A 57,671-nucleotide genomic window follows, 5' to 3' on the forward strand; every position below is an offset into this window, starting at 1 on the left:
GACTCAGATGTTCCAGGGCCAAACAGCGCAACCGCATTGTGTTTTTCGATCAACTTATCCGCAAACTGCACAGCTGTATGCCTTGCATGATTGATGTCGGCACGAATAATAGTCAGTCGCTTTCCGTTAATCCCTCCAGATGCATTAATCTTCTCTGCGGCTAAATCGGCCGCGGCAATTAAACTTGCCGAATAGTAAGGAAAGTCGCCCAACGGGATCAAAAGTCCAAAATTGATAGTTTCCGCATCCGCTTTATTATCAGGGGCTTGATAGATCCCCGGCCCCCGGTATTCTCCACTGACTCGTACAGCCATAAGTTCATCGAGCGATAACGACTCTAAGGTGTCAGACGGTTCTGACTTGTCTACGCTCTGCGATGTAACGGATGCAGTAAAGGTTAATAAAAATAAAGAGACCCAAAATTTCTTAGCAATCACTATTTATACCGGCGACTCATCCACACTAATTCAATAAGCATAGCTTACCGTCAATGTTCTGCATTGTTGATTGAAGAACCTTCCTCATTAAAAACTTATCAGTAAAATCAATTTTTAAATTAAACCAACCGTTTTTCTAAAAAATACCTTTTCCAAATGTGACAACGATGGACAAACAAATAAACAACAACCCGTGAATGGTATTGATAGAGTCTTACCTTAGTGCACGGCATCCGACTCCACAACCTCAAGCCCCAATGCTTTCAGTTGCTCAGCAATTAAAGGATTTCGTGTTTCCCGCCACCGCTGATAAAGGTTCAGTACATCGTTTGCATCAAAGGCATTATCCCTTGAGCACACTCGAGCAATCAGCTCTAACATTCGCGTAAAGGTCGCCGCGAGCTCCGAATAAATATGACTGTTTTGGGGTGCGTTTTCAGACAAATAATCATAAGCCCCGCCGCCCATTCCAACAAAATAATCCTTTAAAATTCCTCGGCGAGCATAGTTTTCAGGGAACAACGCACCAAGAAATAATGCCAAATCACCCAATTGCCGCATAAACAAACAACGCTGCCGGGGTTCCTGGGTTTCATGGGCATCCTTATACAGGAGCGCTAATGGACGAATACTGACACTGCCTTCTTCCAAGCTGAATAATTGGCGACTGTCTCCGAAACGCGCCAACAGGTTACTCATGTACCAAAGCGTATCCACATGTGGGGGTGAAGCCATAGCTTCACTGAAATGCTCAAGTCGTTGACGAAAATAATCGGTCAGCGTTCTTTCAAAAGTGGGAACGGAACCTCGAGTCATCCACCATCCTCCTCTTTTTAGAATGTCTTTTAAGCTTAGATGAATCTGTCTACAAATGCGTAATTTCCAGCCCTCTGCTTTTCAATATCGCATCTTCTAAATTTTTACATTGTTCCTCTTGAAATCAAATTCGATGTGCCTATATAGAGCCAGTGAGCCCCAAGGAAGTTCCCAATTAATAGGGGTTCAATGAACACTATGATTTCTACAAACCTGTAATGTTTAACCTTTTATGGGAGGAAATCCTATGCATTTAAAACCGCTGTACGACCGAGTGGTTGTGAAGCGCCTAGCCGCTGAAACAACGACTAAAGGAGGCATCGTCATTCCAGACAAAGCCGCCGAAAAATCCACTCAAGGAGAAGTTTACGCAGTGGGTGATGGCGCTTTACTGAAAAATGGAAAAGTCCGAGCACTTAGCGTCAATGTTGGCGACCGTGTTCTGTTTAGCCAGTTTTCAGGAACCGAGATTAAAATCGATGGTGAGACTTTTTTGGTGATCAAAGAGTCTGACATTTTAGCCATATTTGATAATACCAATGTACAGGAGAAAGCAGCATGAGTGCGAAAGTCGTAAAGTTTGCGGGTGATGCTCGAGAGCGCATGCTTTCCGGTGTGAACACCCTAGCCAACGCAGTAAAAGCGACACTGGGTCCAAAAGGGCGCAACGTTGTACTCGACAAAAGTTTCGGCGCGCCACGAGTGACCAAAGATGGTGTGTCTGTCGCGAAAGAAATTGAGCTCTCCGATAAGTTTGAAAACATGGGCGCTCAAATGGTAAAAGAAGTGGCATCCAAAACAGCCGATGTTGCAGGTGATGGAACCACAACGGCGACGGTACTGGCGCAATCGCTGGTATTGGAAGGCCATAAAGCCATTGCAGCGGGTATGAATCCAATGGACTTAAAGCGCGGAATCGATCAAACCGTAAAAGCAGCGATCGAAAAGTTAAGCGCTTTATCCAAACCCTGTAATGACACAAAGTCTATCGGACAAGTTGCTACCGTTTCTGCCAATTGGAATAACGACATTGGAGAAATCTTGGCAAAAGCCATGGATAAAGTAGGACGTGACGGCGTCATCACCGTTGAAGAAGGCCGTTCGTTGCAAAACGAGCTTGAGGTTGTAGAAGGCATGCAATTCGATCGCGGCTACCTCTCACCCTACTTTGTGACGAACCAAGAAAAAATGAATGTTGAACTGGATAATCCCTATATTCTTTTGTTCGATAAAAAAATCAGCAACATTCGCGATTTGCTTCCTTTATTAGAAGCCGTATCCAAAGCCAGTCGTCCGTTGTTAATCATTGCGGAAGACGTAGAAGGCGAAGCATTGGCGACGTTAGTGGTCAATAACCTACGCGGAATTTTGAAAGCCGCCGCAGTAAAAGCCCCTGGTTTTGGTGACCGTCGTAAAGCCATGCTGGAAGACATCGCGACCCTGTCTGGAGGAGTGGTGATATCCGAGGAAATTGGCCTGTCTTTAGAAAAGGTTGAGTTGGAGCAATTGGGCAGCGCGAAGCGCGTCGTTATCACCAAAGAAAATACCACCATTGTTGATGGCGAAGGTAAGAAGCAAGACATTAACGGACGCATCGCACAAATCCGCTCTGAAATAGAAAATACCACGTCAGATTACGATCGCGAAAAACTGCAAGAACGTTTGGCGAAGCTGTCTGGCGGAGTCGCGGTGATCAAAGTGGGTGCGGCAACCGAAATTGAAATGAAGGAGAAAAAAGATCTCGTCGATGATGCACTGCACGCTACTCGTGCAGCGGTGGAAGAAGGCATCGTTCCCGGAGGTGGCATCAGTTTGGTTCGAGTTGCTGATGAGCTTCGAAACGACAAACTTTCAGGCGCCAACGACGATCAACAAATGGGCATTAAAATCACCCTTCGCGCCATGGAAGAACCCTTCCGCCAAATTGTAGCCAATGCAGGTGTTGATGGCAGTGTTGTGCTTGAAAAAGTGCGTGCCAACCCTCACACCTCGTGGGGCTATAATGCACAAACAGAAGCGTACGGCGACATGTTGGAAATGGGCATTATCGATCCAACCAAAGTCACTCGTTCCGCGCTTCAAAATGCAGCATCCATCGCGGGTTTGATGTTAACCACCGAAGTGATGGTTGCTGAAAAGTCGGAGGAAAAAAAGCCCGAGGCTTCTACTGCCCACGGTTATGATTATTAATGAAGAAACGATAACGTTTTTTCACCTTTATTTAAGTCGTGATTTTATTGGGGGCTTACGCCCCCATTTTTTTGAATACCAAAGCCACACCTTGTGTTGCTGCGCCAATACTTATTTGGCAACGCGATTTAACACCATAACGGCCAATATTTGTCGTATCCAGAACAGTTTTCGTCGCTTTCTGCATAACCCACTTTTCGAATGTAACCAATGCTTAACGATGGTGAGAAAGGCTCTATGCATTTCCTGTTGGTTCTTACCGTTACCTCAGTAAACCATTTTCATAGATATTAAAACGAATCATAAAAGGACCAGCCTTATGTTTTGTAAACGTAAATCCGTACTGATATCGGCTGTCGTTTCGGCTTTAGCCATAACGAATAGTGCTAACGCCAAAGACGATCATCAGCGCTACATTGTAAAGTTTAAAGAAGGCAGCAAAGTATCGTTATTGCACGCCGTAAAAAACAATCAAGGGCAGCTAAAGCGCGAGCTGGATAAACACCGCATGATGTCGGTGACTTTACCAGCACAAGCAGCACAACAACTCAAGAAAAGAAACGACGTTGAACTGCTCGAAGTCGATCCCAAACGTTATTTGCTCGCCGAAGATACGCCTTATGGCATTACTATGGTAGAAGCGGAACAAGTCAGTGATTCGCTGACCGGCAATATGACCGTTTGCATTATGGACACCGGATACGCTTTAGGTCATGAAGACTTACCCAACTCAGGGGTGACTGGCGACGACGGATACGGCAGTTACGATACCGGTAACTGGTTCGAAGATGGACACGGCCATGGGACACATGTTTCCGGAACGATCGCCGCACTCGGCAACAACGGCGTTGGGGTCATTGGCGTGAACCCAAGCGGTAACCTAAAACTGCATATGGTGAAAGTGTTCGACAACAATGGTAATTGGGCTTATGGCTCGGATTTAGTTGCTGCGGTCGATCAATGTACCGCAGCGGGCGCCAATGTGATTAGCATGAGTCTTGGTGGTGGCGCCCCAAGTAGCGCGGAAGAAAGTGCATTCGATAACGCTTTTGCCAATGGCGTACTATCGGTAGCTGCGGCCGGGAATGGTGGTAACAGCAGTATGTCCTACCCTGCCTCATACGATTCCGTAGTGTCGGTTGCTGCGGTCGACTCCAGTGGCAATAAAGCCAGCTTTTCGCAATACAACAGCCAGGTAGAAATTGCTGCGCCGGGTGTAAGCGTGCTTTCAACCTTACCCAATAACACTTATGCCGCATGGTCGGGTACCTCCATGGCAACGCCACACGTTGCCGGTGTTGCCGCTTTGGTATGGAGCCATTACCCAAGTTGTACCAATAACCAAGTGCGTACTGCCATGGCCAAATCGGCGGAAGATCGCGGTACCGCAGGTAAAGATAACAGCTACGGTTGGGGCATTGTAAAAGCCAAAGCCATGTTCGATCTGTTTGCCAATGGGTGCGATGTCGGCGAGTTACCTCCACCACCTGACCCCACCAACTTGGAAAACGGCGTTCCGGTTAATAATTTATCCGGGGCCGGTGGCGACGAGTTGGAATATAAAATGGATGTGCCTGCCGGTGCGACCAACCTGGTGTTTGATATGTCAGGAGGCACAGGCGATGCCGATCTTTATGTGAAGTTTGGCTCTAAACCCAACGACAGCAATTACGATTGTCGCCCATATACCTCGGGCAATAATGAAAGCTGCAGCTTCCCCTCTCCGCAAGTCGGCACTTACTTTGTTACCGTAAGAGGTTACACCAGCTTCTCCGGTGTATCGCTTGTTGGCAGTTACGATGGCGGCAGTGCCAACACGCCACCCACGAGCGCCTTTACTTTCAGCTGTAGCGATTTGAGCTGCAATTTTGATGGCAGTGGCAGCAGCGACAGTGACGGCAATATTGTCAGTTACAGTTGGGATTTTGGTGACGGTAACACGGCCATTGGACAAAGCGCATCGCATACTTTTGCTACCGCAGGTGACTACTCAGTAGCGTTAACCGTTACTGATAACGATGGTGCTTCAGACACATCATCGCAAACGGTTACCGTATCCGATGGCTCTGGGGGCAATATCGATTTATCCGCATCCGGCTATAAAGTCCGAGGTCGGCATCATATTGATTTAAGCTGGAGTGGTGCCAATGGATCCAACGTCGATATTTATCGAGACGGTTCATTGATTACTACCACGGCTAATGATGGCCTCCATACCGATGCAACCAATAACCGAGGCGGCAGAACCTATATTTATAAAATATGTGAAGCCGGTACTTCGATTTGTTCTGCAGAGGTCACCGTTTCTTTTTAAATATTGTCATAGCAACAACGTTGCTTAGTCGGCAAAACTTGGGCGAACGTTAAGTTCGCCCTTGCTTAATTTCTCACCGTAAATGATCAAGGCTTCGCGTTAAACTTATTGGCCAGTTCAATCGTATGGGCTAACAGTTTTAAATCGCCGGCTTTACCGTGCCCGGGTATCACCACTTCCGCATCCGGAAATTGCAGCAAAACATTGTTAACCGAAGATGACCACTCATCCAGTACAGCATCATCGGTATTGCCTAAGGTTGTTGCAGCCAAACTGCGAACTAAACATCCACCAAATAACAGTTTGTGTTTAGGGATCCAAACAACAATGTTGTCATTAGAGTGACCACCTCCTGGGTAGTAAGCGTAAATGACATCCTTGACCAGCCAAAAACCATTTTCCGTAAATTCTTTTTTCGCTATTTCAAGTTGCTTCGATTCAAGCGCTAGGTTAGTTAACGTGGAAGCAAATGTATCAATAGCCTGTTGATTTAAGTAAGCGATTCCAGCAGTTCGATCGCGATGAAAATGTGTCGATAGGCTGGTCTTTAATGTTAAGCCACGCTCTTTAATCCAACTCGCTAATGTTTGTGTGTCTTCTTCTGACCAGGGTGTATCGATAAGATAAGCATTGTTTTTATCGACAACAACTAAACCATTCGATGATACGCGCCCCCACTTGTCCGTTTGTTGATAAGATACATGCAAAAATACATTTTCAGCAATTTCATAAATGTCCATTTCCCCAGAATCATCCGCAAAAGCCAACGTCGAAATCATTACAAATAACAAAAGCAGTCGCTTCACTCAAAATACTCCGTCAGTCATTATCGTTAAAACATGACACAATAAAGTGCTCGAATTAACGATTTGTACACGAATATTCTACTGATTGCCTTTATTTTTGTATTCCAATTCAATTCACTCGGATTGACAACAAGCTTCAACAAAATCCAGAGCTTGCTCATCGTCCACTTGTCACAAGACTCTTACCGGTTATCCCAGTAAGAATACAATAATCGCGAAATCGAGTTTATACCTATACTCATCCTATTCAAATTTCGTTGTATTGAGGAGGAAATATGTTTACCGTATGGCGCCTATTACCCCTATTCACACTCGCCCTTTTGCTCCATGCTTGTAAAATTGATGGCGGCAGTTCGTCCAGTGAAGGTGACCATTTTAATCTGTCGGGTTATAAAACCTGTGACAGCAATAGCTTAATGACAGAGAGTCCCATAAGCTTTAACGCGTTGATCGCCATTCGTCCTTTAGGCACACTCAACCCACCCGATCATACTCAACCAACTCGACACACCTATTGGTATACGGCCGATCCTGGCAACCCTCCACCTGCGGATCAACTGGCCATGGTTGTTGCCCCTGGCGATATACGCATCGTAGAAGTAACCGAAGTCACTTATACCAACTCCAGTCGCCCTTACACAAAAGACTACACGCTCAGATTTTTTATTTGCGAACAGGTTTCCGGTTACTTTAATCACATCAGCGAATTAGACCCCAATTTCGCCGAACAAATTGGCGGATTTTCACAAGATAACTGCAGCTCCTATTCAACCAGTAGCGAAACCGTCACAACTTGCAATCGTTCTCTTTCGTTAGATCTCAATGCAGGTACCTTATTAGGCACGGTCAGTTATCTGGGAACCCTGGATTTCGGAATGGACGACAGTCGAGTCAGTCGTACCGTTGCCAATCCCAGTCATTTTGGGTTTGTTGAACATGCGGTTTGCCCAATGGATTATTATGAGCCCAATGTTAAAGAAGCGCTGTTAAGCGTAACCGGTGAATACGATGGGAGCGTTCAACGAGTGATTGAGCCACGATGCGGTAAAGTAGATTTCGATATTTTGGGAACCACTTCTGGTGCTTGGGTTCTTGATCCGGTACCTGCCAATGCCTTTATCGAATCGGTTAGCTTGGCTCTTGCTCAGGATAATATCGACCCCACTTTCTCCGCTTTTTCAATAGGTAACATTGGTTCAAGTGTCGATGGACAAGTTTTGCGGTTTCTTCCGGAAAATACGGGCACCATCAACCGATTATTTTCAGACGTTACTGCCGATGGAGAAGTTTACTGCTATAGCACCGAAAGCGGTTCAATTTTACTGTCACTGTTGAACAGTAATCAACTCCGATTTGAAGTCGTATCGAGTGGGTGCGATGGTAATCTTGAACTGTCAAACAATGCCATAGCGTTAAGTCGATAAAGCCACTGCTATCCCATGAACAATGGACGTTCAAACAGCAGGCGTATCCGAAAAAACTTGATAGCCCGATTTGCCTGCACGCTTAACTTGATACATGGCTTTGTCGGCAGATTCCAATAGCTGCGATAATTGAGTGCCGTGAATCGGGTATAAACTGATGCCCATACTGGCGCCCACAGTGTAGTGATTTTGTTCAATAATCACATCTTTTGCGAGTTGCTGCATGAGCTTATCGGCAATGCCAAGCACTTGTTTTTCGTTTTCCAATTGAGTGGCAATTATGGCAAACTCATCACCGCCAATTCGTGCACAAATGTCAGTACTTCTTGTAATTTCGACTAATCGCTTAGCAACTATTTTAAGTACCCAATCCCCTACTCGATGACCTGCAGTATCATTAATGGGCTTAAAATTATCCAAATCAATATAAATAATCGCCGCCAATTGATGGGGTCGAGTTGCCAACTTAAGCGCTTGTTCAAATAATTTTTGCATATAGCGCTTATTGTACAAACCGGTTAAAGGATCATGGTAAGCCATATCCAATGCTTTCTTCTCTGCAGCAAGTAAGCGCTCTTGGAAGTTAATCAGAATTGCGGCAATTAAAAGCAAATATTGCAGTAACACTAAAATGTTCCCAGTGAGAAAACCGATAGCAGACCATTCCGGATCAAAACGTAAAACAGGATATTTCGACCAATGAACGGAAACCACTAGGCCAATTATCGCCACACCCCACATCAGTTTTCGGGGAACACTGTTGCGATAACGAAATGCTAATAGGCTGACAAAAATTAACGCCACCACATTAAACAGCGAAAAACCAATGGCAAATCCCATAAATGAGCCATATTGCGTAAGGTTAAAACCAATCCACACAAGTGTAACGGTTGCCAGCCCTATAATAGGTGCCTTACTTTGCTTTGCCTGTAAGAATTCGATTAAACCAATAAGCAAAAGAGATTTTTCGATGACGATGAATACGGCATAAATCGACTCGATTGTTTGAACACACACTTCTGAATCAAACAGTAAAAAGCTTGTTCGAGCCAATACCAAACAAAGCAGTGATAAAGCCCACCACCCAGCACCTGGTTTGGTTCTTGGTATTCGACTCAACCAGACCAGCAACACAAAAAATATCGAATACGCAGTAAGACCAATGATATTGATTGTGTTAAAAAGAGGCATGTTCAGAAGCTGTGAGCCACAGTATTTGGGTTATCAAAGAGTATAGATGCAGCAACTTAAAAAACGCTATTTGTAATAACTTATAGATTATTTGGGCATTTAAAAAAATAATTTTAAATCTAAAAGCTATAAAAATAACTTAGCTCATATCAAAAAGCACTCTCAATAATGCGGCTAGATTTAATTTGATGCTTATTAGCACCACTTTTTCTTAATTGAACTATTCTTATGTCAGTTATCACATTTTTAATGAGTTCGACTTCCGGATTTAGCGAGAAACAACATGCAACTCAGTTCCTTAAAGATTCAACACAAAATCGCCTATTCGATGACATTGGCGTTGTTGTTATCCATGATCATTTCGGGCTGGATGAACAACTCTTTGACGAAAAATATCATTTCTGAACGCCTGGAATCTCGAGAGCTCCCGGCCATTCTGAATAATATAAAAGCCAATATTAAAAGTGAAATTGAGATACCCATTATCATTTCGAAGCAAATGGCCGAAAACCAATTCATTATTGACTGGATCATTCAAGGTGAGTCGAGAGAAGGTGAGTCAATGATCAGCCAATATTTGAGCCGACTCGCAACGGCCAATAACGCGAGTGAAGCGTTTTTAGGGCTCAAAAGTAACGGCCGCTACTTCACTCAACACGGTTACACGAAAACGATGTCGCCAAGTGAGCCTATGGATAATTGGTTCTATGATTTCTTTGAAGGAAGTGAACGCTTTAATACCGGAATTGGCCCGAATAAAAAAACGGGAGAGCTTACCTTATTCATAAATTATCAACTCAAACACAATAATCGCGTTCATGGCGTCGTTGGCATCGGCCGAAGTATCGACAGCATGGTGAAGATGGTGAATAACTACCGCATAGGCGAGTCAGGATTTGTTTATTTGGTCGCGGATACCGGTACCATTAAAGTCCATAAAAATACCGATTTGGTAGAACAACGCAGCATTCACGAAATGGAAGGCATTCGTGCGGTTTCAAAATCGCTTTTAGGTAGAGATTCCCACACCACGAGTTATGTCAATAATAATGATGAAGATATTATCATTGCCTCGAAGAAAATCGATATTGAATCACTCAATTGGTATTTAATTGCCGAAATCCCCAAAGATGAAGTCTTTAGTGCTGCCAACGAGGTGACTCAAAAAACCGTTGCGACTAACTTTGTCCTTGCGATTCTTTTGATCGCCTTTTCAGTGGTGGTCGCTAAAACCATCAGTTCGCCGATAAAACAAGTAACACACACCTTAAACGACATTTCGCAAGGCGGTGGAGACTTAACGCAACGTCTCCCCATTGTGAGTCAAGATGAGGTTGGTGAACTTTCTTCAAGCTTTAATACCTTTGTCGAGAAACTGCAAAGCATCATTGATGAAGTCAAAACGACAGGCCAACAACTGGAAAGCGCTATTGAAAAAGTGACTCAAACCATTAGCAGTACGTCACAAAGAACCAATGAACAACAACGGAAAACCGAACTGGTTGCAACGGCTATTAACGAAATGGGATCCACGGTTTTAGAAATTGCACGAAACGCTAACGATGCCGCTCAATACACCCAAAAAACAAAAGATGAAGCTGAATCGGGAATGACCATTGTTCAGCAGACCATTGCGAACATCCATTCACTTGCCGATGAGATGTCTAATTCGGGTCACGTTGTGCAAGACCTTGCCCAGGAAGTCAATACCATTAGCAGTGTACTTGATGTTATTCGTGGCATTTCAGAGCAAACCAATTTACTCGCTTTAAATGCGGCTATTGAAGCCGCTCGAGCAGGAGAGCAAGGTCGAGGGTTTGCAGTGGTTGCCGATGAAGTTCGAACATTAGCGCAGCGCACACACAATTCCATTGAGGAAATTCGTGTGACCATTGAAAAACTGCAACTCGGCGCAGCCAATGCGGTTGAGTCTATGCAAAACGGAAAACAGGTGACTGACCAAGGTGTACAGCTGGCGGGAGACGCTGGTCAATCCTTGGAAACCATCACTCGAAATATTGACGAAATCAATAATATGAATCATCAAATCGCCGTTGCGACCGAGCAACAAAGTACCGTAACGGAAGACATCAATCAAAACGTTACGGGCATTGCCGATCTTGCGCGTACCAATGCCGAAGACGTCAATCACAGTGAGACAAATTGCCAGCAAATGTTGCAACTGTCACAAGCGCTCATAAAATTAATGGCCCAGTTTAAAGTTCAATAAAATCACAAAGGAACTTTTGCAATGAATCGATTAAAACATTCTTTAATATTGTCATTAATAAGTGTGCTAACGCTTTCAATTTCTGCCAAACAATTTTGGAATGATAACAGTATCAGCTTTCTTACAGGCAACGACTATCGTGTTGGCGATCCTGACCGAAACGTCATAACCTTTGAACACGCAAGTGGTCATAACTGGGGTGATATTTTCTTCTTCTTAGACCGTTTAAATTCAAAAAATGGTGACAATGAATCCTACGCGGAACTATCACCTCGTTTTAAGTTAATGGACTTATCCAACGGCAATAAGGATTCACTCATTCCCTCGCTCTACCTTGCTTATACGTTAGAAGCAGGAGAATCGCCAGGCGGAAGCTTTGATAATCACTTACTGGGTGTGGGCATTGATTTGGCCGTCGATGGATTTGATTACTTAAAACTCAGTGCGTTTTATCGAAATAATGATGAAAGTGATGATAACTTACAACTCACTCCCGTTTGGGGAATCAGTTTTGATGCGTTTGGAGAGCAGTTTGTCTACGATGGATTTATCGATTGGACCAATGCCAACGATCAGGTGCATAGCTCGCTCAATTTTACTTCGCAACTCAAATGGGATTTAGGGCGTAAAGTATTCCAATCTCCTAAAGTATTTTATGTTGGTATTGAATACGTCTATTGGCGCAATAAATTTGGCATAAAAAGCAGCCCTGTGTTTGAAACCAATGAAAAGAACCTTAATGCATTGGTTCAGGTTCATTTTTAAAATACTGCCCGTAAAATTCGACTCACAAGGAACGTGAATATTACCGGTCTTTCTTCTACTTTGTCATAATTCCGTAACAATTGATTCAATATTAATCGATATTTTAAAAAATCGAATGTTTTTTGTTATGTTTTTAACCTTTAACCCGTTTCACTACTTCATTAGTTTTTCTAATCGTTTTCATTAATAATTATCCATTGTTGTCACTACCCATTCTTCTAATAATTCCGCCGCCGACGCTTTTCAACTTTACGCCGAGGCAATATTTTCTCCTGATAAATCTTAGCAATGTCAGGCTTATTCAAAATAATTAATGATAAAAGGAAGGTCGTATAGTGAACACACACAAAGTTAAACTAGGTCACCTATTACTGTGTCTAGGCATCGCGTTTACCTTACCAGCAATCGGTAAAACGCCAATTAAAAACACAATACAGTATTCAAAACCATCCGCAGAAACGGTTCAAATTGATGGTCGAACCTTCTATCGTTTCGACGATATGTTAGTTCCATACCATACAAACTTGCAAAAATTTGACGCGGCAAAAAATAAATGGACCGATGGAAAGGTCTATTATGAATTTAACACTGAAGTTACGCCTGAAAATCGTCAGCGTTTTCTTGAAGCAACGCAGGAATGGTTAAATGTTGCCAATATTGAGTTTATAGAGCGTACCGATCAAGCCAATTACATTCATGTTCAAAATGACAGTAGCAGCTATGCAGTAGTAGGAATGGTGGGTGGTCGTCAAATTCTGGCCATATCTAACTGGGGCTCTAAATTCCTCATCGTACACGAACTGGGGCACAGCCTTGGCATGTGGCATGAGCAACAACGTTCCGATCGTGACAGTTATGTCACCATCAATATCGACAATGTAGAAACGAGTCAACGGCACAACTTTACATTTCGCTCAACAACCAACTACAGCACTTACGACTTTCTATCAACCATGCATTACCCTCTAGCTGCTTTTACCAATAATGGCAGTCGGACAATTGAGCCCAAGCCTGAATATGAAAGTATCGCACAACATGCTGGTCAACGTGAGTTTATTAGTGCAGGCGATCAATTCGACGTTGCTTCACATTACGGAGCGAAGGTCATTCCTATTGAGGATACTCATTTCTTTACGTTCCTTTTATCACAATTTGATGGTAATGGTGATGGCAACCTAGATTCACTCGAAGTATTGCAAGCGGAACAAATTAAAACTCCCGGAAATGGAAGCATTCAGTCCATCGAAGGTATTCAACACTTCAGAAACGTTAAACAGCTTGATGTTTCGAACGAAAACCTCAGTAGTTTGCCTGAATTACCACCTGTAATTGAAACTCTGAATGTCTCTAACAATCAACTCGAGCTGCTAGAAAGTAAGTTAGCATTTCCTAGATTTATGGGATCAATAAACGCTGCGGGAAATCCTCTCGACGCTTACGCATGCAATGATATTTTATTTTTACGAAACAGCCTGGGAAATGACAGTGTCACCATCAATCCCTTAGCAGATGGTTCACAGCTTATTTGCGATGAACAATCACAGTTTGTATTAGTCAGTGGAAAACCAAGGCTCGATTTACGCAGTAAGGGCGAACAAACCTACTTCATTGATGTTCCTTCTGGGCAAGCATTGCTAACGGTAGAAACAACGGAGTTAGAAAGCAATACTGGCGGTAAAATGGATGTTTATGTTTCTTACAATCGCACGCCAAATGCCAGCAGCTACGATTTTCAATCTGCCAATTCAGACAATAACGAATTGGTCACCATAAATAACCCGCAAGCAGGACGTTGGTACATTACTTTATTGCCAAATGAAGGTTCATTCGAAGGTGTTAATTTGGTAGCGACCTACAGCGAAGAACAGTCGCAAAACAATGTTCTAGTGAACAACCAGCCCAAAGCAAACCTACGCGCTGCGCAAGGCGATCATCTGCACTTTATTATGGATATTCCAGAAAATGCAAAAGACCTTCGTTTTTCTATAACGGGTGGTAGTGGTGACGCTGATCTGTATGTGCGCTTTGGAGGCGAACCGACCAGCAGCCAATACGATTGCCGCCCATGGAAAAATGGTAATACCGAAAGTTGTGTTTTCAATCAACCACGAACCGGTCGTTATCATGTCCATCTGATGGGTTACAGCAGCTTTGAAGGCGTAACACTTTCGGCAAACTATACAGAAAGTCTGCCCATTGAGGGCCGTTTCGATCGTCAATCGCTCGCCGATAATGCTGGAAACTGGCAACAGTTTGCAATTGAAGTTCCAGAAGGAGCCAGTACTTTAACGGTTAACATTTCGGGTGGAAGTGGCGATGCGGATCTATACGTCAATCGCAATCTACCAGCATCCAGTTCAAATTACGTATGCCGCCCTTATCGTTATGGGAACCGGGAAACTTGCGTAATCAAAAATCCGCAAGCGGGAACCTGGTACTTGGCGTTGCGCGCTTACAGCGATTATTCCGATGTTACATTGGAAGCGGTTTGGCAGTAAGATATATCATAGTATTTAACCTGGGAGAAGAGGCATGAATCCCAGGTTAAAATCCATTTTTATTTAAATAATCCTTATTTTTTAAAACGTAAAGGTTATTTTTAAAAGATGGGTGGAACACAATACAATCCATCTTTTTATTGATCGTGTTTTAATTTTTCAAAGTCTTCTTTCCAGTATTCCTCTTCATCATCCAAGTCGTCATTATGCTCCCAGTCATACACTTTATGCTCGGGCTTTGGGTCGTTATGACGAAACAAGATCGCACTGATAACACCGCCAATGCCTCCGAACAAATGCGCTTCAAAGGAAATTTTGGGATCCCAAGGCAAGACACCCAACATCATGCTACCGAACATAAAAACAGCCAAAAACATTAACGCGACGGAAACTTTATCGCGCCGAATAATGGCGGCAGTAAATAGAAAATAAAAGACTCCGGAAGTGACGCCGCTAGCACCTAAATGAAAACTGGGCCGACCTAAAGCCCACACACCCAGCCCAGATATCAGCCACACAATCGCAACGGTTTTCCATTTAGAGTTCGGATAGCCATAAATCAACAAGCCACCTAAAAACAATACCGGCAAGCTGTTCGCTGCCAAATGCTCCCAGGAAGAATGCAACAAAGGCGCAAACAACACACCCCAAATGCCGGAAACATCCCCCGGATAGATCGCTAGCGGATGTAGATTTAATGAGAGCAGTTCTTCAGCTGATTTAATCACCCAAAGAAAAACAGTAAAGAAAACAATGCGCTTAAAGTCGCGCTGCCATAGGCTCCACTTATTCATACTCGATTAATTGGGACAATTGCTGAAAATTAAAGCCGCTATTTGCATTTATTTTCACGATAGATTAACTAATTACGAATAAATCAACTTGCCTACTTTAAAACCGGTTCCTTTTGGTTGGGTAGTCTAGTAAAATTACGCATAATAGTGATCAACCTAAAATCCAAATATTTCAGGCATCCGTCTTACTTGCTTCCCTGTCAGCAAAAGATAAATCATCAACGAGAGGTGTGTAGGCGCAGTCGATTTTAAAATGTTAAAACTGTCAGTTTCCGAGAGTAAATCATAACGACACCCTAACAATGGCGTTACGATTGATCTTTGAGTACCTTTCTGGCAGTAATCAAAAAGATTGGCGTAAGCCTCCGTCACCCATCGTTCCAAAGTCATCGGTTCGTGTTCAATATCATAAATCACAGCGACTAAATGATTGTTCCTTATAAACACACTTCCCGGAGCAATACGCGGCTGCTCAATGATTGAGGTATGCAATTGAATAGGATGCTCATCACTTTCTTCTAACCTGTCGGTTTCTGCCATCAATAAGTAACAATCTTGCTCTTCTACTCTTGTTGCATTTTTGGGTAACGACTTCCAATCTGGAATCACCGACACCTTGTTTTTCGAGTTCGGGATACGGTATGCTTTGCTCAGTCCACCGGAGATCGCTGTAAGTCGACGTTTCATTTTACTCCACTCCCGTTACTTTCATTATAGTCATTCACCTACATTTATATTGTCTTTTGAGTTACCCAGCCTAGCCATTCGTACAGTATCTAGGGTATTTACGACTCCTTATACTTTTTGCTGGTTAAAGGAACTTCTGACAAAAGTCCTCAAATATCGTCCAAAGCCAATTTCAGCCCGGAGCTTATAAAGGGAGAGCCCCAATGCCTGTATCCGAATTAGAAAAAAACAGCGAAACCAAAAGCCAGGGTTGCTGCCCGGCTCCCAAAGAAAGCCAAAAGCAATCCAGTTGTTGCACGCCGGCAATTCAAGAAACGACACAAGATTTGCCCAGTGCCGTTGATTTTCCCAATGACCGACGCATACACATCAGCCTGAATGTAAAAGACGTCAAGCGTTCCGTCGACTTTTATCGCAAGTTATTCAACCAAAATCCAACCAATATGAAATCCGACTACGCGAAGTTCGAGCCGGAAACACCACCCATAAACTTCACGATTAACGAGCACGATGAAGAAATTGTCGACAACCACGGACACTTTGGTATCGAAGTGAAATCGGTAGAAGCCGTCGACAAATCTCTAAAACGATTAGCCAGTTTGGGTATTCATGTTGAAGCGACGGAAACTCAAGTGGCTTGTTGCCACTCAGTACAAGATAAAGGCTGGGTAGTTGATCCCGATGGCAACCATTGGGAGTTTTTTGTAGTGACTCAAAACGAAGCCGAAGAAGGCTGTGGCCTAACTTGTATCTGTTACGACCCAGAAACCGATGGTTGTAACTGGAAAAAACGCGCCTAAATCAAAAATTCATCGTGATAAGGAACTGAACATGACTTCATCTGCAACTACGACACCTGAATCTGAATCACCAGAAAAATTTTTCCAAAGCACAGCGACTTTCCCCGGTGAGGAACGTATTCACATCGCTATGAACGTGAGTGATCTGGCAACGTCTGTTAATTTTTACCGTCATTTTTTTAATGTTGACCCCGTTAAAGTGCGTGAAGGTTACGCTAAGTTCGATTTGCAGGATCCACCTTTAAATCTTTCACTGAATGAAAACCCTCTCGATACACACGCACAAGGTCATTTAGGTATTCAGGTAAAAAATACTCGCATCGTCAAAGACATGTATGAAAACCTAAAACGCATGAATTTTAAAATTATCACAGAAGAAGGAACCGAGTGTTGTTATGCCGTGCAAGATAAGCTTTGGGTAGCGGATCCCGATGGCACACGTTGGGAAATTTTTGTGACGACCAATCCGGAGTCGGACGAAGGATGCGGTTCCGACTGTATTTGCCATCAAGAGTTTGAACGCTCATTGATCACCGAGTAGCAATACATACGAATAATAGAAACGGAGAAAATTCAATGAAGCATGCTAAGTTGTTTGTCATTTTTGTTACATCGCTCCTGATTGTGAGTGGCTGCCAATCGGAATCTCAAAAAGTTGAAAAAGTAATGGTTACCGGATCCAGCACAGTAGCACCCGTTATGAGTGAAATAGCGAAAATGTATGAAAAATCACATCCGAACATTCGTATTGAAGTGCAATCTGGCGGCTCCTCAAAAGGTTTAAACGACATTCGACAGGGCATTGCTGATATCGGAATGGTCAGTCGAAAATTGAAAGTATCAGAGTCGGATGTGTACCCAGTAACCATTGCAATTGATGGTATCGCCATGATTGTGAATAAAGCCAATCCGCTGAGCGAGATCACCTCACAACAAGTACTGGATATATACCAAGGAAACATTCAGAACTGGTCACAATTAGGTGGTGAAGATTCAGCAGTCACGGTAGTCAGTAAAGCGGAAGGTCGGTCAACTTTGGAAGTTTTTTCCAAGTATTTTAAGCTTTCCTACCGAGATATTCAGGCACACGTTATCATTGGTGATAACCAACAAGGGATCCAAACCGTCAGCGGAAATCCTAACGCCATTGGCTACGTATCTATCGGTGCGGCAGAATACGAAGCGCTTCACAACAACGCTAATATCAAATTGCTCACACTGGATGGGATTCAAGCATCAACAACAAACTTGGTAAACAATACCTACCCCATTTCACGTGAACTTAATTTAGTGGTGAAAAATACGAACCAGCCAACCATCAATAAACTACTAAAGTATGCTCGTTCACAGCAAGTTCAAAAAATTTACGATGACCATTCTTTCATTGCCGTTCAAGATAAAAATCCACAGTACGCTAAACAAACCGATCTGATCTTAAAGTAATGACCGCTTCATCGTTATCGAAACAGCTGCATCGAAAATGGACCGATCGCCTGTTCTGGCCACTCATTATTGTCGGCTCAGTGATTGGTTCACTGATTATGGTGTTAATTCTTTATTTTCTGGTTAACGAAAGCTGGCAGTTTATTAAAGACGTGGGGGCAATCCACTTCTTTACCGACCAAGGATGGTGGCCGTTAGATGATCAATTCAACCTTTCACCAATGTTAGTGGCCAGCCTGGCCGTTACCCTGGGCGCGCTGGTGCTGGCCACACCATTGGCCATTATCTACTCCATATTTTGCGTGTTCTACAATCAAGGTTGGTTACGCAATTTTTTGGAACGATTTATCGACGTCACCGCAGCCATTCCAACCGTTATTTTTGGCTTCTGGGGATTGATGGTTGTTGTTCCTTTATTAAATAAAATCAGTGACCACGGTGTCAGTTTATTCGCCGGTATGTTGGTATTGGCAATGATGATTTTCCCTACCATTGCCATGCTTACCATTTCTGCACTCAAATCTGTTCCACTGACACAAATTCAGGGCGCTCTGGCTCTCGGCGTTCGACGCAGTACCATGATCAGAAAAATTGCCTTACCGCATGCAAAAACCGGAATAGTCATGTCGCTAATGCTCGGTATCACACGTGGGATTGGCGAAACCATGGTTGTACTTATGCTTTGTGGCAACGTAGTTCAAATTCCAAATTCTGTTTTTGATCCAACACGTACATTAACAGCAAACATTGCGTTGGAAATGCCCTATGCGATGGGCGATCATCGCGCTTCATTGTTCGTCACTGGATTATTGGTGCTACTCGTTGTTTCGATGCTGGTGATTGCCAGTGAAATTTACGCCAATAAAAATCATCTGCAGTCGTCATGAATTCGCTTAATACAACAACCACGGTTAATCGAACGCGATTTAAACTGCCGCAAGACTGGCTTCACACATCGCTGATCTATTTTTTAGCCACGCTGGTTTTTATTGGCCTGGCATTGCCGATTATCGAAATTACGATAAACGGTATTAGCCTTGTCTCACTCGACTTTATCACCGAGCTCCCAGAAAACTCCGGACGCTCCGGAGGCATTGCTTCAATACTCGTATCAACCCTTTTTATTGTTTTAATTGCGCTTGCGTCTTCCTTACCCTTAGCGTTTTGCACGGCGGTCATATTAACTGAGTATTTACCTCAAAATTCGTTATGGTCGTCGGTTATTCGTGGCAGTCTTGATATTTTGGCAGGCGTACCTTCTGTTGTATTCGGATTATTCGGTCTCGCTTTTTTTTGTCATACATTAGGGCTTGGTTATTCAATCATTGCCGGAGGACTAACACTCTCTTGTATGATTTTGCCGACATTATCTCGAGCCATTACCAGCGCTTTACACACGGTAGGTGATCAATATCGTATTTCCGGTGCGGCTCTTTGCTTATCGCGCTTTGCAACACTTTGGTACGTCACACTACCGGTGGTGTTACCCGGTATTGCAGTCAGTGTATTACTCGGTTTAACACGCGCTATTGCCGAAACAGCACTGCTCTTATTTACCAGCGGCTATTCTGACCGCATGCCCGAATCGGTATTCGACTCAGGACGCAGTATTTCCGTACACATTTATGAACTAGCCACAAACGTTCCTGGTGGACAACAAGCCGCGTATGGTTCGGCATTAGTGTTGCTGTTACTGCTGTTAGTGTTAAGCCTTTCATTGCACTTTATAACCCACCGGGTACAAAGGAGAATCATTCGTGGAAACTAAGCACTGTGACGATCTCGAACTGGGTACTGCAGAAATAGAAGCCAGTTTGACAAATCATGAAACTTGCCAAGATAACGTGCAATGTCAAACCAACGCACAGTGGGTTGTGGAAGAAGACTGCAGTGAATGTACACCCTCGCATTACTGTTGCATAGACATAGAAAACATCTGCATCGATTACGGAAGTGAGCGAATTATTGAAGATGTTTCGCTCACGATATTTAAAAATTCCGTGACAGCGATAATCGGTCCTTCAGGATGTGGCAAATCCAGTTTTCTTTGCGGCATCAATAAACTTACCGAACTCATTCCAAACTGCAAAGTATCGGGCGATGTAAAGTTCGAATGGGATCATTCCATTTATTTGCAAAAAGCGTCCCTACTTCGTCGTCATGTGGGTATGCTCTTTCAAAAGCCCAATCCTTTTCCCTTTTCTATTTGGAAAAACTTGGAGTTTCCATTAAAGGAACACGGGGTAACCGACACCTACGAAATTTCGATAAAAATCGAAAAAGCGTTAACGGATGTTGGTCTATGGGATGAAGTTAAAGACCGATTGCAAGATTCTGCACTCGGACTTTCAGGGGGTCAGCAACAACGGTTGTGTCTCGCTCGGGCGCTCATTCTCGAACCAACAGTCTTGCTCATGGATGAACCTTGTAGCGCGCTTGATCCTATGGCCACACGGAAAATCGAGCAACTGACTCGACAGTTAGCAAAATCTATGACGGTGGTATTGGTCACACATAATTTATCTCAAGCTAAACGTGTTGCCGATCATGTTGCTTTGTTTTGGCGTGAAAATGGTACTGGCAAATTAATCGAATACCAACCCGCCTCTCAGTTTTTCGAACAACCCCAGCACCCTCTGACTCAAACCTATCTTGAGTTTGGATAGAAATTTAACGTTTTAATAGTTCAATGACTCTTTGAGGAATCCAACATGCTAAGTCAATGGTTTACCCGCTATGCTGAGAAGGTAATCAAACATCGCTATCTCACCATTTTAGCCGTTCTTTTGTTTACCGGATTTCTGGGTTCCAACTTGATGAACCTACAAATCGATATGGATCAAGACACTTGGATCCCTCAGTCTCACCCCTATGTACAAGCCACCAAAGTGATTGACAATGTATTCGGTGGACGCAACGTGATGATCATCAGTGTGGTTCCTAAGTCAGGAGACATTTATCAGCCAGAAATTCTCGCAAAAATCAGTCGCATTCAAAGCAAGGTTGAAAACCTTCCCGAAGCCATTCGCCACAACGTTCTGAGTATCGCCGCTAAAAAGGTTAAAGACATAAGCGCGGATCCCAACGGCATAAAAGTGCAAAGAGTACTGGATAAAATGCCGACCAATGAAGCCGAGCTTTTGGCCCTTAAACAGCGTGTAGAAAATAACCCAATTTATATCAACTCCTTAGTATCTGAAAATGGTAAAGCAGCCGCGATCATTGCCGATTTCAAAATAGACGTAACCAAACCCAGTTACAACCTGGTTAAGGAAAAAATCGATGCCATCGTTAATGCGGAGTTGGATGAAAGTGTCGATATCTATCAAGCTGGCTTGCCCGTCGACTTTGCTTGGTTCGAAAAACACATGATGCAAATGCCGCTGTTTTTTGGCGCAGCGATGTTGATCATCATGCTGATTCAATATTTATCGTTTCGTAGTTTTCAAGGAATGTTGCTACCCATCATTACGGCCATACTCAGTGTATTCTGGTCGCTCGGATTTATGGGCTGGATTGGTGTGCACATGGATGGCATGAACACCACGACACCAATATTAATAATGGCAGTAGCGGCGGGGCATGCTATCCAAATATTGAAACGTTATTACGAAGAGTTTTACCAACTTAGTAAACAAAACACCTCGGAAAGCCGTAAGCAATTGAGCAATCAAGCCATCATCACTTCCATTGCACGAGTGGGCCCCGTCATGGCTATTGCCAGCTTGATTGCTTCAATCACCTTTTATACGCTAGCCACTTACGATATTTCAGTGGTTAAACACTTTGGAGTGTTTGCAGGCTCTGGAATACTTTCCACACTGATTCTGGAAATGACGTTTATTCCAGCGTTACGCTCACTGTTGCCCGCGCCCAAATCACGCGACCTTAGAAAAGAGCAAAAAGCTCGGAGCCTAGATAAATGGTTAACCGCATTAGCCAATAAACTATCCGGTCAAAAAGCACAGCGGTTATTAATGTTCAGTTTGCTATCAATAGCTTTATTAAGCGCTGGCGTATTTAACATCAATATCGATAACAGTCTGAAAAATTACAGCACACCCGACAGCATCGTACGCGTTCATGATGAAGCCATTAATCAATTGTTCGGAGGTACTAATACCATTTACTTTTTGGTTGAATCTGATCAACAAGAACGCCTTAAGCAACCCGATGCATTAAAAGCCATCGAACGCTTGCAACAACGTTTAGAACAAGAAGAACAAGTAGGCAAAACACAATCTATTGCAGATCTGGTAAAACGCTTAAATCTCGCAATGCACGGAGACCAACCCGATTACCATCGCATTCCCGATGATCCCGCTCTTACTGCTCAATATTTATTTCTCTACACATTATCTGGAAGCCCACAAGATTTCGACAGTTACGTTAACTATGATTACTCCAAAGCGGTCATTTGGACCTTTTTAAAAACCGACAGTACCAACTACGCCAAGAACCTTGGCAATGAAATTCTGACCGAAGCCGCTCAATACTTTCCGAAAGATGTGCAATTACGAATGGGAGGCAGTTTACCTCAAACCATTGCCGGAAACGACGCATTAACGCTGGGTAAAATGGAAAATATTCTGCAAATGGCCTTAGTGGTATTTGTACTCAGCAGTCTGATTTTACGCTCGCTGGTTGGCGGTATTTTCGTTACTTTGCCATTACTCATTGTGGTTTTAGCCAACTTCGGTGTGATGGGCTGGCTTGGTGTACCGCTAGACATGGGAACGATGACAACAGCTGCGATGGCTATTGGTATTGGGGCCGATTATGAGCTTTATTTATTATTTCGTTTTCGAGAAGAGTTGATACGTACTAAAGACCTAAAACTGGCCACACTCAACTCACTGACCACATCCGGAAAAGCAATCATCTTTGTCGCACTTTCCGTTGCCGCTGGCTACGCCTGTTTATTAACGTCTGGATTTGCGTTTTATTCACGACTCGCCATTATGGTTATTTCCACTATGGTTGTCAGCGCTTTCGTCGCATTGGTGTTATTACGAGCGATGATGTCGATTATAAAACCCAAGTTTATTTTTCAATATTTGCCGGAGCAAACTGGGCCAATGCCACTTACGCCAGCAACAGGTGAACAAAATGCCTAATTTATACGCTCGTATCGCTTTCATTTGTTTTGCTTCATTTGTATCTGCAAACGAAGAGCCGCTTTCCGCACATACTATAATGGAAAAAAACTTTTTTTCAGGGAAGGTTGAAAAAATAGAGAAGCAGGTAACGATGACTTTAATCAATGCCAATGAAGAAAAGCGAATACGTAAAATCATTGCTATCAGTGCATTAGAAAACAACGGTATCGACTCTAAAATGCTGGTTCGATTTGTTGAGCCCGGTGATATAAAAGGCACCGGCTTTCTTCAACATGAACACTATGACGGTGATGATGATCTTTGGATTTACTTACCTGCATTACATCGTGCACGAAAGCTTGTTTCCAGTAATAAAAAAGACAGCTTTTTAGGCTCTGACTTTTCTTATGGCGACATGCTGCCGCCGAAAACATCACTTTATCATCACAAGTTGCTTGATGAGGAGATGCTAAATGGAAGGTCGAGCTTTGTTATTGAATCTACCCCAATCAATGATCAGGTAGCTCAAGATTACGGCTATGGTCTAAAGCGATCTTGGATTGATCAGGAAAGTTTTCATGAGCTTAAAGTTGAATATTACGATCTAGAATTACGACTTTTAAAAACACAAACCATTCGTGATTTAAAACGGGTAGATCATAAAAATAATCGATGGAGTGCGCAATACCGGAAAATGCTAAATCATCAAACAGGTCATGCAACGATCGTTCAAGCCGACGCTTTCAGTGTTGGTGTAGAACTTTCTAAGCATTCGTTTACGGTTCGTGCCTTAGAATGGTTTTAAATATTCGTTGAACAATAACACTTTGTTCGACACCAAGGGGCCCAAAGAGGGCCCAAGTACAACCAGAACTTAATGTAAAAAAAAGTAATAATAGGTATATCAAAGCGTTTGAACTAACTTACTAAGACCCCTATGACTTTTAAGTGCTTCAAATTTGAATTTCTGATAATAAACTTGCTGATTTTTGCGAGTACGGATTCGAATGCCTATACACTCGAAACTAATAATAGCCTCAGATTACATTACTTTAGTTCGAATCAAAACTTTGATGATGCAAACAGTATCTTCGGCGCTCAATTTGAATTCGAAGGAAAACTAAACTTTTCGCGTTCACTACGAGCCGGTTTTGAAGGGAGACTGTATCAGCAAGAGCACTCCGATGGAACGAACAAAGAATCACAGCTAAAGCAATTTTACGTGAGTTATCGAGCACAGGACTTTGATGTAAGCATTGGTCGTCAGTTTCAAATTTGGGGAAAGTCAGACACTTTAAACCCAACAGACTTACTTACACCCCGGGACTATACCGTTGATTATCCGTTTTTAGAAGACCAAAGATTCGGATCGGGCAATATTAAAGCCAGCTATTATTTTGATAGTGAATACTCTTTGACTTGGTATCACTTTTGGGAGTTTCAAGGCTCTCGAATGTCCATGCCTGAAAATGAACAATTTACCATGTCAATTCATCAAAATGCCGATGTCGACTTTAACTCGCCACAAATAGCCGCTCGCTTAAGTCGTTACAGCGGTGATATCGACTGGTCTACCTATTGGTTTAAAGGTTATCACCCACTACCAGAAGCCTATGCATTTCAATCGACTTCCCAATCGCTAGATTTTTGGTTACGTCATCCAGAAATCGAAATGCTAGGCGCTGATCTTGCTAGCGTTCATGGTCGATTAGGCACGCGGTTTGAATTTGCCTATATAAAGCCAAACTATCAGGCCAGTGAATTCGGCGTTGACGAACACGCAGTACTCGTTTTGGGTGTCGAACGAACATTCATTGAGTATCTCAATTTTAACTTACAGTTTATTTATCGTCGTTCTTTTTATCAACTAGAAAGCAATCGCCAGCCTGGATCAGACACGAGTGAACAGATGCTCAGAGCACTCAATGGTTTAACTTTTTCCATGCCACGTAAAGCTAATCGGGAACTGTCCTTACGTGTATTTAATCAGTGGTTTAATGAAACATTGAGTGCTGAGCTTTTTTTACATCATCAACTGGATGACCACAGTGACTATATGCAAGGCCTGTTATTTTACGACATTAAAGACAATCTTGAATTAACATTCGGTGTACAGCGCTATTTGGGTTCACCCGGCTCTTATTTTGGGCACTTTAAAAAGAACAATAAACTGTTCCTTGAATTTCGATTTTTAATCTAGCACGTGCATTAATAGAGCTTTAACACAAAACGGAGATGACTATGACACTTACAGATGAAATATTGAACTTTTGGTTTGGAGAGCTCGACAACAGCTCTGAGCTTACTATGCAGCATCCACAAATCATGAAATGGCACAGTAAAGATCCTAAAGTTGATGAAGAAATTACAAAACGCTTCAAAGAGCCTTACAATCAATATGCCACAGCATTTAATGAGACATTAGATAATGCAACGGACACATTGGCATTTATTATTCTATTTGATCAATTCCCACGAAATATGTTTCGCAATTCAGCGCAAATGTATGCTACAGACGAGTTAGCATTATCTCTCTGTTATCGCGCCATAGAAAACAAACAAGATGAAGAACTAACCCTCATTCAGCGCCTGTTCCTTTATATGCCGCTTATGCATTCTGAAAATATTAAAGATCAAGAAAAATCCTTAGAGAAATTCCAACAGTTGATGGAAACTGCACCCGAATTGGCCCCAAAAGGTGCGGAGTTTTTCAAAATGGCATACGGTTATTACGCGGTTCAACATCATAAAATCGTACAACAATTTGGTCGTTACCCGCATCGTAATTCCATTCTTGGTAGAAAATCCAATGACGCAGAGATTGAGTTTTTAAAGCAGGATAACTCTTCGTTTTAATAAAGGTCACTTAAACATTAAGTGTTGGCAGGCTCATTTGAACGGAATACAATTTGATTCAAGTAACGCGAGCCTGCCAAAACCACTTATTATTCCGAATAGTACAAATCAAGATAAGGTCGGAACAAGCGACTGTTTCTAAGTCGATCACTCACGGGAAGCTCCTGAAATTGAGACCACCCATCGCGGTCTGCGTCACTTATACTGCCGTCATTATTGAGATCCAACACATCACCATTTACATTCATTTTCGGTGCTCCGATGAACCCTTCCCAAATATTACGCACATGAATATATCCCGCTTTTGCTAAAGCATTAGCAGCCTGCACACTGCGATAACCAGAACGACAAAGTACATAAATCGGTTGCGTTTTATCGGGAAAGCGAGCTTCTACGTAGTCCGTAAAATCGGATATGGGTAAAACGCCATCGAATTGTGCTCCCATACCAATCTCTTCATCTTCTGAAACACGATAACCAATATAATCCGAAGAATCACCCGGCTGATCGGGAGTACCGGAAATATGAGGAAATGGAATACTGTATGCGCCAGGAGGATGGCCTTGACGAAACTCTTCAATTCGGCGCACATCAATAATGACAGCCCGTCGTGCTGATCGTTTTGCATCGATAAAAGCTTTTGCTGCGCTTACCTCTGAATGGTAAAGTCTTGGTAAGTCGTATCGATTGCCATCACTGGCAAATGCATTTCCAACACCGTAGAGCGCGAATAACAAAGTAAATAACTTATTATTCAATATTGATTTCTTCATAATGGCCTCATTGTTTGATTTAAAGCAATGCGTTCGATTTAGTTCGCTGAATTCTCCGGCTTATCTGCGATAACACAGTTGCCTGTTTTAATCGGTCCTTGTTGCACCTGTTTGCTAAAGTAACGGATGTTGGTAAAACCATTGTCCATTAATAATTGCTCGACTTCTTCTGAACTATAAAGTTGGTAAACGCCGGTTTGCGTAAGTTTTACATTTTGCATTTCTTGTTTATCACCAACAAAAATAGCGATACAACCACCGGGCTTGGTGGAACGGTATAATTGTTGAAGCACCATGCCCGGTTGTTTCCAAAAGTAAATGACATGCACACAAAAGACCTTATCAAAGAAGTTATCGGGATATTGGAGATCATTAGCGTCACCAACATTAAGTTCCACTAATCCTTGATCAATGTATTTTGCGTTACGTTTTCGTGCGGCCTGATACATGGTGACTGAATAGTCCACTCCTGCGATTAAGCCTGTATTAATTTGTTGTGCTAACTTATAAATACCATCTCCTGGACCAAATCCAACCTCCAGTACCCTGTCATCATTTTTAATGTCAAGCAGCGACAGCACCCAATCATTACAATCACTGTTCATTTTTCGCATCGCTTTACCAAATAATTTCCCAAAAAATCCTTGAGGCTTACTGGCTTGTTGTGCAAGAAAATGAGGTATTACTCGTGTAAACCGAGCCATAAATCGCTTTTTAGCAGGTGTCGTAGAATTGGTTTCATAGATAGACATGATTTTGTCTCCGAATATAAAGGTCGTTGCAATTGATTACGGCAGTTCCGCCAAAGCAAGATTTTTATCACTGCGTTCAATAAGTTGCATAATCCCTGCTCGAAACTCCTGACTGGACTGGCTTTGTTTCGCTATCTCAACCATCTGCCGTGTGCGACTGAAAATTTCATCAATGACTTGGTGAAATGCGGTTTTCGCTAATACCGACTGGTACGCCAGTTTGGATGGGTCAAGAAGTCCCCAATGCATTCGCTCACCATCTCCCAACCAGACCGGACATGCCTCTCGTGCTGCACGGTCACACACAGTAATCACTACGTCGGGGGCAAAATGTTCAAAGTCATCGAGTGATTGGCATCTCAAATTTTTTGTCGAAACATTCGCTTCTTGTAAATAGTGTAGCGACAACGGATGAACCTTGTCTGCTGGCGCACAACCGGCACTTCTTGCTAACAAAACACCATCACTTAAATGGTTGGTAATCGCTTCCGATAAAATGCTTCGACACCGATTGTGAGTGCAGATATAAAGAATTTTATACATGTACGGTCCTTTGTTTGGCGTGCTTGTATTGTTATCGGTCGAATTTATCTAACACGTCTCAATAGCAATTATTATCGAACCCGTACAGCAATGCGCCTGTACGCCCGGCCAGCTTGAGCAAAAATGGAATTACGCCTTTAATAAACGCATTGTTGATAACCACGCATCAATAAGCTGTAGTTAATTCGAGACCATACAATTTATTTAAGACCAACTAGGAGGCGTTTGTGGAAACTCTCGCAAAACAATCCCCAAAAACGCATTCATTGGAATTTCCAACTCAGTTACGACCGGTTGTTGAAATAACAGTTAGTAACCTGGAGCGTTCTTGTGAATTTTATCAAGCGGTATTTAATCGATCGGCAAAAGAAAAAAATGCTGATTTTGCACGATTCAATCCTTACAACCCACCCGTAGATTTTGTCATTCGAGAGCATAAAGAAGCGACGTCTCGCGACGGACATTTTGGCATTCAACTTAAATCGAGCCAGGAGATACAGCGCTATCGTCAGCGCGTAGAAGCAGCCGGATTTGATGTTGAGCTCGAAGAAGCCGAAACCGCGTGTTGCTTTTCTGTTGCCAATAAAGCCTGGCTTAATGATCCTGATGGCAATCAATGGGAAATTTTCGTCGTTACCGGAGAAAACACGACTGAAGTTCGCTGCGGAGATTCTTGCGCTTGTGAAGCGGAAGGTTGCGGTTAGTGTATTTGCTATATAAAGAGGAGCTATTGTAATGCAGAGCATATGGGCAAAGGCAAAACAGACAGTAGTCGAAAATGACAGCGTCGTCGACTTTGCCACCAAAACCCGATTTCACATCGCTTTAAATGTAAAAGATGTTAACCAGGTGGTGGACTTTTACAAGTTATTGTTCGATTGCGAACCACACACAACTCGCGAAGGTTATGTGAAGTTTGATCTTCCGGAACCACCTCTCAATATCTCACTGAATCAAGTTGTGCATAACGCGAAAGGAAATGGTCAATTCGGTATTCAATGCCGTGACCAGTCCATTCTTAACCAATTAAAACAACGATTACAAAATGCTTCTATTGCTTTATCAGAAGACAAAGTGGATCAAATATCCGTTCAAGATCCTGAAGGCAATCGTTGGAACATCAGTTACTACACTGTGTGAAAGTTTTAAATCAAACCAACTGAACAAGGGGAAAATCATGAACCTAACTAAGAACGTTACCGGTATGGACCAAACCAAAGACGGTGTTGACGTATTTGTAGAAGGCGAAGAAATTAAAGTCGATAAAATGCAAGCGATGGCGAACAAGTGTGGACCAGAAGGGGAAGGTTGCGAAGACGATTGTTGTGATGCCGATTTTGAAGCACGCTTGAAAGAAGTAAAAGTTGATGGAATAGACGGTAAAGTCACCATGCATGTACTTGGTGCGATCAAAGCCGCTGAGGTGGCTAATAACTTATCGCGCTGTAATTGCTACGAGCCCGACTAAACAGTCACCTACCAGGGGCGTCATTAAATACACTTGGCGCCTAAAGCTATGCCCAACCGTTTGGCAAAAATATTGTTGGAGTAAACATAATGAGTACTGCGGAAAAAGAACAGGCAGTGAAATCGATTTACGGTGATGCGGCAACGCGACCGGCTGGTCTCTGCTGCCCACAATCTTATCGAAGCGATTTAACATCACACATTCCCGAAGAAGCCTTAGAACGAAACTATGGTTGTGGAAGTCCATTACTGAAAGCCGGTGTTCAAGAAGGTGAAACCATCGTTGACTTAGGTTCTGGTGTTGGTATCGACAGTTTTGTTGCTGCTAAGTTGGTGGGAGCAAACGGAAAAGTGATCGGTGTCGATATGACTGACGACATGCTAGACCAGGCTAATTTATTTAAAAAGAAAGTTGCAGACAATATGGGGTTTGACGTCGTCGAATTTCGTAAAGGATATATCGAAGACTTACCTATCGAAGACAACAGTGTTGACTTGGTCATTTCCAACTGTGTACTGAACTTGTCTTCGCAAAAAGAAAAAGTATTAGCAGAAATGTTGCGCGTCTTACGACCTGGTGGTCGCATGATTATTTCCGATATTGTTGTCGACCGTGAAGTTGATCAGGAAGACAAGGACAATGAACAGCTCTGGGCAGAGTGCTATACCGGAGCTATTCCTGTTGCCGACTTGGTGTCGACCTACAAAGAAGCTGGCTTTCAAGCACTCACTCAATTGGATGAATCCGCTTGGAAAGAGCTTAATGGGTACAATTTCGGTTCTTTAACCCTTTGCGCCTACAAACTTCCACCTTCAACGACCTGCAATTATGGGGGTCATGTTGCCGTCTATATGGGACCTTATGAAAGCGTGAGCGATGAAGAAGGTCATACGTTTAAACGATTCGAAGCAACAGAAGTCTGTGATGACACTGCGGCTCGATTACGTTTACAACCTTATAATGACTCCTTCCAAGTCATCGACATTCCAGAGCTCGCTCGAGGTTCCAGTAGCTGTGGAACCGGTAGCTCTTGCGGAACCGGAAGTTCATGCGGTACCAGTACCGCGGAAAGTGGTCAAAGAGAAACGCCCTGCTGTAATCCGGAAGACAAAGCCACTCCTTGTTGTGACAACAATGAACCCAAAGCCGATGGCAGCCCTTGCTGTGATCCGTTAGCGATTGAACAAAGTGGAGACTGTGGCTGCAGCCCTGAACAACTTGCAGTACCAGAGCCAGTAAAAGCAGCAGCGCCAGCCTCAGCTTGTTGCGACAGTGGCTCATCTTGCGGCACAGGTTCTTCTTGCGGCACGCCTTCAACAGCAGCAAAATCAACGACATCTGCTGGCTCCGAAACAAACAGCGAAGAATGCTGTCCTTGTGACACGGAAGCAAAGGCAACCGGTGGAGAATGCTGCGATACAGGTTGCGGAACCTGTGGCTGTTAGTCTTTCAAAAAGCCGTTAACCACTGTTTTATTTAACACTTAATTGCTGCCATTGTTCGTTGCGAATTTAAGTTTAATCGCTTTCTAACATTTAAATTATACGGACTTTGGCAGTAAAAGAAGCATCAACAGGACAGCCTCATGCAAACAACTCTTGCAGATAATCAAGTTGCGCGCAGCGTTCAGGGTTTGGATGTGAACGCCATTCGACAATTGTTTCCCATTCTCGACCGACCTCACATCAATCAACACAAATTTGCCTACTTAGATAATGCGGCATCCAGTCAACTGCCACAAACCGTCATTGATCGATTGCACCAATACCATCAATACGAACACTCCAATGTGCATCGGAGTGTTCACACCCTTGGTGAAGAGGCCACTAGCTATTATGAAGGAGCCCGAAAAAAAATAGCTCACTTTATAAATGCGCGCTCTGAAAAAGAAATTATTTACACACGCGGTACCACAGATTCCATTAACCTGGTAATGCAAAGCTATGGACGCGCAAATCTTACAAAGGGTGATGAAATCATCATTACGGCATTAGAGCACCACTCCAATATCGTACCTTGGCAAATGCTTTGTCAAGAGAAAGGCTGTGTATTACGAGTCGTTCCAATTAATACAAGCGGTGAAATTAACTTAACGCGTTACAAGCAACTGCTTAATGCACGAACCAAAATTGTTTCTATGACACATGTTTCCAATGCCATTGGAACAGTCAATCCTATCAATGAAATGGTTGCGGAAGCGAAGAAAATTGGTGCAGTTACAGTCATTGATGGCGCACAGGGCATTCCTCATTTTAAAGTAGATGTACAAGACATTGGGTGCGATTTTTATGCATTCTCGGGCCATAAGATGTACGGACCTACTGGAATAGGTGCTGTATACGCCAACGCAAAACACCATGACAGTATGGCACCCTATCTTGGTGGTGGAGACATGATATTACGAGTCACCTTTGAAGAAACATTATATAACGACCCTCCCTATAAATTTGAAGCAGGTACACCGCCAATTAGTGCCGCGATAGGATTAGGCGAAGCGATCGACTTTATTGACGATATTGGAATCGAACAAATAAATGAACACGAAAATCAATTGCTTCAATATGCTCACGAAAAAGTTTCTATGATTAATGGCATTTCACTCATTGGAAAAGCGAAACAAAAAGCATCCGTTCTGTCATTCGTTATGGGCGATATTCACGCTCACGATGTAGGAAGTATTTTGAACAGCTTTGGTATTGCTATTCGTGCGGGACACCACTGTGCGCAACCCGTTATGGAATACTTTCAAGTACCTGCTACAGCGAGAGCTTCGTTTGCTTTATACAATACATTAGATGAAATTGATGCTCTGGCAGACGCATTAAAAGAAGTAAAACGTATTTTCATGTAATTAAATCGACAATATACAGGATTAACCTAATGAGAATGAGTAGACGATGGGCGATAGTTTAGTACTTTACCAAAAAGACATTCTTAAACATGGGAAAAACCCGAGCAATTTTGGTCATATGGATAATGCCAACATCGAGCTTAATGGTGACAGTCCTATTTGTGGCGATCATATGACGTTGTACTTACAATTGGATCAAGAAAATATTCATCGTTCAATGTTTTACAGCGAAGCTTGTTGTGCTGTTTGTAAAGCCTCATCGTCGATGTTAACTGAAATCATTCAGAGTATCAGTATTGTTGAAGCAAAAAAAATAAGTCGATACTTTTTAAACATGGTTGGAGATAGCCAGCAGTCCACCGAAGTAACAGACTTGCCTGACTCCTTACAGGTTTTTAAAGAAATACATCAAGCGCCTTCACGCATTGAATGTGCAGCGCTCGCTTGGGTTACATTGGAAAAAGCACTCACTGAATTTACGAATCAAACGAGCACAACTGAAAATTCAATACTTAACATTAAAAGCGAGGTAGCCTCGGTATGAACGAAATCGTTCCAGTAGTGATTATTGGTGCCGGTCCCGTCGGGCTTGCAGCGGCTGCTCACTTGCATCAACAAGGTCAGAAATTTTTGATCTTTGAACAAGGTAAAACAATAGCTTCATCGATAGCGGAATGGTCGCATGTAAAAATGTTTTCGTCCTGGGCATTAAATATTGATCCCGTGGCAGAGAAGTTATTAGAAAGCGAAGGCTGGACGGCGCCTCCCGCCGATTCCTTTCCAACCGGAAAAGAGTTAATTGAAGGTTACTTACGTCCGCTCGCCGACTTACCTTACATTAAAAGTAAATTATTTTTAGGGTATCGTGTTCGATATATTGGTCGAGTTAATCATAATAAAGCCGACCATCGCAAAAACAACAATCCTTTTGAGTTACATATTCTAGATAACCTGAACAATACAATTACCGTTCAAGCAGAAAACATTATTGACGCTTCAGGAACTTGGCAAACGCCCAATCCCGTCGGAGGACTCGGTTACCCCATTGAGGGAGAACTCAATAATCCGGCAATTTTTTATGGAATACCCGATATAAAAGGAGAACACAAAAAAGATTATCTTAACCGAGATGTGGCTGTTGTCGGCAGCGGACACTCCGCTTTAAATGCATTACTGGATCTAGTTAGCCTTAATAATGATAACCATCGTATTGTTTGGATTACACGACGAAACTCAAAGCAGGTGAGTTCCAACGCGTGCAAGCCCAGTATATTACCGGAGCGAAGTGCTCTCGATCAGTCAGTTTCCGGACACTTAACAGACAACCGTATTCAAGCCATTGATGACTTTACGATCACAGAAATCACAGCATTAGACAATGGCAGACAATTAATTCGGGGAATGCGTAACGGCCACAGTTCGAAAATTGAATGCGATAGAATTATCGCGTGTGGAGGTTCGCGCCCAGACTTAGTCATGACTCGCGAACTTCAACTCAATATGGACCAGTTATTTGAGTGTCCAATTGAAGTGAGTAAGCTTATTTTGGAAGCTCAAAACAATGGAGAAATGATTCCTGCACCACACGGTTATCAAGCATTAAAACATCCTGAACCCGGATATTTTATTTTGGGTATGAAAAGTCACGGAAGAGCACCGAACTTTTTTCTAATGTCAGGTTATGAACAGGTACGATCAGTCTGTGCCTATTTGTCCGGTGATTTCGAAGCGGCAACTCGAATTGAATTTGCTTATCCAGAGAATGGTGTATGCGGTGGCGCCTGTGGCGAAGGTCAGTGTTGTGGACCCAGTACCAATAACTCTACTTGCAATGAATCGTCAGTAACAAGTTGTTGTGGTTAACTTGAGATAAAAAACGATCTTATGGTTGCGATATTTAAAATTGATCCGTTAGACTGAATTTCCTAAAAACTATGGCGAACCATGATTATATAAAATTAAAAAAAACAAGCCATTATTGACGCAAAAGGGAAAGGAGGCAAGATGGGTTCAATAGCAAACGCGAAGTCAGAGGTATTAGCAAACGTCAATTTAGATTCTTTCGGTAATTTATCAAAATCTGCATTAATTGATCTAATTCGGTTTATGTTTATTTGCAAAGAGGTTAAAGATCTTGAAACATTAAACCACTCCATTCAACAGCTTACACAGCAGGTATTTCAAAATAATGATATAAAGGTGTTTTATTGTGAGTCTGCGAAGCAGAAAAGAAATTCAAGGAGTCAAATTAAATCCAATAGTCACACACAGGTCAATCACACAAGCACGTCTAAATGTGATCAATCCAGCATTCATCAAGCACTCTCACAACAGTACAGAATAAAGCCAGGATTCTCAGCGAGCCGTTTAAAAGCCAGCAATATAAAAAAAGAGCCTAACGTGAAACACTGTAAATCTCACTGCCAACAATCGTCAGTCACAACTCCATTGGCTTTACCCAATTCACCTCCAACCGATGTATCCATTGAATGCTTTGGTAATAATGAAAAAAAACGCGTCTGTTTGTTAACTGCGGAATGCAATTCAAAAGAGCTGTCGCAGGGTGCAAATGTTTTAAAAAGTCTGGAGCCCTACATTGACGAAGCGATAAGTCGCGTAACTTCACCATGTCGTGGTAATCATTCATCCGCAAATTCATCACCTCAATTGGCTCAATTAACACCTCGCGAAAAGGAAGTATTATCCTGGGTCGCACAAGGAAAAGGGTGTTGGGAGACCGGAGTGATCATAGGAATTTCTGAACGAACCGTAAAGTTTCATTTGCAAAATATCTATCGGAAACTCAATGTCGTAAATCGTGCGCAAGCAATTGCAATAGCTATGGCCGAAAACATTTTCTAATTTAGGATAAAAAAGCAAACATCGGATTTGTCACGCATTAAAACGTACAAATCCTTTCGATAGGTAGTCCATCTGGTCTGCCAGAATGTTACGGTTTGCCAGCGCCAAGTATTCAAATTTGTTGGGTTTAAACGGTACGGCCAGTAATGGCATGTTTGCTTGTTCTGGCGTACGACATCCTTTGTGAGAGTTGCAACTGCGACAAGCACTGACGCAGTTGGTCCAACTGTCATCACCACCAAGTCCTCTGGGAATAACATGATCGCGAGTAAGTAATGCTTTGCCAAAGTGATCACCGCAATAAAGGCATAAGTAGCGATCACGAGCAAATAAAGAGGCGTTTGTAAGATGAGGAACTCGATGAGTATGATTGGTCAGTCGCCCTTCTGTTGCAATGACTGGCGCAATCAAAAGTAGACTTTGAATACCGGAAAAACGATTATAGCCGCCGTGCAATGTAATCACACTCTCGCCAAGCGACCACAGCACCAGCTCTTTAGCGTAGTAACAAGCAGCTTGCTCCACACCGATCCATTCCATCGGAAAACCGGCTTTGTCCAGTCGTAGTATTTGTGAAATCATACGGACTCCTCTGGGCCTGAAAAATCGCAATTCGTCAGGTCTTACTAAAATACTACTTCATTTTTCACGATTTTGCGCGTTTCGTACAAATTTCTTCACCAATTGACCACCACAAAGCGCTTGCAAAACAACTCTCTACTTTTTTATCACTTACACTTTCTAATTGCGATTGTGACCTCGAACACGGATATCTCATTTCATGACTTTATACTGTGAACAAATGACAATATCACCTTCGTCTGTGACCACCATGAAATTACATATAAAATTTTTATTCGTTTTACCCTTGTTATTTTTGTGTGCCTGCAGTGGCGGTGGTACTGGTTCTGAGGAATCAGACAATAGCGATAACGGCCAAACCAGCCAAAACATGAGTCATTACGCCGGTGAAAACTGTATTGGATGCCACGATGGAACCGAACCAGATGCCGTGCGCTTTTATGCCGCTGGCACGGTATACCGCTCAAGCGGCGAACCGCAAACAAATGCTACGGTAAATCTTTATATTTTTAATACCAATGCTTTGTCTGCCAGTATGGAAACCGACGACAGTGGCAACTTTTACACCACGGAAGAGGTAGAAGGACTCTATATGGGTGAAGGGTCGGTCACTGGTGTTGACGTTGAAATAGATGCTCCCGGTGGTATTCGCACCATGCCCGGAGTGGTAACTAATGGTTCTTGTAACGCTTGCCACGGAGACTCCGTTGGCCGAATAGTCGCGAATTAAATCCGACTAAAACAAAGGCTCCATCAACAAATTGTACTCAATGGTTAACTCATCATTATTAATAGCTTCGTTTAAACGGAGCTGAATATCTATCAATTGCTGTTTGGTTAAGTTTTCTGAAAAATTTCGAATATATTCTGCGTTTTCTGGCATCCATTGACCGTTTTCAATTTGAGTGTCTACATAATCCAGAACATTATGTAAGTCTACTTGATTACGTTCAGGTGCCACACGTGTTCCATTAATTAAAGTAACAACATCGTATTTTTCCGGCAAACTAAGTTCATCATTGACTACTGACTTCTGTTCTTGCATTTTATCGATCTTTTTCTCAACCAGCTCCACCTTCCTTAAGATATCCCGATTTATACTGGTTAACTCCAAGTAAAGTTGGTCTTTGTTACTAACATCATTCTTCCAATGGGGTTCTGTAACCGGTTGAATATAAATCGCTTCGCTTTCTTGCTTCGCTTCAGGAATGAAGTACCAGTAGGTCATTAAAAAACTCAATAGCGAACCGACTAAAAAACCTATCACCAGAAAAGCTTTGATATTCATAACTCGTTACTCCCTTTTAAATAGAATTTATCGAAAGCTCTGTCAAAGAGCTTTCGATAACTCTGAGTTAAGGCAACATGTAAGAACCGTTTGTTGCCTGAATTCGGGTACACGTTCCTCCGCTATAGGTGACGTATAAATAGGTAGAAGAGCTAACCGATGATACCGCTTCATAATCGCCTGTATCAGGGGCGGCGATACTGCAACTGCGATAGGTTCCTGCCGAATCCCGAGCGAAACAGGTGACAGCATCCGTTTGCCCATTAACGTAACAAGCCAGATATTCAGTGTTATTCGCGGAATCTCTGGCGGCACGTAAGTTACCGTAAAAGCTACTACCACTTATGGTTACCGTAGTATTATTTTGATAACCAGCAAAAGATATTTGAGATGTAAAAATAATAAGTGCAGCGCAAATCAATTTAAAATATTTCATAAGTCCTCCTTTTCGTAACGGACTGAGGTTAATTGTTTTCAGACTCGACTTAAGGAACTCTGATTAACAATTAAGAAAATAGGAATTGAGTCATTCGGTGTTGAAAAGATATTACCGTATTTCCTTATGCATTAATCATCCTCGAGCAACACTATAAGAAGGTGAACATAATTTGTCCACGTGGTCATTGAGATAATATTTAGTAATAGTATTTTTACTAATTGGCCGCACTATTCACAACTTGAATATTTTTTATAGAGCAATCGCAGTTCTGCTATTTTATATGTCTCAAAATAAAAGCCCGAGCATACATATGCCCGGGCTTTTATTATGTGCTCTCCGTTAGTTTAACCATGTCTTTCATAATGCCTTCTAACCCACCGTATACGGTCAACTGGTTAATTTTTCCGGTAACACGCTCAAGAACTTCCAGTTCTTTTAATCGCATTAACGTTGGGTTCCCTTCCATTACTTTTGCGGTATTATGTAATGAACGCGTTGCTTGTGTTTCTTCACGACGTTTGATCAAGTTAGCTTCCGCGGCTTTTTCAGCTTCAACCACCTGATTCAAAATCATTTTCATATCACCGGGCAAAATAATGTCTTTTACACCGACATCGTTCACTTCCAGGCCGTAAGTCAGTGCCTTATTTTTGATTCGTTTTTCAACCACTTCATTAACCACATTCTTGTCTTCCAAAATGGCATCTAAAGTACGAGTTCCGACAACTTCTCTCAAAGCAAGTTGAAATTCACGATATAAAAACTCCACATGATTTTTTAACAGAGTTGCTACTTTTTCCGTATCAACAATGCGATAGCTGGCTGATAGATTAACCCGTAAGCTGACGCGATCTTTCGTAAGAATTTCTTGACCACTCACGTCCACGGTTTGCAAACGACAATCGAGTCGTTCAACTTCAATGTTTCGATTGTAACGCCAGAAACCGTAGCTACCGGGTTTTAACATACCATCAAGTTTACTATTCACTTTAAGTAACCCAATATGATTGTCGGGGACTTCAATATAAAAGATAGCTGAAGAACCTTTCGTATAAAGCACTGTGCTTTTATTCCGGGTCAACGTTGAAAGTAAGGAGTTATCAACCTGATAATGTTCAGAAATATCAATGACGTCCACTTTAATATCTACCGACACATTCCAATACATTTTAAATATTCCGGGTGGAATAATGTCAGCAATTTTTCCATCATAGTAGACAATGCCTACCTGATCTTGCTTAATATCAAAGCTAATAACCTGATTACCCAACAAAGCATGGTAAGCGGTGATTAAAAACTTACCTAATGGGTGGTTTAACTCTGGCTGTGTAATGTCATAGCAAACACAAGTAACGTGATTAAACCAGTCCAACACTCGAAACTCTCCGGGTTTCAACACGCGCACGAGTCGGTTTTTTCGAAACATCAAGACACGTTCATTATCCGAAACATCAATCTTCTTGAATCCGAACATAATTTTCTCCTTATTAATAGTTCCCAAAATACGAAATAGTTGGGCTTCTTGTTGAGTGCTGGCAATATCAGATTAAAGTATCCAGAAGTTATAAATGAGCGGATACGACTTTCGATTGCGACTCATCCTTAAGTACAATTGATTTTGTATCTTCAAATTATAACTTGCAAATCCTTAACCCACTGAATATGACAGCAATCAACCGGTTTCAATTAGCTTTTGAATTAATCCAATATATACGAAGCAAACTTCGAATATTGCATCCAATTGACTCCGGCGAATTGAAACCAGAAGCCCGTATGATTTACTTGGGGGACTTGAACCCCAGACTCTCGTCTTTTCCAATGCGTCGTACAGGACACGGTCGATTTACAGTCGACTTGGTAACATTGACCGGATTCGAACCGGCTACCTACTGATTATGAGTCAGCTGCTCTACCCGATGAGCTACAACGTTCGTTGCGTTTAGAACTCGTCATTCGCTTGATACACATTGCGGTACACCGTATGCGCCGGACTGACCTGACTTTAACTCGTCAGAAACTAGAGCCGCTAAACGAAGAACGCTTTCCTAAACTCGTTTATTACTGAACTTATTTTTCAGTACTTGTTAGACACTAAGGCACTTCCGTTAAATTCTTACTATGAAGATTTAACCCTTCAATCGAAACTTTGTATAAATGTTCATTAACCTGCTCCACTTTTACGGCATCCTCAATAAACTGATTAATCACCTGCTGATTGGTTTTTGAATGCAAGCTCAATTCATGCGTTACAAACGAGCCTCCCGCAAACAATGCCATGGGTAACATCAGTTGATCGGCCAGGAATTCTCCGACCACTGCTTGAGAGCTTTCAAATCGTTTTAACTGATTAATAGCTCGCCCTGCGACACGTTCTGCCTTAACGCCTAATTGAGCAACTTCTTCGAAAAGTTCCACATGCGAATCGTAATGCAATCCTAATGAAATTATATTTCCGGTACTGAATGCATCGACGCGAACTTCCTCAATTTCACCTTTATTCCAATGTAGCTTTTTCTGTACCTGCTTAATTTCTCTTTCGCTGATATGCTCAGGTAACTGGCTGGTAATCGTTCGAATATGATGTTTCATCAAGTTGCCACGAGAATTCAGTATTATCTGATCAAATCGCTGAATGGGTGATACTTGTGCACACCATGTTCCACCTCCATTAGGATAAAATCCATATCGCTCCAAAGTCGTAGTCACACCGACACCTTGTCGCTTTAATACTTCCAAAAAACTTTCTTTGAGAAAATCGTAACTTGGCGCCTTAATATTGTGAGTCCCTCCATTTAACTCAACATTAGATACACCTCGAGCTAGTAGCAATGCCGGTAAAATTGTTTGAAATACCAGTGTTGTACTCCCAGCTGTACCTATCGAGTATCGGAATCGTCCATGCTTAATTGCTTTAGGATTAAAAGTAACTCGCATCGAACCCAACTCATCCCCTTCAACTTCGGCATTACCGATTTCCTGCGCCGCTCGAACACAAGTTAAGTGTTGTCGTAATAAACCTTTTTTTTTGCGGCCAGCACGAATGTTTTTTATTTCAATCGGCACTCCTAGACACATAGACAGTGATAAGGAGGTTCGCAATATTTGGCCGCCACCTTCGCCTTGTGAGCCGTCAATTATTAATTTTGATTTCATTTAAAGCACTCTTATCATTAAATACAAAATTGATTAGCAAGAACTCCTTTTCGAAATAACTCCGTATAAATCAAGCTAACCTTTTACACAAACCACCTGTTTCAATGTATGAACCACTTCAACCAAATCTTTTTGAGCATTCATCACATCATCGATGTTTTTGTAAGCTTTTGGTGTTTCATCAATTACGTTTACATCTTTTCGGCATTCCACATCTTTGGTTGCCTCTAAGTGCTCTTCTAGAGACACCAACTTCTTCGCCTGTGTTCGCGACATCACACGCCCGGCACCATGACTGCAGCTACAAAAACTGTCTTCATTACCTAGTCCACGTACAATAAATGATCGCGCACCCATGCTTCCGGGAATGATCCCCATTTCGCCTTTTCTTGCTCGAACCGCACCTTTTCGAGTAACTAATACATTTTTACCGAAATGATGCTCTCGCGAAATATAATTATGGTGACAATTAACCGCTTCTAACTCAGCATCAAACTTAACATTCATGACCGAATGGATTGCAGCAATCGTTCGCTTCATCATGACTTCACGATTGACTTTGGCAAACATTTGAGCCCACTCCACAGCTTCAACATAATCATTAAAGTGTTCACTACCTTCCGGCAAATAAGCTAAATCTCTATCCGGCAATTGAATATGCCAACGCTCCATATCTTTTTTCGCTGTTTCAATAAAGTGCGTACCGATTCGGTTACCGACACCACGCGATCCGCTATGAAGCATGATCCAAACTTGATCAGATTCATCCAAACAGACTTCGATAAAGTGGTTACCCGTACCTAACGTACCCAAGTGACCCAGATTATTGGTGTTTTTCAAAACCGCATGCTTGTTACACAATTCTAAAAACTTGTCGGACAATCCGTTCCAAGCTTTGGCGACATCGTCGGGAATATTTCCCCAGGCACCTTTATCTCTCGATCCACGGGCTCTGACCGATCGACCGTGAGGTACAGCGGCTTCAATGGCGCTTCGCATAGCAAATAAACTATCGGGCAATTGCGAAGCGTTTAATGACGTTTTCACAGCCATCATTCCACAACCAATATCCACCCCTACAGCGGCAGGAATTACCGCCCCAACAGTTGGCACTACACTACCTATGGTTGCGCCTTTCCCTAAATGCACGTCTGGCATTGCCGCTACCCACTTATGAATGAAAGGTAATGACGTAATATTACTTAATTGCTTTTTTGCGTCCTCTTCAAAAGGCACACCCTTGGTCCAGGATTTGATAAACGCTTTACCCTGACCTTCAAAAATTTCGTAATTTAATTGTTCGCTCATTTTGATACTCCTTTTGGGCGACAGTTAATCAATAGCACCGTTAATTGACGGAAATTAGCATGAACACCATCAGCTTGAGTCGATTGACACATTGCTGCTCGCTGAGTGGTTGAACTTATTAGTCCGCTTCTTACAATGGTTCTGCCATTTCCATAAGGTTGATACCTTTTCATTGTGCTACCTCTTTTACTCATTGAAACTTACACTAGGTAATTCAATCCGTGTGCCAACTTTTCAAGCCTCCCCCATTATCTTCATAACAAATTGTTTTTATTATTTATTTTTAAAGTACTGGGTCAAACGTAAACACTTTGCTAAACTATCCACTAACTCACATGTATATCCTTATAGATATATAAATATCCTTTTAGATACCAGAAATATAAAAGAATCATTATGCGAAACAAAACCGTCGCATTCAGTATTTTGGGAACGCAGTTGGATTATGCTGGAAGACGAAGCGATCGCTGGAACAAATGGCGGCCAACCGTATCGCTTTGCTCGCAACCCGACTTGGTCATCGACGAGTTATTTTTGCTGCACGATGATCGAAGCCAAAAATTAGCCGATACCACAATAGACGACATTGCTTCGATCTCGCCAGAAACCAAAGTTCATGATCATTTAATTCATTTCGATGATCCCTGGGACTTTGAAGAAGTCTACTCAAGGCTATTTGACCTTTGCGCGTCGTTGAAATTTAACAGTGAAAACAACGACTATCTATTTCACATCACAACCGGAACTCACGTTGCACAGATCTGTATTTTTTTATTGACCGAAAGCCGACACTTTCCTGGACGTTTGATTCAAACGGCCCCTGGACGCGGCGTTCAGAAAGTCGTTGGAAAATATCAAATCATTGATCTCGACTTGTCACGTTACGATCACATTGCTTCGCGATTTCAACAACAACAACTGTCTGGCGAAGCATTCTTAAAGGGTGGTATTGCTACAAAAAATAAGCAGTTCAATCAATTGATTTCTCAACTGGAAAAAGTTGCGATTCGTTCATCAGCACCTATTTTACTAAAGGGACCAACCGGTGCTGGTAAAACTCAATTAGCCCAACGCATTTACGCCTTAAAAAAGAAACGTGATATGGTTTCTGGGCGATTGGTTTCGGTTAACTGCGCAACATTAAAAGGCGATAGCGCCATGTCGTCGCTTTTCGGGCATACCAAAGGAGCGTTTACCGGAGCTCAAACCAAACGCGAAGGATTTTTATTATCTGCCAATAATGGAGTGCTGTTTCTCGACGAAATTGGCGAACTGGGGCTGGATGAACAAGCCATGTTACTGCATGCACTTGAAACTCATACTTTTTATCCTGTCGGAAGCGATAAAGAAGTAACCAGCCATTTCCAACTCATTGCCGGTACCAATAAAGACTTACAGAAAATGGTTGTCGACGGCAGCTTTCGTGAAGATCTGTTAGCCAGAATAAATTTATGGACGTACGAATTACCTGGATTAAAAGATCGACGAGAAGATATAGAGCCCAATATCGAATATGAACTTAGTGAGTTTTCCAAAAAGGAAAGCAAAAAAATTGACTTCAACAGCGAAGCTAAAAGTCATTTTATGGCATTTGCACTTGCACCAACTTCATTATGGCGAGGCAATTTTCGCGATCTCAATGCGTCAATCACACGAATGGGAACACTTGCCGAAGGCGCCAGAATCACAAAAGATGATGCAAAGGAAGAAATCGAACGTCTTCAAAAACAATGGCAATCGGCACTCTCTCAGCCTAATTCAGTTGATCTCAGCAATTACTTTTCAAATAAACAGCTCAGTGAAATTGATGAGTTCGACAAACATCAATTATGTTACGTCATCAGTGTTTGTCAAAGACATCCTTCCATGGCCTCTGCCGGTCGAGAATTGTTCGACAAAAGTCGTTTGCAAAAGGTAAAAGTTAATGATTCAACACGGCTGCAAAAATTCTTGGCAAAATTTGGACTAACTTTTGAACAGTTAAACCATTCCAATTAAGCGCTCTTCGAAAGGCTTCTAAGCAGCCAACCGGACAAACCCTTGCGACAAATAATCCATTTGATCGGCCAAGATATGACGATTCAATAAAGCCAAGTACTCAAACTTATTCGGAGTAAAAGGAACGGCTAGCAAAGGCATACTTGCCTGCTCCGGGGTTCGACAGCCTTTGTGATTGTTGCAAGTTTTGCAGGCAGTCACACAGTTCGTCCAGCAATCTTTACCACCTTGTCCTTTTGGAATAACGTGGTCCCGCGTAAGTGATGTTTTAACGCACGACAATCCACAATACATGCACATAAAATTATCACGAGCAAACAACGCGCTGTTGGTTAAACCTGGTACACGACGCACCTGATCATGCATTTTTCCTTCAATCGCAATAACGGGCGCAATATCCAAAAAAGTCTGGCGTCCTGTTAATCGACAAGTACCACCTCGTAATCGAGTTTCATAATTACCCAAACTCCAAAGAACTTGACGTTTCGCGTAAAAGCTTGCGGCCTGTTCTAGGTTGATCCACGACATCGGGTTTCCTGCTTTATTTAAACGTAAAACTGCACTTTTCACCTTACCTCCTTTCTACATCATCATTTACCTTTAAAATAATGGCTGCCTCGGACAGAATTGAACGGTCGATACAAGAATCAAAGTCTTGTGTGTTACCTAATACACTACGAGGCGTTAAATTTTGTGATTATCTCGTTTATATATCTGTAACGATAAAAAGCATCCATGCTTGCTCATTCCATTAAGCCTCCTTTTCACCTCCAGCAACAAAAATTAGGCTATCGAGTTCGGACTTTAACCGCGATGCATCGGATAGTCGCGCCCGATAATTCACGACAATCTCACTCAATTTTTGTATCTTTCCAAAGTGTTAATATTCATCCTTAAGAAAATTACCTCCTCACCTGTCCTTGGTCAGTATCGATTTCCTCTAACGCGATACAAGTTTTTTATTTTTAAAACTTCTATTTGAAGCCGCTCGGTGGTTACCGGATCGTCCCCATGAAACTTGATGTAGGGAGGAACTAATCCATAGTCTAAAATGGCTCGTTTAATCCAATTAAGTACATCAAACGCCGAGCCAAATTTGGCGTGGCGAATATCACTTTGCAGATTTAATACATCCACATTGCCTGTTTGCATTAACGCAATCGCTTCTTGCGGTTTACGCGCAGCTTCCCAGCCTATTGGGGCTGCTTGTTGTTCATCAAAGAAAACTTTCATTACAACCTCCTATTTATTCATTCGAGAAATGGTGGAGCCTGTTGGATTCGAACCAACCTTTACCGGCTTAAAAGGCCGGTGCACAGCCACTATGCCAAGACTCCTTAATTCATCATGCCTTTAGGGGTGACCATCCGGACTCGAACCGGAACCACAAGGATCACAACCTTGAACTCTAACCGTTGAGCTATGGCCACGCCTAAAGGCACGAATTTGGCGGAGGACGGTGGAGTCGAACCACAAACACTTTCGCATTCTCATCGGTTAGCAACCGGGACCCGATCCAATCGAGATCATCCTCCTTAAATTGATCTCGGCGGCAGGATTCGAACCTGCGACTTCATGGTTCCAAAACAAGAGCGCTACCAGACTGCGCTACACCGAGAAAATTTTTGGTGGAGCACCTTGGATTTGAACCAAGAAACCTAAGGTGGGGACCGGTTTTACAGACCGGTGCAGTCGAACCGTCACTGCGCGTGCTCCAGAATTATTTTCAAATTGTTAAAGAACGTTTGTCATAAAGACGTTAGTAGCTCAGAACAAAAAGCCTGAGCAATAAAAAACCCGAGGGCTATTGGCCTCTCGGGTTTGACTTACCACGTGAGGCCACTCTGTAACCTCACTTGAATTCAAGTCAGATTACTTAGGAATTTTCTCTGGATCGTTGGAACGATATTGTTCAAATGAACCCAGTTGTACGCTTACCTTTGTGCGCACAGAAATGCATTTCGCATGCAAAGCGTTGTGCCAGTAATAACTGGGACAATGTCGTATAGCGCCAATACGCTTTTTTAGATGTTTGTTCATCATATTCATACTTACTTTTAAACTCTTTCACTCTCGCAAAACTTGAATTTTGATCAAGCAATAAAAAACCCGATGGGCTTAGCCTCACCGGGTTTATCCGAAATCTGCGAGGCATAAAGGCCTCAACGTATGTTAAGACCTAATAAAATTGTTCACCTGAATGCTGTTTACGCACGCTCAACGTTGCCCAACTTATGGGTTGTTGACACTTTCGTATTGGCGCGTAATACATTTTCATATCGTTTAAAAATACTCTTTGATTCAGCTCAGATGATGATGCTCATTGTAACCATGAAAACCATTCTGTCAACACAAATATCAATTATTTCTTTAGTTTTCAATAAGTTACAAAACAATCAAGACGAGCGAAGCTCTCTAACGTCAATTAGATAAAAATGAAATAGAATGCTGGTCTGCCACAACTCATGTGGTACTTATTTCAACCTGCTCGTTATCAAAAACCAATCCTCTTTTACTAATCGTTTATCAATGGGTATAAAAAAAACCGGTAGCTTTTCAGCTACCGGTTTTTTGAGTTCAAGAAACAAAAATGATTTTACCGGGAGCCAAACGCTCCCAGCTTGAAAGCGTTAATTTTTCTGTGAATCCTTCTGCACACTGTATTTATGGTTAGCATTAAGCACCGTAAAAACTGCAGGACATTCGCCCGCTTGTTTGCTAATGTTCCAATTGAAATTTGTCGGCATTAGTGAGATTCACAAAGTTAATTTATGAGCCGATTGTAACTCAGTCTAATGCACATTTAAAACAGTTTCAGTGGAATAGTCGCATGAATAAGTTAAACATCCCTGTCGTTCAAACCGTTTAACTACGCCGCTCTTTCCTGCTTTTCAACTTCTGGCTCCATTCGCATCAAATAATCAAATGCGCCAAGTGCAGCCTTAGAACCTTCGCCCATGGCAATAATAATCTGCTTGAAAGGCACTGTCGTCACATCGCCAGCAGCAAATAATCCTGGTTGCGAAGTTTCACCGCGCGAATCCACAACGATTTCTCCGTGAGAAGACCGCTCAATGGTATCTCCTAAAAATTCGCTGTTAGGGACTAATCCAATTTGTACGAAAACGCCAGCGAGTTCTATATTATGGCTTTGCCCCGTCGTTCGGTCGATATACTGCAATCCGGTCACCTGGCTACCATCACCTAACACTTCGGTGGTTTGCGCTTGCATAATAATGTCGATGTTTTTCATGGAGCGCGCTTTCTTTTGCAGTATGTCATCGGCACGCAATACATCGGAAAACTCTAATACCGTTACATGCTCAACCATATTGGCTAAGTCTATCGCAGCTTCAATGCCGGAATTACCGCCACCAATCACCGCTATTTTCTTTCCTTTAAATAATGGTCCGTCGCAATGAGGGCAGTAAGCTACACCACGTCCTCGATATTTCTGCTCACCAGGTACGTTCATTTCACGCCAACGAGCCCCTGTTGACACGATTACCGATTTGCTTTTCAACTTTGCACCACTTTCGGTTTCTATTTCAAATACTCCATTTTTAGAAATCGTCTTGACTCGCTGTCCATCCATAATATCGACGTTGTACGACTTCACATGTTGCTCAAGATTAGCCACCAATTTTGGGCCTTCGGTGTATTCAACAGAAATAAAGTTTTCAATTCCCACGGTATCGGAGACTTGCCCACCAAACCGATCCGCAATGACGCCCGTATTAAAGCCTTTACGAGCCGCGTAAATCGCCGCAGAGGAACCGGCAGGGCCACCTCCGACTATCAACACATCGAAAATCTCTTTTTTTTGATAATCGTTCCGCTTGTTTTTGCTCAGCACCGGAATCCAGTTTGTTAAGGATTTCTTTAAGTGTGATGCGACCTTGGGCAAACGGTTCACCATTTAAGTAAACGGAAGGTACTGCTTTAATATTTTTTGAATCGACTTCATTTTGAAATAGAGCGCCATCGATCATGGTGTGTTTAATGTTGGGATTAATGATCGCTAACATATTGAGAGCCTGAACAACATCCGGGCAATTCTGACAAGAAAGTGATATATAACTTTCGAAATTAAAAGAACCCGTTAGTTGCTTGGCTTGTTCGATCACTTCTTCATCGAGTCTTAGTGGATGCCCTCCGGAACTCAATAATGCTAACACCAAAGACGTAAACTCATGCCCCAAAGGTATGCCAGAAAATACAACATACGAATCCAGCTGACGGGATATAACTTGCATCGACGGCACTCTTAAATCCATTGATTCAGCCATACTCACACTAACCATTTCAGAAAGATCAGCAATGTCATTGGCCAGTTGGCGCATCTGTTGAGACGATCGACTCTCATCGAGCGTTAATTGCAGTTCGATGCCGTATTTTAGATTCGACAAATAATGCTTCAGTTGTTGTTTTAAATTGGCGTCTAACATAGTCACTCCCGCATGAATCGAATTAAAAATGCCGGCTCCTTAACATTAAATAGAACGGGAGCCGGAAATCGGGTTGATCATCCGTCGATTAGATTTTTCCAACCAAATCTAACGAAGGTGTTAACGTTTCATCACCGGGTTTCCACGCTGCTGGGCAAACTTCACCATCGTGTTCGGCAACGTATTGTGCCGCTTGAATTTTACGGACGAGCTCTTTTGCTGAGCGTCCAATTCCTAAATCGTGCACTTCGCTGATTTTAATTTCGCCTTCTGGGTTCACAACAAAAGTGCCGCGTAATGCCAAACCGTCGTCTTCGATCATCACGCCAAAATTACGCGCCAAGGTACCCGTCGGGTCACCTAACATGGGAAATTGAATTTTATTGATGGTATCGGAGCTGGCATGCCAAGCTTTGTGAGTAAAATGGGTATCGGTTGAAACCGAGTAAACTTCCACCCCCATGTTTTTTAGTTGTTGGTAATGGTCAGCCATATCACCCAGTTCAGTCGGGCAAACAAAAGTAAAGTCTGCGGGGTAGAAAAAGAAAACCGCCCATTTTCCGGCAATCTCTTTTTCCGTAATATCGACAAATTCACCGTTGTGAAAAGCGGTTGACTTAAAAGGTTTTAATTGAGTATTAATCAATGACTGCGTCATGGTTAGCTCCTGTCGTATGGTTGATTTAATTGAACAGTGACCATACTAGAGAAACTGGCGCGTTCTATCTAATAGATTGTTAGAATCACATCATTCGGTTTTTACGAACATAATTTCAGACGACTTAATATTGCCATTTCGGCTTTCCTGAATTATTGTATACAATATACTTTAATATTTTAATTCCCTGCTCATGAAATCGATCCTCTCAACCCTGACAATATCACTTATTAGCTACACCTTGCTGACGGGCTGTAGCACTCCAAATAGCACTAGTTCGCCCCTGTCTCAGATTACTGATACTGCGATGCTTACGAAGATAAAAAACACACCTGACTTTTGGCAACCTAACCTCGCGGTTCATAAGCTGGATTATTTGGATGCTGCAATCGATAAACTGAATCAACAGTTGATAGTGAACCGAACTCAATACTCCAATACCGAGTTATTGCAATTTTTACGAAGCTACAGTTACTACGGTCCGTTAGAGGATCTTACGGATTCACAAGTCGAACGTTTTTCCCAATTCATGGATACGCTTTACCAAACAGCTTTAGTTAACAATGATGCAGAATTAATAGAAGCCTATTCCGTATTATTATTTCGATTTTACTTTCGAGACCCATTTGTTTCTCAACTATCGTATCAACTTGAGCATTTACTACAGCTCTTAACTCACTTTACGACCGCTGCGCCGTCATTGAATAAAATCGAACAAGACTATGCGTTATGGGAAACCATTCGTGCCGTAGGATTACTGGCTCGTTATGCAAAAGACAAAGGCCAAAACCGAGAACATCTCAACCGCATAATGCGCCAACATAAAGAACCACTGGAAACGCAGCTTATTCACTTAATCAAACACACGGAACCGCGTACGGAAAACCTGTGGATTTACGAAAATACGCTGTGGGCACTGGCACGACTGAATGCACTGACCGATACGCCGAATACATTGGATGAAAAAGTGTTTCAATTGATCAGTAAGTTGGATGCATTGAGTGAAGAGAAACGCCAACAACTGTTTTCTTACGCTTATTGGGTGAATGGATTTCGCGGCCGGTCAGAATGCCATGATGCTAAGTTCAATGCACTTTGTGTGGTTCCCCAAATAGAGGAAGCGCTACCCATAACCCACACTTGCTCCGATCGTCTCTTTATTCGTACACAACGACTCACGAAGCAGCAACTCTCGCAGTCCTGCGACAATTTACTCGCTCAAGAAGGTCAATTTCATCAATTGTTGGATACGCAACTGCAACCAGTACATAACGATCATAATCAATCCTTGCAAGTGGTCATTTTTGACCGCTGGAGTGAATACCACAAATATTCGCCCTTTTTGTTTGATATCAATACCAACAATGGAGGAATGTATATTGAAGGCGACCCTGCTGACCCTGACAATCAAGCAAGCTTTTTTTCGTTCCGAGCCAGTTGGTTAGAACCCGACTTTACTGTTTGGAATTTAAATCACGAGTACGTTCATTATCTTGATGGTCGCTATGTGAAATACAGTGGTTTTCAACATTTTCCGGCACAGCTTGTATGGTGGAGTGAAGGCTTAGCAGAATATGTGTCCAAACAAACTCACAACCCTAAAGTGGAAAAGCTAATAAGAAACACTAAACCCGATGAACGCCCGAACTTAAAAACAATCTTCGAAACCGAATACAAAGACAGTCTGGAAAGGATTTACCAATGGAGTTACCTGGCGATACGTTTTTTGGCAGAAAGACACCCGCAAAAACTCATCGTGTTAAAACAAAACCTCTACGGTGATTTTTATAAAGGCTACGCATTACAACTGGAACAAACCGATCAACAGTTAAACGATCACTTTCAACGTTGGTTAAATGAATATCCACTGCCACCCTCTGATGAACAATCGAATACACCGGAAGAGCTTCCGCGACAGCTTGGACGTTACGATTATCCTACGTATTTAACACCACCGCATTTGTAAAATGCCGGACTGCATAAACATATTGTTCCACGATGAATTGAGTTACGAGTTACGAGTTACGAGTTACGAGTTACGAGTTACGAAAAAATGATAAGTTCGATACTTTCACGCTCAAGTGACTCTTTAACCCGCAGCTCGAAATTTGTCACTCGAAACGGATACCTTCATTGGTTACCTTCAATCCAACTCATAACATTTCGCCCCATCATTGCGACTTTTTCGGACTCAGAAATGACTTTTTCATCAACGGCCTGGTCCAGTAATATTCCCGGATAACACCCCTCTACCGTCGCCATTTCACCCAAAGGATAGGGATCATCAACTCCCCAGACAATTTGCCGAGAACCACAACGATTCACCATCAATTGTAATGTGTGGACATCGTGCACTAATGTATCAAAATACACATTTGGCTGTGCCAATGTTTCTTTGGGATGATGCGCACCGGGAAACAAATCGGGCCGGCCCTCAATGCCTTGAACAACTCGACCATAATTGGCTTGCGCCAGCATCGCACCATGAGCAAAACAGGTTCTTACACGTGGATACTTTTGTGCGAGTCCTTTAAAAGTAAACATGAGATAAGTATCGGCCGTTTGCGCCATCATCCAAACCAGGTGATTTCGCCAATACTGGTCTTTCAGGTTTACCATTTTTCCTGCATCATAGGGATGAAGTTCCACAGCCAGATTGAGATCGTTCGCCAATTCCCATAGTGGATTAACCGATTCATCCGCAACTGACAACCACTCACCACTTTCAGCTTGATAGTGTGTGCTTAAACAAAGCAACTTCATGCCCAAATCGTTAACACAGCGCTCCGTTTCTTTTATTGCTTGATTCATGTGGGCCGGTTGCACAACAAATCCGGTTGTAAAACGCTCAGGATGTTGATGCTGTACACTTGCATTAAAATCATTTTGAAAGCGAATGATATCGGCGGTGTCCGGTTCGCTTAAACCATTGCAGTACAGTTGCGACAAACTCAATACGACTTCGTGGTCAATACGATTCTCATCCATCCATTGCAGTTTTTCATCGAGAAAAAAACTCGGATCGGTAATTGGTCGCTTCCAATCACCCTGATGCATAAATTTACGCGCATCATCGACCCAAAAGTATTTTTTATCTTTCATAAAAGCGGGTATCTGTTCTGGCGTGGGCAACAGGTGACCGTGACCGTTTATGCGTTGTTTTATCGATTTCATGGTTGTACCAACATGTATGCAATGTTGCGCCATTATAGGCAGTCTGGTATTGAGTGTCAGCAGCCGTTTATCAATAATTCACAATGTCATATAACTGAAAAGGTGATGACTGTTTGATTGAGTTTATTCATATCGCTCGCTTAATTTAATTAATAAGGTTTACATACTTTATTACAAAATACCAATCGATTGGTATTCGCACTAGGGCCTGTCATTTCGTTAGAAGCGCTTATAATGTTGAGCCTTGTGCGCGTATAAAATCAAAAACAGGATCCTATATGAATCACTTGATCTCATCGTCGTTGGCATTGCTATTGGTTGTCGGGGTATCAATGGCTACAGCTGAAGAAAAAGCCGACGCTACTCTTTTTTCAAATCTCAAGCTTCGTAACATTGGCCCAGGTGTGACCAGCGGTCGCATCGTCGACCTGGCTGTTAATCCGGAAAATCCAGCACAGTATTTCGCAGCCGCAGCATCTGGTGGTTTATGGAAAACGGATAACGCCGGCATCACTTGGCAAACACCCTTTGATAACGAAAGCAGCTACTCGTTAGGAGTCGTGACCCTGGATCCCAATAATACAAATGTGATTTGGGTAGGAACCGGTGAAAATAATTCGCAACGTTCAGTGGCGTATGGTGATGGTGTCTATAAGTCCATTGATGGTGGTAACACGTGGCAAAATATGGGGCTGAAGAATTCCGAACATATTGGCGAAATACTGGTGGATCCTAGAAACTCCAATGTGGTTTACGTTTCGGCTCAAGGCCCATTATGGAGTAAAGGAGGCGACCGAGGCATTTATAAAACCACCAATGGCGGTAAAAACTGGGAACGCATTTTGTTTATCAGTGAACATACGGGGGTCAGTGATATGGCTTTCGATCCACGCGATCCGGATGTGATCTACGCGACCAGTTACCAACGTCGACGCCACGTATGGACCTTGATCAATGGCGGCCCGGAATCGGCCATTTATAAATCGTCGGACGCTGGTAAAAGTTGGCAAAAAATCAATAAAGGTTTGCCTTCTGTTGAATTGGGCCGTATTGGCATCGCAGTCGCTCCCACAATGCCCGATCGCATTTACGCAATAGTGGAAGCCGCAGAAAATAAAAGTGGCTTTTTTCGGTCTGACGATCGCGGTGCCAGCTGGCAAAAGCAAAGCGATTACGTTTCTGGCAGTCCGCAGTACTACCAAGAGCTTGTTGTTGATCCAAACAATGCTGACCGGGTTTATTCTCTTGATACCTATTTAATGGTTTCAGAAAACGGAGGTAAAACGTTTAACCGCGCTGGCGAAGAGCATAAACACGTCGACAATCATGCGTTGTGGATCAACCCCAAAAACAGCAATCATTTGCTGGTAGGTTGTGATGGTGGCATCTACGAAAGTTGGGATCGGGCGAAAAATTGGACCTTCCGTGACAATATGTCACTGACACAATTTTATCGCGTTTCAGTGGATAACGACTTCCCGTTTTACAATGTTTTCGGTGGCACGCAAGACAACGCATCGTTAGGCGCTCCTCATCGCACAACCCATAGCTCAGGTATACGAAATAGCGATTGGATATATACTCAATTTGGCGATGGTTTTAAGACCGTCATCGATCCGAAAAACCCCAATATCATTTACTCACAATACCAGTACGGTGGTTTAGCACGCTACGACAAAAAATCTGGCGAGCGTATGCAAATTCAACCCATTTCACCTGACCCTAAAATCGCGCAACGCTTTAATTGGAATTCACCACTGCTGCTCAGCCCACACAAAAACGAGCGCCTTTACTACGCTTCACAAATGTTGTTTCGTAGCAATGACCGAGGTGAGTCTTGGCAAGCAATTAGTGGCGATCTATCCCGCAATATGGATCGAAATAAATTAAAAGTTATGGATAAAATTTGGAGTGTTGATAGCGTTGCTAAAAACACATCCACCTCATTTTACGGAGCCATTGTTGCACTGGACGAATCCACGCTTTCTGAAGGATTGATATTTACCGGTAGCGATGATGGACTCTTGCACGTGACTGAAAATGGCGGCGACCAATGGCGGCCAATGGATTGGCCGAGCGATGTGCCTGAAATGTCTTATGTCAGTGATTTGCAAGCATCATTGTTCGACAAAAAAACACTATTTGCGACTTTTGACAATCATAAAAAAGGCGATTTCAAACCTTACGTTTTTCGAAGCGATAACCTTGGCGAATCCTGGCGTAACATTAGCGGCGATTTACCGAAACGCGGAACCGTTCATACCATCGCTCAAGACCATGTCGACAAAGATTTGTTATTTGTTGGTACTGAGTTTGGTGTCTTTTTTACTCAAAATGGTGGTAAAAATTGGGTACAATTAAAAAGTGGCATCCCAACTATCGCAATTCGTGACATGGAAATACAACGCCGGGAAAGCGATTTGGTGCTTGCATCTTTCGGCCGCGGTTTTTATATACTCGACGACTACTCTCCGTTACGAGCCGATGCCAAGAAAGTAAAAACACAACCAGCAACTTTATTTCCAATACGCAGAACCTTTCAGTTTATTGAACATGACCCGCTGGGCTTGCCTGGAAAATCCATGCGCGGAGCCGACTTTTACTACGCGGAAAACCCCGAGTATGGTGCAGCCATTCGTTATCATATCCGAGAAGAGTTCAAATCATTGAAAGAGAAGCGCCAACAAGCTGAACAAAAACGGATTAAAGACAATAAAGATGTACATTATCCATCTTGGGAAGCGTTGAAAGAAGAAGATCTGCAAGAGAGTCCTCATTTAATTTTTACCATAAAAGACGACGCAGGAAACCTGGTAAGACGAATAAAAAGCGCGGCTAAAAGCGGCTTTAACGAAATTCATTGGGACTTACGTTACCCCGGTTTTGAGCCCATCGACCCAAAAGGCGATAACGAGTCTGGCCCTTTAGTTATTCCCGGTAAATACCAGGTTAGCCTGTCAAAACTCATCGACGGTGTCGAGCTAGATTACGGCGTAACACAGAGTGTTGAAGTTGTCGCTATCGATAATCGAACCTTCCCAAGTCAAGATCGAGCATCGGATTTAACGTTCGATTTAAAAACGGGTCAACTGTATAAAGCCATTCGAGGTGCGCAAAAATATCTGCTGGAGCTGGAAGAGCGATTGCAATACATGGAAACCGCGATCACTGAAACTCTGCAAGCCGATCAAGGCCTATTAAAATTATCGCACGATCTAAAACGAAAACTCCAAGAAGTAAAACTGGAGCTAAATGGAAACTCAATTGTTTCGCGTCGTAGCGAACCAACGCCCACTTCCATTAGTGGTTATATTAGCTACCTGCAGTGGAGTCGTAGCGAGAATACGGGCCCGGTGACACCCGATCAAAAATTACGATTTCAACGTGCAAGTGATGGCTATGCAAATGTCTACAGTCAACTTGAACACATTACTTCGTCAATTTTAAAGCTGGAGCAACATTTACAACAGCACAACAGTAACTGGTTCCCGGGAATGATACCCGTACGAGGAAAATAAGATCATTGTTTGGCCGTTATTTCACCGTTTTAACTAATCCACTCAAAAGATTAAGCGTTGAAACAATGGTCACGCTAAGTTCTTACGATATTAACTTTTTTACTCACTGAACAATTCTAATTCGAAGGTAATCTAATGACGCTTCCAAAAAGGAGAGCAAAAAAATGATGCTTATAAAATTTATGCTTACTTCACTGATATTCACAGTTTCATTATTAGCAACAAGCAATTTATTCGCTTGCGATTTTGATTGCACTTTGAAGCGCCATCTTGATGCAATTCAAAATAAAGACTTTAAAAGCTTTGAGTCAACCCTTACCCAAAACAGTAAGCTGCCTTTCATTTTGCCGAACGGCAAATACTTCGACGATGCACAAGAATATCGAAACATGTTAAAAGAGTGGTTTTCTACAGAAGGATGGAGCTTCAATTACCAAATTATTCAACAGGAAAAATCGGACACCCTAGGACACGCATTATTGTTGGTTAATTATCGTGAAAAAGAGCGTAATGGTAAACCTTATCAGCTCGATCACTATTTAAGCCTGCTTTTTAAAAAAGAATCGCATGGTTGGGCGCTGATTCATGATCAAAATACTAAAACTGAGATTGAAACGAAAAATCAATAATTAATACAGAGCCATCCAATTTTAATATGTTCCAGTGAGTGTTCGATAGTTTATCGACAAACCTCACCGCGCACATCGTCAACCGAAGCCTTACAATGCCGTTGGGGCAGCAGTGTTAACTGTTGTTGGTAATCACGACACAGTTGTGAGGCTGCTTTAGGTTCCTGCAGTATTTGCTTTTCCAATTCAAACAACTTTCCCACCAACCAACGACACTGCGTGGTGACTTCACGGCTAATTAATTGAACACTTACATCATCTCGATAAGTCGAAAGCACTTTAGCTTCTGGCTGTGTTTTATCGCTCTTACTGCCTGATGCCTCCGGTGGCCGCTCGGAATAATTGCTCAGCTCTGGTGAACCTTGAAATTGGACAAAAGGCGTGCCTTTTTGTGGCGGTTTTTCAGTAATTTGCAATTGCCCGTTACCGTCGGTCCATTGGTAATACGTTTGTAAAGCCGGTTTTGAACCGAATTGTTCACTAAGACTTGATAAATCCAACAATTCCCATTTATGGAGCAAAAATCCGGCACTAATGACTAATATTAAAACCACCAATATCTTTAAAATTGTATGAAAAAATTTTATCATAAGCAGACCCCATAAATTCTCTCATTGAGATATTACATTAATGCTCGATTCTATTACTCTGAATGCAGCCTGATTTGCTCTAGACACGTAACACACTCACACCGACACCTTAGCTTATGAAAAACGACGTCGACAAACTGTTAATGACTCATCAAAAATTGATTCAGTCCGACTTTAAAAAAGTATCCTCCCATGTGCAACGTGAAGCAGATGGTTGGTATATTAATACGTTAATGCTCGAAGGTTACAACGTGCCTTTTAAATACAAACGGCAAAAACGCTATAAG

52 protein-coding genes, 6 tRNA genes and 1 pseudogene (2 of these 59 cut by a window edge) are annotated in these 57,671 nt (G+C 42.5%); 31 read left to right on the forward strand and 28 right to left on the reverse strand.

Annotated elements, in window-relative coordinates:
* Positions 1 to 437, reverse strand: partial view of an ABC transporter substrate-binding protein gene (locus tag ACTUJY_RS10215; RefSeq protein WP_463615989.1) — the 5' end (the start) only. 859 nt of this gene lie to the left of the window's left edge; only the first 437 of its 1,296 coding nucleotides appear in the window; its start codon is at positions 435 to 437; the stop codon falls past the left edge of the window.
* Between the two features lie 219 nt (positions 438 to 656).
* Entirely contained in the window at positions 657 to 1,253 is a 597-nt protein-coding gene (locus tag ACTUJY_RS10220) for a hypothetical protein (RefSeq protein ID WP_463615990.1), read from the reverse strand.
* 247 nt (positions 1,254 to 1,500) lie between these two features.
* Between ACTUJY_RS10220 and ACTUJY_RS10225 the strand changes: the two genes are divergently transcribed.
* Positions 1,501 to 1,815 (forward strand): co-chaperone GroES, encoded by a 315-nt coding sequence (locus ACTUJY_RS10225; RefSeq protein WP_463615991.1) that lies wholly within the window; start codon positions 1,501 to 1,503, stop codon positions 1,813 to 1,815.
* Positions 1,812 to 3,443 (forward strand): chaperonin GroEL, encoded by a 1,632-nt coding sequence (gene groL, locus ACTUJY_RS10230; RefSeq protein WP_463615992.1) that lies wholly within the window; start codon positions 1,812 to 1,814, stop codon positions 3,441 to 3,443. The genes ACTUJY_RS10225 and groL overlap by 4 nt, the downstream gene beginning before the upstream one ends.
* Before the next feature lie 55 nt (positions 3,444 to 3,498).
* Here the strand turns inward: groL and ACTUJY_RS10235 are convergent, their stop codons facing one another.
* Complete coding sequence (locus ACTUJY_RS10235; RefSeq protein ID WP_463615993.1) at positions 3,499 to 3,630, reverse strand: hypothetical protein; 132 nt, start codon at positions 3,628 to 3,630, stop codon at positions 3,499 to 3,501.
* Positions 3,631 to 3,762: 132 nt separating this feature from the next.
* Here ACTUJY_RS10235 and ACTUJY_RS10240 point away from each other — a divergent pair, with 132 nt between their 5' ends.
* Positions 3,763 to 5,757 carry a S8 family serine peptidase gene (locus ACTUJY_RS10240; protein WP_463615994.1) on the forward strand — a complete coding sequence of 665 codons (1,995 nt, stop codon included), beginning with the start codon at positions 3,763 to 3,765 and terminating at the stop codon, positions 5,755 to 5,757.
* A gap of 86 nt (positions 5,758 to 5,843) precedes the next feature.
* Here the strand turns inward: ACTUJY_RS10240 and bla are convergent, their stop codons facing one another.
* Positions 5,844 to 6,563: a subclass B1 metallo-beta-lactamase gene (bla, locus tag ACTUJY_RS10245; RefSeq protein ID WP_463615995.1), complete on the reverse strand. Its 720-nt coding sequence runs from the start codon at positions 6,561 to 6,563 to the stop codon at positions 5,844 to 5,846.
* A gap of 275 nt (positions 6,564 to 6,838) precedes the next feature.
* Here bla and ACTUJY_RS10250 point away from each other — a divergent pair, with 275 nt between their 5' ends.
* The gene (locus ACTUJY_RS10250) at positions 6,839 to 7,987 is read left to right on the forward strand and encodes a hypothetical protein (protein WP_463615996.1); all 1,149 of its coding nucleotides are present in this window, start codon (positions 6,839 to 6,841) and stop codon (positions 7,985 to 7,987) included.
* Positions 7,988 to 8,017: 30 nt separating this feature from the next.
* On the opposite strand, the gene ACTUJY_RS10255 is transcribed toward ACTUJY_RS10250, so the two are convergent.
* Positions 8,018 to 9,178 (reverse strand): diguanylate cyclase domain-containing protein, encoded by a 1,161-nt coding sequence (locus tag ACTUJY_RS10255; RefSeq protein ID WP_463615997.1) that lies wholly within the window; start codon positions 9,176 to 9,178, stop codon positions 8,018 to 8,020.
* A 283-nt stretch (positions 9,179 to 9,461) separates the two neighbouring features.
* Between ACTUJY_RS10255 and ACTUJY_RS10260 the strand changes: the two genes are divergently transcribed.
* The 3 genes from ACTUJY_RS10260 to ACTUJY_RS10270 all read left to right on the forward strand — a co-directional run bounded on the left by ACTUJY_RS10260 (position 9,462) and on the right by ACTUJY_RS10270 (position 14,671).
* The gene (locus ACTUJY_RS10260; protein WP_463615998.1) at positions 9,462 to 11,408 is read left to right on the forward strand and encodes a methyl-accepting chemotaxis protein; all 1,947 of its coding nucleotides are present in this window, start codon (positions 9,462 to 9,464) and stop codon (positions 11,406 to 11,408) included.
* A 21-nt stretch (positions 11,409 to 11,429) separates the two neighbouring features.
* Complete coding sequence (locus ACTUJY_RS10265) at positions 11,430 to 12,173, forward strand: outer membrane protein OmpK (RefSeq protein ID WP_463615999.1); 744 nt, start codon at positions 11,430 to 11,432, stop codon at positions 12,171 to 12,173.
* A gap of 335 nt (positions 12,174 to 12,508) precedes the next feature.
* Positions 12,509 to 14,671, forward strand: coding sequence for a pre-peptidase C-terminal domain-containing protein (locus ACTUJY_RS10270; protein ID WP_463616000.1), 2,163 nt, complete (start codon positions 12,509 to 12,511; stop codon positions 14,669 to 14,671).
* A 137-nt stretch (positions 14,672 to 14,808) separates the two neighbouring features.
* On the opposite strand, the gene ACTUJY_RS10275 is transcribed toward ACTUJY_RS10270, so the two are convergent.
* The gene (locus ACTUJY_RS10275) at positions 14,809 to 15,465 is read right to left on the reverse strand and encodes a rhomboid family intramembrane serine protease (RefSeq protein ID WP_463616001.1); all 657 of its coding nucleotides are present in this window, start codon (positions 15,463 to 15,465) and stop codon (positions 14,809 to 14,811) included.
* Between the two features lie 156 nt (positions 15,466 to 15,621).
* Positions 15,622 to 16,152 (reverse strand): hypothetical protein, encoded by a 531-nt coding sequence (locus ACTUJY_RS10280; RefSeq protein ID WP_463616002.1) that lies wholly within the window; start codon positions 16,150 to 16,152, stop codon positions 15,622 to 15,624.
* 203 nt (positions 16,153 to 16,355) lie between these two features.
* Between ACTUJY_RS10280 and ACTUJY_RS10285 the strand changes: the two genes are divergently transcribed.
* The 10 genes from ACTUJY_RS10285 to ACTUJY_RS10330 all read left to right on the forward strand — a co-directional run bounded on the left by ACTUJY_RS10285 (position 16,356) and on the right by ACTUJY_RS10330 (position 26,350).
* Entirely contained in the window at positions 16,356 to 16,952 is a 597-nt protein-coding gene (locus tag ACTUJY_RS10285; RefSeq protein WP_463616003.1) for an ArsI/CadI family heavy metal resistance metalloenzyme, read from the forward strand.
* A gap of 31 nt (positions 16,953 to 16,983) precedes the next feature.
* Positions 16,984 to 17,493, forward strand: coding sequence for an ArsI/CadI family heavy metal resistance metalloenzyme (locus ACTUJY_RS10290; RefSeq protein WP_463616004.1), 510 nt, complete (start codon positions 16,984 to 16,986; stop codon positions 17,491 to 17,493).
* 35 nt (positions 17,494 to 17,528) lie between these two features.
* Positions 17,529 to 18,395 carry a phosphate ABC transporter substrate-binding protein gene (locus tag ACTUJY_RS10295; protein WP_463616005.1) on the forward strand — a complete coding sequence of 289 codons (867 nt, stop codon included), beginning with the start codon at positions 17,529 to 17,531 and terminating at the stop codon, positions 18,393 to 18,395.
* Entirely contained in the window at positions 18,395 to 19,282 is an 888-nt protein-coding gene (gene pstC, locus ACTUJY_RS10300; protein WP_463616006.1) for a phosphate ABC transporter permease subunit PstC, read from the forward strand. The genes ACTUJY_RS10295 and pstC overlap by 1 nt, the downstream gene beginning before the upstream one ends.
* Complete coding sequence (gene pstA, locus ACTUJY_RS10305) at positions 19,279 to 20,163, forward strand: phosphate ABC transporter permease PstA (RefSeq protein WP_463616007.1); 885 nt, start codon at positions 19,279 to 19,281, stop codon at positions 20,161 to 20,163. Before pstC ends, pstA begins: the two co-directional genes overlap by 4 nt.
* Positions 20,153 to 21,061 carry a phosphate ABC transporter ATP-binding protein gene (locus ACTUJY_RS10310; protein ID WP_463616008.1) on the forward strand — a complete coding sequence of 303 codons (909 nt, stop codon included), beginning with the start codon at positions 20,153 to 20,155 and terminating at the stop codon, positions 21,059 to 21,061. The genes pstA and ACTUJY_RS10310 overlap by 11 nt, the downstream gene beginning before the upstream one ends.
* Before the next feature lie 45 nt (positions 21,062 to 21,106).
* Complete coding sequence (locus ACTUJY_RS10315) at positions 21,107 to 23,512, forward strand: efflux RND transporter permease subunit (protein WP_463616009.1); 2,406 nt, start codon at positions 21,107 to 21,109, stop codon at positions 23,510 to 23,512.
* Positions 23,505 to 24,299 (forward strand): outer membrane lipoprotein-sorting protein, encoded by a 795-nt coding sequence (locus ACTUJY_RS10320; protein ID WP_463616010.1) that lies wholly within the window; start codon positions 23,505 to 23,507, stop codon positions 24,297 to 24,299. The genes ACTUJY_RS10315 and ACTUJY_RS10320 overlap by 8 nt, the downstream gene beginning before the upstream one ends.
* A 417-nt stretch (positions 24,300 to 24,716) precedes the next feature.
* Positions 24,717 to 25,694, forward strand: coding sequence for a hypothetical protein (locus ACTUJY_RS10325; RefSeq protein ID WP_463616011.1), 978 nt, complete (start codon positions 24,717 to 24,719; stop codon positions 25,692 to 25,694).
* Positions 25,695 to 25,735: 41 nt separating this feature from the next.
* Positions 25,736 to 26,350 carry a DUF924 family protein gene (locus ACTUJY_RS10330; RefSeq protein WP_463616012.1) on the forward strand — a complete coding sequence of 205 codons (615 nt, stop codon included), beginning with the start codon at positions 25,736 to 25,738 and terminating at the stop codon, positions 26,348 to 26,350.
* Between the two features lie 89 nt (positions 26,351 to 26,439).
* On the opposite strand, the gene ACTUJY_RS10335 is transcribed toward ACTUJY_RS10330, so the two are convergent.
* The 3 genes from ACTUJY_RS10335 to ACTUJY_RS10345 are packed head-to-tail and all read right to left on the reverse strand — an operon-like array spanning position 26,440 to position 28,418.
* On the reverse strand, positions 26,440 to 27,123 hold the full coding sequence (locus tag ACTUJY_RS10335) for a rhodanese-like domain-containing protein (protein ID WP_463616013.1): 684 nt from the start codon (positions 27,121 to 27,123) through the stop codon (positions 26,440 to 26,442).
* Positions 27,124 to 27,161: 38 nt separating this feature from the next.
* The gene (locus ACTUJY_RS10340; protein WP_463616014.1) at positions 27,162 to 27,875 is read right to left on the reverse strand and encodes a class I SAM-dependent methyltransferase; all 714 of its coding nucleotides are present in this window, start codon (positions 27,873 to 27,875) and stop codon (positions 27,162 to 27,164) included.
* Positions 27,876 to 27,911: 36 nt separating this feature from the next.
* Complete coding sequence (locus tag ACTUJY_RS10345) at positions 27,912 to 28,418, reverse strand: arsenate reductase ArsC (protein WP_463616015.1); 507 nt, start codon at positions 28,416 to 28,418, stop codon at positions 27,912 to 27,914.
* Between the two features lie 227 nt (positions 28,419 to 28,645).
* On the opposite strand from ACTUJY_RS10345, the gene ACTUJY_RS10350 reads away from it, so the two are divergent.
* From ACTUJY_RS10350 to ACTUJY_RS10385, 8 genes are all read left to right on the forward strand, one after another.
* Complete coding sequence (locus tag ACTUJY_RS10350; protein ID WP_463616016.1) at positions 28,646 to 29,122, forward strand: VOC family protein; 477 nt, start codon at positions 28,646 to 28,648, stop codon at positions 29,120 to 29,122.
* A gap of 31 nt (positions 29,123 to 29,153) precedes the next feature.
* Positions 29,154 to 29,558 (forward strand): VOC family protein, encoded by a 405-nt coding sequence (locus tag ACTUJY_RS10355; protein ID WP_463616017.1) that lies wholly within the window; start codon positions 29,154 to 29,156, stop codon positions 29,556 to 29,558.
* A gap of 37 nt (positions 29,559 to 29,595) precedes the next feature.
* Positions 29,596 to 29,886 carry a hypothetical protein gene (locus tag ACTUJY_RS10360; RefSeq protein WP_463616018.1) on the forward strand — a complete coding sequence of 97 codons (291 nt, stop codon included), beginning with the start codon at positions 29,596 to 29,598 and terminating at the stop codon, positions 29,884 to 29,886.
* An 89-nt stretch (positions 29,887 to 29,975) separates the two neighbouring features.
* Complete coding sequence (locus ACTUJY_RS10365) at positions 29,976 to 31,331, forward strand: methyltransferase domain-containing protein (protein ID WP_463616019.1); 1,356 nt, start codon at positions 29,976 to 29,978, stop codon at positions 31,329 to 31,331.
* Between the two features lie 140 nt (positions 31,332 to 31,471).
* Positions 31,472 to 32,737, forward strand: a complete 1,266-nt coding sequence (locus ACTUJY_RS10370) for an aminotransferase class V-fold PLP-dependent enzyme (protein ID WP_463616020.1) — start codon at positions 31,472 to 31,474, stop codon at positions 32,735 to 32,737.
* Positions 32,738 to 32,783: 46 nt separating this feature from the next.
* The gene (gene sufU / locus ACTUJY_RS10375; protein ID WP_463616021.1) at positions 32,784 to 33,281 is read left to right on the forward strand and encodes a Fe-S cluster assembly sulfur transfer protein SufU; all 498 of its coding nucleotides are present in this window, start codon (positions 32,784 to 32,786) and stop codon (positions 33,279 to 33,281) included.
* A complete protein-coding gene (locus ACTUJY_RS10380) occupies positions 33,278 to 34,600 on the forward strand; it encodes an NAD(P)-binding domain-containing protein (RefSeq protein ID WP_463616022.1) in 1,323 nt (440 codons plus the stop codon). Before sufU ends, ACTUJY_RS10380 begins: the two co-directional genes overlap by 4 nt.
* 141 nt (positions 34,601 to 34,741) lie before the next feature.
* The gene (locus ACTUJY_RS10385; protein ID WP_463616023.1) at positions 34,742 to 35,599 is read left to right on the forward strand and encodes a helix-turn-helix domain-containing protein; all 858 of its coding nucleotides are present in this window, start codon (positions 34,742 to 34,744) and stop codon (positions 35,597 to 35,599) included.
* A 30-nt stretch (positions 35,600 to 35,629) separates the two neighbouring features.
* On the opposite strand, the gene ACTUJY_RS10390 is transcribed toward ACTUJY_RS10385, so the two are convergent.
* Positions 35,630 to 36,181 (reverse strand): HNH endonuclease, encoded by a 552-nt coding sequence (locus ACTUJY_RS10390; protein WP_463616024.1) that lies wholly within the window; start codon positions 36,179 to 36,181, stop codon positions 35,630 to 35,632.
* Positions 36,182 to 36,431: 250 nt separating this feature from the next.
* Between ACTUJY_RS10390 and ACTUJY_RS10395 the strand changes: the two genes are divergently transcribed.
* Positions 36,432 to 36,911 (forward strand): hypothetical protein, encoded by a 480-nt coding sequence (locus ACTUJY_RS10395; protein WP_463616025.1) that lies wholly within the window; start codon positions 36,432 to 36,434, stop codon positions 36,909 to 36,911.
* A 6-nt stretch (positions 36,912 to 36,917) separates the two neighbouring features.
* On the opposite strand, the gene ACTUJY_RS10400 is transcribed toward ACTUJY_RS10395, so the two are convergent.
* The 6 genes from ACTUJY_RS10400 to ACTUJY_RS10425 all read right to left on the reverse strand — a co-directional run bounded on the left by ACTUJY_RS10400 (position 36,918) and on the right by ACTUJY_RS10425 (position 42,369).
* Entirely contained in the window at positions 36,918 to 37,469 is a 552-nt protein-coding gene (locus ACTUJY_RS10400) for a hypothetical protein (RefSeq protein WP_463616026.1), read from the reverse strand.
* 67 nt (positions 37,470 to 37,536) lie between these two features.
* A complete protein-coding gene (locus ACTUJY_RS10405; protein WP_463616027.1) occupies positions 37,537 to 37,905 on the reverse strand; it encodes a hypothetical protein in 369 nt (122 codons plus the stop codon).
* Between the two features lie 328 nt (positions 37,906 to 38,233).
* Positions 38,234 to 39,382, reverse strand: a complete 1,149-nt coding sequence (locus tag ACTUJY_RS10410; RefSeq protein WP_463616028.1) for a slipin family protein — start codon at positions 39,380 to 39,382, stop codon at positions 38,234 to 38,236.
* A gap of 381 nt (positions 39,383 to 39,763) precedes the next feature.
* Positions 39,764 to 39,839: transfer RNA gene (locus ACTUJY_RS10415), tRNA-Ile, on the reverse strand.
* Between the two features lie 160 nt (positions 39,840 to 39,999).
* Entirely contained in the window at positions 40,000 to 41,061 is a 1,062-nt protein-coding gene (rtcA, locus tag ACTUJY_RS10420) for an RNA 3'-terminal phosphate cyclase (protein ID WP_463616029.1), read from the reverse strand.
* A gap of 75 nt (positions 41,062 to 41,136) precedes the next feature.
* Positions 41,137 to 42,369, reverse strand: a complete 1,233-nt coding sequence (locus tag ACTUJY_RS10425; protein ID WP_463616030.1) for an RtcB family protein — start codon at positions 42,367 to 42,369, stop codon at positions 41,137 to 41,139.
* 396 nt (positions 42,370 to 42,765) lie between these two features.
* Between ACTUJY_RS10425 and rtcR the strand changes: the two genes are divergently transcribed.
* The gene (gene rtcR, locus ACTUJY_RS10430) at positions 42,766 to 44,367 is read left to right on the forward strand and encodes an RNA repair transcriptional activator RtcR (protein WP_463616031.1); all 1,602 of its coding nucleotides are present in this window, start codon (positions 42,766 to 42,768) and stop codon (positions 44,365 to 44,367) included.
* An 18-nt stretch (positions 44,368 to 44,385) separates the two neighbouring features.
* Here rtcR and ACTUJY_RS10435 read toward each other — a convergent pair whose 3' ends face one another.
* The 9 genes and pseudogenes from ACTUJY_RS10435 to ahpC all read right to left on the reverse strand — a co-directional run bounded on the left by ACTUJY_RS10435 (position 44,386) and on the right by ahpC (position 49,473).
* Positions 44,386 to 44,937, reverse strand: coding sequence for an HNH endonuclease (locus ACTUJY_RS10435; protein ID WP_463616032.1), 552 nt, complete (start codon positions 44,935 to 44,937; stop codon positions 44,386 to 44,388).
* Between the two features lie 39 nt (positions 44,938 to 44,976).
* A tRNA-Gln gene (locus tag ACTUJY_RS10440) sits at positions 44,977 to 45,051 on the reverse strand.
* A 240-nt stretch (positions 45,052 to 45,291) separates the two neighbouring features.
* Positions 45,292 to 45,600: a cyclic-phosphate processing receiver domain-containing protein gene (locus ACTUJY_RS10445; RefSeq protein WP_463616033.1), complete on the reverse strand. Its 309-nt coding sequence runs from the start codon at positions 45,598 to 45,600 to the stop codon at positions 45,292 to 45,294.
* A gap of 29 nt (positions 45,601 to 45,629) precedes the next feature.
* Positions 45,630 to 45,704 (reverse strand) — tRNA-Lys (locus tag ACTUJY_RS10450).
* A gap of 21 nt (positions 45,705 to 45,725) precedes the next feature.
* Positions 45,726 to 45,797 (reverse strand) — tRNA-His (locus ACTUJY_RS10455).
* Between the two features lie 114 nt (positions 45,798 to 45,911).
* A tRNA-Pro gene (locus tag ACTUJY_RS10460) sits at positions 45,912 to 45,985 on the reverse strand.
* Positions 45,986 to 45,993: 8 nt separating this feature from the next.
* Positions 45,994 to 46,083 (reverse strand) — tRNA-Tyr (locus ACTUJY_RS10465).
* A 1,153-nt stretch (positions 46,084 to 47,236) separates the two neighbouring features.
* Positions 47,237 to 48,815 (reverse strand): annotated as a pseudogene (gene ahpF, locus ACTUJY_RS10470) (alkyl hydroperoxide reductase subunit F).
* An 88-nt stretch (positions 48,816 to 48,903) separates the two neighbouring features.
* Positions 48,904 to 49,473, reverse strand: a complete 570-nt coding sequence (ahpC, locus tag ACTUJY_RS10475) for an alkyl hydroperoxide reductase subunit C (protein ID WP_463616034.1) — start codon at positions 49,471 to 49,473, stop codon at positions 48,904 to 48,906.
* Between the two features lie 307 nt (positions 49,474 to 49,780).
* Between ahpC and ACTUJY_RS10480 the strand changes: the two genes are divergently transcribed.
* On the forward strand, positions 49,781 to 51,439 hold the full coding sequence (locus ACTUJY_RS10480) for a collagenase (protein WP_463616035.1): 1,659 nt from the start codon (positions 49,781 to 49,783) through the stop codon (positions 51,437 to 51,439).
* 164 nt (positions 51,440 to 51,603) lie between these two features.
* Here the strand turns inward: ACTUJY_RS10480 and ACTUJY_RS10485 are convergent, their stop codons facing one another.
* Positions 51,604 to 52,647 carry an amidohydrolase family protein gene (locus ACTUJY_RS10485; RefSeq protein ID WP_463616036.1) on the reverse strand — a complete coding sequence of 348 codons (1,044 nt, stop codon included), beginning with the start codon at positions 52,645 to 52,647 and terminating at the stop codon, positions 51,604 to 51,606.
* 278 nt (positions 52,648 to 52,925) lie between these two features.
* On the opposite strand from ACTUJY_RS10485, the gene ACTUJY_RS10490 reads away from it, so the two are divergent.
* Both ACTUJY_RS10490 and ACTUJY_RS10495 read left to right on the forward strand, forming a co-directional pair.
* Complete coding sequence (locus ACTUJY_RS10490) at positions 52,926 to 56,165, forward strand: VPS10 domain-containing protein (RefSeq protein ID WP_463616037.1); 3,240 nt, start codon at positions 52,926 to 52,928, stop codon at positions 56,163 to 56,165.
* A 164-nt stretch (positions 56,166 to 56,329) separates the two neighbouring features.
* The gene (locus ACTUJY_RS10495; protein ID WP_463616038.1) at positions 56,330 to 56,794 is read left to right on the forward strand and encodes a YybH family protein; all 465 of its coding nucleotides are present in this window, start codon (positions 56,330 to 56,332) and stop codon (positions 56,792 to 56,794) included.
* Between the two features lie 50 nt (positions 56,795 to 56,844).
* On the opposite strand, the gene ACTUJY_RS10500 is transcribed toward ACTUJY_RS10495, so the two are convergent.
* Entirely contained in the window at positions 56,845 to 57,384 is a 540-nt protein-coding gene (locus tag ACTUJY_RS10500; RefSeq protein ID WP_463616039.1) for a DUF4124 domain-containing protein, read from the reverse strand.
* A gap of 116 nt (positions 57,385 to 57,500) precedes the next feature.
* Here ACTUJY_RS10500 and ACTUJY_RS10505 point away from each other — a divergent pair, with 116 nt between their 5' ends.
* On the forward strand, positions 57,501 to 57,671 hold the 5' portion of the coding sequence (locus ACTUJY_RS10505) for a hypothetical protein (protein ID WP_463616040.1). 105 nt of this gene lie beyond the right edge of the window; 171 of the gene's 276 nt are visible here — the first part of the coding sequence; it begins with the start codon at positions 57,501 to 57,503; its stop codon lies beyond the right edge, outside the window.

The organism is Pleionea sp. WD8-19 (assembly GCF_055326765.1).

What these genes read in the sequence shown, in the direction of transcription:
- ACTUJY_RS10480 (WP_463616035.1), top strand. Translation starts at nt 49,781, where the DNA reads ATGCTTACGAAGATAAAAAACACACCTGACTTTTGGCAACCTAACCTC.
- ACTUJY_RS10425 (WP_463616030.1), bottom strand. Translation starts at nt 42,369, where the DNA reads ATGAGCGAACAATTAAATTACGAAATTTTTGAAGGTCAGGGTAAAGCG.
- ACTUJY_RS10495 (WP_463616038.1), top strand. Translation starts at nt 56,330, where the DNA reads ATGATGCTTATAAAATTTATGCTTACTTCACTGATATTCACAGTTTCA.
- ACTUJY_RS10395 (WP_463616025.1), top strand. Translation starts at nt 36,432, where the DNA reads ATGAAATTACATATAAAATTTTTATTCGTTTTACCCTTGTTATTTTTG.
- ACTUJY_RS10360 (WP_463616018.1), top strand. Translation starts at nt 29,596, where the DNA reads ATGAACCTAACTAAGAACGTTACCGGTATGGACCAAACCAAAGACGGT.
- ACTUJY_RS10265 (WP_463615999.1), top strand. Translation starts at nt 11,430, where the DNA reads ATGAATCGATTAAAACATTCTTTAATATTGTCATTAATAAGTGTGCTA.
- ACTUJY_RS10290 (WP_463616004.1), top strand. Translation starts at nt 16,984, where the DNA reads ATGACTTCATCTGCAACTACGACACCTGAATCTGAATCACCAGAAAAA.
- sufU (WP_463616021.1), top strand. Translation starts at nt 32,784, where the DNA reads ATGGGCGATAGTTTAGTACTTTACCAAAAAGACATTCTTAAACATGGG.
- ACTUJY_RS10250 (WP_463615996.1), top strand. Translation starts at nt 6,839, where the DNA reads ATGTTTACCGTATGGCGCCTATTACCCCTATTCACACTCGCCCTTTTG.
- ACTUJY_RS10345 (WP_463616015.1), bottom strand. Translation starts at nt 28,418, where the DNA reads ATGTATAAAATTCTTTATATCTGCACTCACAATCGGTGTCGAAGCATT.
- ACTUJY_RS10285 (WP_463616003.1), top strand. Translation starts at nt 16,356, where the DNA reads ATGCCTGTATCCGAATTAGAAAAAAACAGCGAAACCAAAAGCCAGGGT.
- ACTUJY_RS10225 (WP_463615991.1), top strand. Translation starts at nt 1,501, where the DNA reads ATGCATTTAAAACCGCTGTACGACCGAGTGGTTGTGAAGCGCCTAGCC.
- ACTUJY_RS10405 (WP_463616027.1), bottom strand. Translation starts at nt 37,905, where the DNA reads ATGAAATATTTTAAATTGATTTGCGCTGCACTTATTATTTTTACATCT.
- ACTUJY_RS10315 (WP_463616009.1), top strand. Translation starts at nt 21,107, where the DNA reads ATGCTAAGTCAATGGTTTACCCGCTATGCTGAGAAGGTAATCAAACAT.
- rtcR (WP_463616031.1), top strand. Translation starts at nt 42,766, where the DNA reads ATGCGAAACAAAACCGTCGCATTCAGTATTTTGGGAACGCAGTTGGAT.
- ACTUJY_RS10385 (WP_463616023.1), top strand. Translation starts at nt 34,742, where the DNA reads ATGGGTTCAATAGCAAACGCGAAGTCAGAGGTATTAGCAAACGTCAAT.
- ACTUJY_RS10240 (WP_463615994.1), top strand. Translation starts at nt 3,763, where the DNA reads ATGTTTTGTAAACGTAAATCCGTACTGATATCGGCTGTCGTTTCGGCT.
- ACTUJY_RS10390 (WP_463616024.1), bottom strand. Translation starts at nt 36,181, where the DNA reads ATGATTTCACAAATACTACGACTGGACAAAGCCGGTTTTCCGATGGAA.
- ahpC (WP_463616034.1), bottom strand. Translation starts at nt 49,473, where the DNA reads ATGACGCAGTCATTGATTAATACTCAATTAAAACCTTTTAAGTCAACC.
- ACTUJY_RS10355 (WP_463616017.1), top strand. Translation starts at nt 29,154, where the DNA reads ATGCAGAGCATATGGGCAAAGGCAAAACAGACAGTAGTCGAAAATGAC.
- groL (WP_463615992.1), top strand. Translation starts at nt 1,812, where the DNA reads ATGAGTGCGAAAGTCGTAAAGTTTGCGGGTGATGCTCGAGAGCGCATG.
- ACTUJY_RS10340 (WP_463616014.1), bottom strand. Translation starts at nt 27,875, where the DNA reads ATGTCTATCTATGAAACCAATTCTACGACACCTGCTAAAAAGCGATTT.
- ACTUJY_RS10280 (WP_463616002.1), bottom strand. Translation starts at nt 16,152, where the DNA reads ATGAAACGTCGACTTACAGCGATCTCCGGTGGACTGAGCAAAGCATAC.
- ACTUJY_RS10485 (WP_463616036.1), bottom strand. Translation starts at nt 52,647, where the DNA reads ATGAAATCGATAAAACAACGCATAAACGGTCACGGTCACCTGTTGCCC.
- ACTUJY_RS10295 (WP_463616005.1), top strand. Translation starts at nt 17,529, where the DNA reads ATGAAGCATGCTAAGTTGTTTGTCATTTTTGTTACATCGCTCCTGATT.
- pstC (WP_463616006.1), top strand. Translation starts at nt 18,395, where the DNA reads ATGACCGCTTCATCGTTATCGAAACAGCTGCATCGAAAATGGACCGAT.
- ACTUJY_RS10490 (WP_463616037.1), top strand. Translation starts at nt 52,926, where the DNA reads ATGAATCACTTGATCTCATCGTCGTTGGCATTGCTATTGGTTGTCGGG.
- ACTUJY_RS10410 (WP_463616028.1), bottom strand. Translation starts at nt 39,382, where the DNA reads ATGTTCGGATTCAAGAAGATTGATGTTTCGGATAATGAACGTGTCTTG.
- rtcA (WP_463616029.1), bottom strand. Translation starts at nt 41,061, where the DNA reads ATGAAATCAAAATTAATAATTGACGGCTCACAAGGCGAAGGTGGCGGC.
- ACTUJY_RS10370 (WP_463616020.1), top strand. Translation starts at nt 31,472, where the DNA reads ATGCAAACAACTCTTGCAGATAATCAAGTTGCGCGCAGCGTTCAGGGT.
- ACTUJY_RS10400 (WP_463616026.1), bottom strand. Translation starts at nt 37,469, where the DNA reads ATGAATATCAAAGCTTTTCTGGTGATAGGTTTTTTAGTCGGTTCGCTA.
- ACTUJY_RS10320 (WP_463616010.1), top strand. Translation starts at nt 23,505, where the DNA reads ATGCCTAATTTATACGCTCGTATCGCTTTCATTTGTTTTGCTTCATTT.
- ACTUJY_RS10335 (WP_463616013.1), bottom strand. Translation starts at nt 27,123, where the DNA reads ATGAAGAAATCAATATTGAATAATAAGTTATTTACTTTGTTATTCGCG.
- ACTUJY_RS10380 (WP_463616022.1), top strand. Translation starts at nt 33,278, where the DNA reads ATGAACGAAATCGTTCCAGTAGTGATTATTGGTGCCGGTCCCGTCGGG.
- pstA (WP_463616007.1), top strand. Translation starts at nt 19,279, where the DNA reads ATGAATTCGCTTAATACAACAACCACGGTTAATCGAACGCGATTTAAA.
- ACTUJY_RS10220 (WP_463615990.1), bottom strand. Translation starts at nt 1,253, where the DNA reads ATGACTCGAGGTTCCGTTCCCACTTTTGAAAGAACGCTGACCGATTAT.
- ACTUJY_RS10275 (WP_463616001.1), bottom strand. Translation starts at nt 15,465, where the DNA reads ATGAATAAGTGGAGCCTATGGCAGCGCGACTTTAAGCGCATTGTTTTC.
- ACTUJY_RS10260 (WP_463615998.1), top strand. Translation starts at nt 9,462, where the DNA reads ATGCAACTCAGTTCCTTAAAGATTCAACACAAAATCGCCTATTCGATG.
- ACTUJY_RS10445 (WP_463616033.1), bottom strand. Translation starts at nt 45,600, where the DNA reads ATGAAAGTTTTCTTTGATGAACAACAAGCAGCCCCAATAGGCTGGGAA.
- ACTUJY_RS10255 (WP_463615997.1), bottom strand. Translation starts at nt 9,178, where the DNA reads ATGCCTCTTTTTAACACAATCAATATCATTGGTCTTACTGCGTATTCG.
- ACTUJY_RS10365 (WP_463616019.1), top strand. Translation starts at nt 29,976, where the DNA reads ATGAGTACTGCGGAAAAAGAACAGGCAGTGAAATCGATTTACGGTGAT.
- ACTUJY_RS10330 (WP_463616012.1), top strand. Translation starts at nt 25,736, where the DNA reads ATGACACTTACAGATGAAATATTGAACTTTTGGTTTGGAGAGCTCGAC.
- ACTUJY_RS10500 (WP_463616039.1), bottom strand. Translation starts at nt 57,384, where the DNA reads ATGATAAAATTTTTTCATACAATTTTAAAGATATTGGTGGTTTTAATA.
- ACTUJY_RS10235 (WP_463615993.1), bottom strand. Translation starts at nt 3,630, where the DNA reads ATGCAGAAAGCGACGAAAACTGTTCTGGATACGACAAATATTGGCCGT.